The organism is Amycolatopsis sp. NPDC024027, assembly GCF_040638975.1.
In the GTDB taxonomy this organism is placed as follows: domain Bacteria; phylum Actinomycetota; class Actinomycetes; order Mycobacteriales; family Pseudonocardiaceae; genus Amycolatopsis.
In genome coordinates this window covers 85,865-140,160 of record NZ_JBEZYY010000016.1, presented here as the reverse complement: position 1 = coordinate 140,160, position 54,296 = coordinate 85,865, and the positions used below count along the sequence as shown (strand labels likewise).

Below are 54,296 nucleotides of genomic sequence, written 5' to 3'. Positions count from 1 at the left end.
CTGGCGCAGCTGGCGTCGGTGGTTCTCCTGGGGCCGCACCACTATCGCGCGGCCCGGACCGAACTCGTCACGGTCACCGGTGCGGTCAGGCGGCCCGGCGTCGTCGAAGTGGCCGCCGGGACGTCCGTGGCGGGCGCGCTGGCCGCGGCGGGTGGCGAAGCGGAGCCGGTGCAGGCGGTGCTCGCCGGCGGTTGCGGCGGGACGTGGACGGCGGAGCTCGGCAGTGGTGTGCCGGGGATCGCGGCGGTCCACGCGTTGCCGGTGCGGGCGTGCGGGCTCGAGTACACCGCGAAGGTGCTGGCGTTCCTGGCGGCCGAGTCGGCCCGGCAGTGCGGACCGTGCACGTTCGGGTTGCCCTCGATCGCGGCGGACTTCGCGGAGCTGATCCACGGCGGCCCGTCGGCGCCCCGGCTGGCCCGGCGCCTCCCGCTGCTCACCGGCCGCGGCGCGTGCGCCCACCCGGACGGCGCGGCCCGCCTCGCGGCGAGCGCGCTGCGGGTGTTCGACGCCGACGTCCGCGCGCACCAGGCCGGCGGCCGGTGCCGGGTCCCGGCGGGTGTCGCATGAAGGTGACAGTCGACCCGATCAGGTGCCGCGCGCACGGGTTGTGCGCGGATCTGCTGCCGGAACTGGTGCGGCTCGACGAATGGGGCTATCCGGTGGTGGCTCCGGGCCCGGTGCCGGCGGGACTGGCGGCGGAGGCGCGTGCCGCGGCCGCGGCGTGCCCGGCGCTGGCGTTGCGGCTGCGGAAGGACTGAGCCGGCGCGGTAATCCGGTCGTGCCGCCGCGGCGGAGCCATTAGCCTTCGCCATCATGGACGGCAAGCTCATCGACCGGATCCGCGGCGCCCGGCGGATCGCCGCGCTGACCGGCGCGGGCATCTCCACCGCGTCCGGGATTCCCGACTACCGCGGTCCGGAAGGCGTCTGGACGCGCACGCCGAGCGCCGTGAACGCCTTCACCCTCGAGAACTTCCTGGCCGACGCCGGCGTGCGCCGGGAGTTCTGGCGGACATACGCGGGGCACGCCGCCTGGCGCGCCGAACCGAACGCGGCCCACCGCGCGCTGGCGGAACTCGACCGCACGGGCGTCGCCGTCCGCGTGCTCACCCAGAACGTCGACGGGCTGCACCAGCGGGCCGGCCTCGCCGCGCGCAAGGTCCTCGAACTGCACGGCACCATGCACACCACGCGGTGCACCGGTTGCGCGGCGGACTTCCCGACCGCGGAGATCCTCGCCGCGGGCGACGACGACCCGTCGTGCCCGCGCTGTGGCGGCATTCTCCAGCTGGACATCGTCCTTTTCGGACAGAGGCTGGACGGCGCCGTCCTCGGCCAGGCCAGGACCATCGCGGCGGCGAGCGAGCTCTTCCTGGCCATCGGCAGTTCGCTGCAGGTGGAGCCGGCGGCGTCGCTGTGCACGATCGCCGTGGGGGCCGGAGCGACGCTCGTCGTCGTCAACCGCGACCCGACGCCGTACGACGACGACGCCGATTTCGTGCTGCGGGACGACATCGAGACCGTCGTGCCGGAACTCTGCGCCGCGGTGAACCGGTGATCCGCGAAGCCCGCGGCGACGACTGGCCCGCGATCTGGCCGATCATCCACGACGTCGTCACCGAGCAGCGGACCTTCCCATACGACCCGGCGATGACCGAGCGGGACGCGCGGCGGATGTGGCTGCGCGACCCGCCGGCCCGGGTGGTCGTCGCGCTGGACGGCGACCGGGTGACGGGCACGGCGAACATGTACGAAAACCGGCCGGGGCCCGGCAGTCACGTCGCCTCGGGCAGCCTGATGGTCGCGAGGGCGGCGCGCGGCGCGGGCGTCGGGCGGGCCTTGACGACGGACCTGATCGGCTGGGCCCGGCGGAGCGGTTTCGCGGCGATCCAGTTCAACGCGGTCGTCGACGTGAACGTGGCCGCGATCCGCCTGTACGAGAGCCTCGGGTTCGTGACGCTCGGAACGGCGCCGGGCGCGTTCCGGCACCCGGCCGAGGGCGACGTCGGGTTGCGCATCATGTGGCTGGACCTGCGGTGACCCGCCCGCCGAACCGCCAGATGCGCACTTCGACGGCGGCGTACCGGGCCGGGGTGAGGACGCTGCGTGCCGCGCTCGGGGTCGCCGCCCTCGTCAGCGCGGCGGTGCCGAGCCAGGCGGTGCCGTCGTCGGACAGGAGCGGTCCGTAGGCGATGAGATCGTGCCCGTCCGGCGGTTCGACGTCGGCGGGCGGCCCTTCGCCGAGGCCGAGGACCAGGTAGCCGGCCGGCTCGCCGGGGGAGTCCCACATCGTGGTTCCGAGGGCGTTGCGCCACCGGCGCAGCAGGACGTCCCGGTACCCACCGGCCTGATAGGTGGGCTCGTCGAAGGCGAACGCGCGGGCCGCGGCCGGGTCCGGCAGGTCGAGGGCGTGCACGCTGCCGGTGGGGGTGCCGGCGTCGTCCAGCGTCGGGCCGCGGGCGATCATCCGGGTCGCGTAGCGGTCCATGTAGGCCCAATGCGCTTCCAGCGTTTCCTGCCGCAACGCCGATGACCCGGGGCGATCACGGTGGTAGCAGAAGAACTCCATGGACCGCACGTTAGCCTTCCGCCGTCGACCAGCCGGCCGGGGAATGATCGAATGGTGCGCTTTCGTTCAATGGCGCCGATCCGATCCGGTCAGTTCTTCGGCGAAGATGGTGTCGATCTTCCGGGCCGCCGTCCGCAATTTCGCGACGCTCGCGGCGAGCAGCGCGAACGCGGCCGCCGGCACCACGAGCAGCACGGGCGGCCACCCGAAGCCGGCGACGGCGACGGCGCAGACCAGCGCGGAGATCAGGAAGACTGCCCGGCCGGCGACCCGCGGCCACACGGGACGGGGCTTGGCGTGCCGGCCGCGCGGGGTGCGGAAAACCGGCCGCGCGAGGGCAGCGTTGACACTCATCCAAACCTCCGGAAACATCGTCGAGCCGGCGGGAGGGGATTCCCGGCGGCAGTGCCCGGCGCGGTGCGAAGTGCAGCCGGCACGTGGTGTGTGTCGGCCCGGACGCAGCTCCGGTTACCTGTCGTTATTGGTTCGAGTCCCCATTCAGGGAATGTAATTACCGTGGGTTCCGGAGGGTACTCCGCACTAGGGCCGTTGGACCCGGTTTCGCGCGCCGGAGGTCCCGGGCCGCCGCTCAGGAGTCGCGGCCGGGGCCCTTGCCTTTGCCCTTGCCGGGGTTCTCGGTCTTTTCGGGCTTGCCGCCCGGCTTCGGCGGCTCGGCGGCGGGCGGCGGGGTTTCGTGGGTGACGGCGGCGGGCTCGAGCGACGCCGGTCCGCTGGTGGCCGGACCGGGGCCGCCGGCGTCGGAGTGCGGCGCGGAGGTACCCGGGTCGGCGAGCGGGGTGGACGACGAAGGTGTGGACGTGGCCACCGGGGTGTGCGCGGCGGGCGGCTGGGCGGGGGAGCTGGTCCCCGTGTCCTGGTTGATCAGCACCAACGCGGACACCGCGGCAACGGCGGCGGCGGTCAGCCCCGCCGCGGCGGCCAGCCGGCGGCGGCGGGGGCTGTCGGCCGGGTATGCGGCCGTGGCCGCGGCCGCGACGGGATGGAGGTGGGTGGGCGCATCGTCGGCGGGCCAGTCGTGGCCGGCCGAGGGGGTGCCGTGGGCGGGCACCGCGCCGGTCGCGGGCCCCCCATGACCGGCAGCCGAGGGGGTCTCGTGGGCCGGCACCGCGCCGGTAGCGGGGCCGCCCAGACCGGCGGCCGGATGGGTGTCTTGTGCCGGCACCGCGCCCGTCGCGGGCCGGCTGTGGCCGGCGGCCAAGGGGGTCTCGTGAGCCGGCACCGCGCCGGTCGCGGGGCCGCCCAGACCGGCGGCCGTGCGGGTGTCTTGTCCCGGCACCGCGTCAGCCGGCCTGCCAAGGCCCGCCGGACCGGAAGCCGCGCGCGCCGGGCCGGCGGCGGAACTCGCGCCGGCCGTAGCCGCGCCGAGGCCACCGGCGTTCGCGGCGGCAGCCGCCTCCTGGCGCGCCGGGCGGCGACGCCACCGCGGGCTGCGCTCCGGCCGGCTCCACGGCAGCGTCGGCGGCGGGGCGTGCAGCATGTCCAGGACCTTCGCGGCCGTGGGCCGGTCGGCGGGCTCCCGCTGCGTCATCCGGCGCAACGTGTAGGCCAGCGTCGGCGGCGCCTCCTCCGGGATCCGCGGTGGTCTCGTCAGCCGGGCCATGGCCGCCTCGACCATCGTGCCCGGGTACTCCCGTTGTCCCGTCAGGCATTCCAGCAGGATCAAGCCCAGCGCGTAGACGTCCGCCGGTGGGCCCGCCGGCTCGCCCGACACCTGCTCCGGCGCCAGGTACGCCGCCGTCCCCGGGATCAGGCCGGTGCCCGTGATGTGCGTGGTGTCGAGGGCGTGCGCGATGCCGAAGTCGCCGATCAGGGGACCGTCCGCGGACAGGAACACGTTGGCCGGCTTCAGGTCGCGGTGCACGATCCGCCGCGCGTGGACGTGGGCCAGTGCCTCGGCGAGCCCGTCGGCCAGCGCCGTCACGTCCGCCGCCGGCATCGGGCCGCCCAGCAGGCGCTCCGCGAGGTTCTCGCCCTCGACGAGCTGCATCACCAGGTACGTCCGGCCGTTCTCGTCGCCGCTGTCCAGCAGCGCCACCACGCCCGGGTGGCTGATGCTGCCCTGGATCGTCATCTCGCGCAGCCGGCGCCGCTGGTCGAGCGCCACCGCGTCCCGGTCGTAGATCTTCACGGCGACCTCGCGGGTCAGCCGGACGTCGTAGGCGCGGTAGACGCGGGCGGTGGCGCCGCTGCCGATCAGCCGGCCGACCTCGTAGCGCCCGCCCAGCAACCCGGGCGGCCGCTCGTCGTCGAGGGCGCGGCGCGGGGTGATGGTGAATTCACCGAGTGCGTAACGGCCACAGGTGACTTCCGCCCCGTCGCTCGTCGGCGGGCGCCCCGTTCTCCCGGCTTCGTCGGCCACGGGCGCCAAATACCCCGGTCCCGCGAACGGCAAACGTCGGAAGATCACGAAGAAAGTATCGTCCGGGGTCCCGCCGACGTGACAATCAGGGCGCGATCACGGCCGCGCGAACGCGTCCACACCGGTGAGCTGGGCCGACAGCGTCCACAGGCGAGCGGCCTGCTCGCGGTCGACGGCGTACCCGCGGACCCCGGACTCGGCGAGGCCCTCGGCGCCCTCCGGCGCGAGCTCGGCGACGTCACAGTCCTCCAGGTACAGCCCGCCGAGCCCGGCCAGCTGCGGCGAGGTCGCCGCCCAGACCGTGGTCGCGGCGCCCTGCTCGGGGGTCTTGAACCGGACCAGGTAGTTGCCGGCCTCGTCGATCCAGCCGCGTTCGATCATCTCCGCCCGCGGCAGGTGCCGCTGCAGCGGCGTCATGATGCCGCCGGGGTGCAGCGCGAACGCGTGGACGTCCTTCTCGGCGCCCAGTCGGTCGAGCTGGACGGCGAAGAGCACGTTCGCCGTCTTGGCCTGCCCGTAGGCCTGCCACTTCTCGTAGCCGGTCTCGAAGTGGACGTCGTCCCACCGCATCGGCGAGTAGTGGTGGCCGCGCGAGGACAGCGAGACCACGCGGGCGCCCTCGGCGATCGCCGGCCACAGCCGGTTGACCAGCGCGAAGTGGCCGAGGTGGTTGGTGGCGAACTGGGCCTCCCAGCCCGGCCCGACGCGGGTCTCGGGGCAGGCCATGATGCCGGCGTTGGCGATGAAGAGGTCGATCCGCCGTCCGGTCGCCAGGAAGCGCCCGGCGAAGGCGCGGACGCTTTCGAGGTCGCCCAGGTCCAGCTCGTCGACGTCGACGCCTTCGATACCGGCGAGCGCTTCCTCGGCGGTCTCGCGGCGGCGGGCCGGGACGACGACGTGGGCGCCGGCGCCGGCCAGCGCGCGGGTGGTTTCGAGGCCGATCCCGGAGTACCCGCCGGTGACGACGGCGAGCTTCCCGGTGAGGTCCACGCCTGCGACGGCTTCGGCGGCCGTGGTGGTGGCGCCGAAGCCCGAACCGATCTTGTGCTGTGCGGTGGTCATGGATCCGACGTTACGAGCTGGAGTGCACTCCAGCGCAAATCGCGGCCGGGGCCGAAACGGGGGACAATCGGGGGGAGAGGCACAGCCGACCCCAGGAAGGCTCTGATGTCCGACTACTACGGGAACCAGCCCCAGGACGTCCGCCCGGGCATCGACGCGCGCCGCCTGTGGGCGGGCGGCGTGGCCACGGCGGTGGTCGCGGCCCTGCTCGCGGTCGTCGGGCTGCTGATCGCACGCGGGATCTTCGAGGTCGAAGTGCTCGCCCCAAAAGGCGAAGGCGTCTGGGGCAACGCGAGCACCACGACGTACGCACTGGTCGCCGCCGCGGTGGCCCTGCTCGCCACCGGGCTGATGCACCTGCTGAGCGTGGCGACGCCGGCGCCGTCCCAGTTCTTCGGCTGGATCATGGTGCTCGTCACGCTGATCGCCGTGGTGCTGCCGCTGACCCTGGCGGTGGCGCCGAGCGCGAAGATCGCCACGGCGGCGATCAACCTGGTGATCGGCCTGGTCATCGCGGCGGTGGTGAACAGCATGGCGGCCAGCGCCCGGACGCTGCACCGGCGCCGCACCCAGCAGAGCGCGCCGCCGCCGGCCCGGCAGCAGGGCGCGCCCCCGCCGCCGACCCGCCAGCAGTGGACCCAGCAGGACCCGCCGACCCGGTACTACGACCGGTGACCGTCATGGACGTCCGGGACACCAACCGCCGGGTGATCGAGCAGTTCCGCGCCGGCGGCGAGGTCGAGGGCATGCACCGCGAGCGCCTGGCCCTGCTGACGACGACGGGCCGGGTGTCCGGCGAGCCGCGGACGGTCCCGATGATGGTCCACCGCGACGGTTCGCGGTGGCTGGTGGTGGCGTCCAACATCGGCGCGCCCCGCCACCCGGACTGGTACCTGAACCTCGAGGCCGACTCACGGGTGCGGGTCGAGGTGGACGGCCGGTCCTTTGACGCGGAGGCGCTGCCGCTGCTGGGGGCCGATTACGTGCGGACGTGGACGGAGCTGGAGAAGGAGTACCCGTTCCTGGCGGATCACGAGGCGAAGGCCCGGCAGGCCAGGCGGGTGATCCCGATCGTGGAGCTGTCCGAAGAGGACTGAGCAAGTCCTCTTCGGACTGTTTTACTTGCTCGCCACCCGGCGGTACCGCGCTGTCGCCAGCGGGGCGAAGATCGCGATGATCGCCAAGCAGCACAAAATCGCGTACAGCGCCGCGTTCTCCGCCGGCCAGCCCGTCGGCGGGGCGCCGAAGCGGTTGCCGAACAAATCGCGGGTCGCGTTGATCACCGCCGTGAACGGGTTCCACTCCGCGATCGCCTTCAAGAACGGCGGGAGCGTGTCCGTCGGGACGAACGCCGAGGAGATGAAGCTCAGCGGGAACATCCAGATCAGCCCCGCGCTCTGCGCCACCTCCACGCTGCGCGCCGCCAGGCCGATCAGCGCGCCGACCCAGGACAGGGCCCACGCGAACATCAGCATCACCAGGTAACCGAGCAGCGCGTCCCAGAAGCTGCCGCGGATGCGCCAGCCGACCAGCAGCCCGCACAGCGACATCACGATCAGCGCCACGACACTCACGACCAGGTCCGACGTCGTGCGGCCGAGGACCACCGCGATGCGGGACATCGGCAGCGAGCGGAACCGGTCGATGATGCCCTTCTGCAGGTCGTTGGCGAAGCCGATGACCGTGAACGCCGAGTTGAACGCCACCGTCTGGGCGAAGATCCCGGCGATGAGGAACTCGCGGTACGCCGCGCCGCCCGCTTCGCCGCCGATCGCGTTGCCGAAGACGTAGGCGAACAGCAGCACGAACATGATCGGCTGCAGCGTCGCCGCCATCAGCCAGTCGGGGTTGCGGCGGACGTTCATCAGGTTGCGCCACGTGACGATGCCGCCGTCGGAAATGCCCTTCGCGAACGCGTTCACTTCGAAACCCCCTCGGCCGGCGAGGCACCGTGGCCGGTCAGGGACAGGAAGACGTCGTCCAGCGTCGGGCGGTGCAGGCCGACGTCCTGGACCGTGATGCCGTGGGAGTCGAGCCGTCGCAGGGCCTCGATCAGCGCCTTCGGTCCGGTGTCGACCAGAATCTCGGCTCGCCGCGTGTGGTCGTCGCCGGACGGCTCGCCGGTGCCGACCTCGCGCAGCACGGCCAAGGTCGCCGGCAGGTCCGCGGCCGAGGCGACGACCAGCTCCAGGCGTTCACCGCCGATTTGGGCCTTCAGCTCGTCCGCCGTGCCGCGCGCGATCACCCGGCCGTGGTCGATCACCACGATCGAGTCGGCGAGCTGGTCGGCCTCTTCGAGGTACTGGGTGGTCAGCAGCACGGTCGTGCCGTCGGCGACGAGCTCCTTGATGACCTCCCAGGTGTCGAGCCGCCCGCCCGGGTCGAGGCCGGTGGTGGGCTCGTCCAGCACCACGACGGTCGGCTCGGCGACGAGCGCGCCGGCTAGGTCGAGGCGCCGCCGCATCCCGCCGGAATAGCCCTTCGCCGGCCGGTCGGCGGCCTCGTCGAGCCGGAACCGCGTGAGCAGCTCCCGGGCGCGTGAGCGGGCCGCGGCCTTCTTCCGGCCGTAGAGCCGCCCGACCATGTAGAGGTTCTCGAACCCGGTCAGGTTCTCGTCGACGGCGGCGTACTGGCCGGACAACCCGATCCGCTGCCGCACCTCGTCCGGCTCGGCCAGCACGTCGTACCCGGCCACGTGCGCCGACCCCGAGTCCGGGCGCAGCAGCGTGGTCAGGATGCGCACGGTGGTGGTCTTCCCGGCGCCGTTCGGGCCCAGCAGGCCGAGCACCTGCCCGGCCGGGATGTCGAGGTCGACGCCGTCGAGCGCGCGCGTCGAACCGTAGGTCTTCACGAGCCCGCGTACCCGGACGGCTGGGTCCGGTCCCGGCTGTGGCATGACGGCTCCCCCTTCAGGTGACCCCGACAAGCTAGGCCACCCTGCCCGGTTTGTCCTCCGGGTTTCTCCCTGAGACGGCTCAGTTCGCCGAAAGCGTGACGGCGAACTCCGGGGGCGTCCGCAGCGACTGGAACACGACGCAGTAGCGCTCGGTCAGCTTCTTGAGCGTCGCCAGCTGGTCCTCGCTCGCGTCGGTGTCGAGGTCGAACGACAGTCGGATGGCGCGGAAGCCCACCGGGGCGTCCTTCGCGACGGCGAGGGTGCCGCGGAAGTCCAGGTCGCCCGCGGCCCGGACGCGCCCGCCCCGGACGGTCAGGCCCAGCGACGTCGCGACGGCCCGCAGCGTCACCCCCGCGCACGCGACGAGCGCTTCGAGCAGCATGTCGCCCGAACAGGCGAGGGTGCCGTCGCCCCCGGTGGCCGGGTGCAGCCCGGCTTCCACCACCGCGCGGCCGGTCTCGACCTTGCAGGAGATGCCGAGGCCGGCCAGCTCCGCGTCGGCGTGCAGGGTGACGAGCGCGCTCTCCGGGTCTTCGCGGTACTTGTCCTTCAGCGGCGCCTGGGTCGCCCGCAGTTCTTCGGTGTCCATGCGCCGATTCTGCTCCGGAAAACGCAGAAGCGGGGAGACCGGTTTCCCGGCCTCCCCGCTACTGGTATTCAGTTGTTCAGCTCAGGGTGACGGCCACGTCGTCGATGACGAACGAGGTCTGCAGCGAGCTGTCTTCGGTGCCGGTGAACTTCAGCGCGAGGGTGCCGCCGGCCGCCGACGAGACGTCGATGGTCTTGAGCGCGTACCCGGACGCCTTGTTCAGGTTGGAGTAGCTGCCCAGCGTCGTGCTGCCGTTGGCCACGGTCAGCTTGTCGTAGGCGGTGGAGGTGGTCGTCTCCGCGGTGTCGATGTGCAGGTAGAACGTCAGGCTGGCGTGGCAGCCCGCCGGGATGCTCACCGACTGCGCGATCGACTCGGTGGTGGTGGAGCCGTAGCCGTCGAGCCAGGACGAGTAGGTGCCGCCGTGCGCGGCCTGGCCCTGCGAGCCCCACTGGCCGATGGAGCCGGTGGTGCCGGTCCAGCTGCCGCTACCGGATTCGAAGCCGCCGTTGACGATCTTCTGGCCGGAGCAGCCGCCGGTGGTGCCGACGGTCCAGCTGAACGACGCCGTGCCGGAGTGGCTGGCGCTGTCGGTCGCCGTCACCGTGACGTTCGAGGTGCCCGCGGTGGTCGCGGTGCCCGAGATGACGCCGGTGGACGAGTTGATCGACAGGCCGGCCGGCAGGCCGGAGGCCGACCAGGTGTAGGGCGCGGTGCCACCGGAAGCCGACAGCGGCAGGTTCACCGAACCACCGGTCGTGGTGGACTGGTTGCCCGGGTTGGACACGGTGACCGTGCCGGTCGCCGAGCACGTCGGGTCGGCCGACTGCGCCGGCACGCTGATCGCGTCCCACGCCGCCTTGACGGTGTTGAACTCGGTGCAGCTGCCCGGGAACAGGTTCTTCGCCGCGGTCAGCGTCCAGGTGCGGTACTTCAGGTACGAGCTGCTGGAGGTCTTGAGCAGCATCGCGTTGTAGAAGATCTTCACCGCGGTCTGCACGCCGAGACCGGTGACGGTGGAGCTGTTGCACGTGGTGCTGGTCGGCTGCCCGTTGGTCGGGTTCGTGCCCTCGGCCAACAGGTAGAACCAGTGGTTGCCGGGGCCGGCGGCCGCGTGCACCTCACCGTTGGGAACGCTGCTGTCGTAGCAGTTCTTGTCGCCCAGCGCCGACGGGTTGTACATGTTGCGGATCGGGCCGGAGCCGACCAGGTTCACCTGCTCGCCGACGAGGAAGTCCGGCTTGTCGTAGGGAGCCGGCTCGTTCGCGAACCACTCGGTCGAGGCGCCGAAGACGTCCGCGACGAACTCCTGGGTGCCCGCACCCGAGATGCCGCCGGGGGTGTGGTCGTCGATGCCGTGGCCGTGCTCGTGCGCCACGACGTCGATCGAGCCGATCCAGCCGCCGGCGGTGTTCTTGCCGATCTGGACCTGGCTGCCGTCGTAGTAGGCGTTCTGGTCGTTCAGGCCGACGCGGATCGGCCAGCCGCCGCCGTTGCCGTCGAAGCCGTTGCGCCCCAGCCACTGCGAGAGCATCTTGTTCTCGGTCTGGGCGGCGAACAGCGCGTCGACGCAGCCGGTTTCGCGGTTGCTGGCGGTGCCGTTGCCCCAGAGGTCGTCCGGGCCGCTGAACGTGGTGTTGTTGGCCGCGTCCTGGCAGGACGTGTTGGTGATCGCCGGGTCCTTCAGCGAGTACGTGCTGCCCGAGTGCGTGGTGTCGAGGTGCACCGGGTTCGGGCCGTTCCACGCGCTGGTGCCGTCACCGTTGAGGACGTGCTCCTGGGTCTTGAGCACCTTCCCGGTGGCGGCGTCGACGATGACGTCGAGCCGGCTCGGCCCTTCGGCGTCGCGGCCGACGACGGTGCTCTTCCACGCCAGCGTCGGGGAGCCGAGCGCGAAGACGACCTGCTGCGCCGGGCTCACGCTGTCCACCGCGGACAGCTGCTGCCGCGCGGTCGCCTCGGCCGCGGCCGGCGAGACCTTCGCGGCGGTGGTGGCGAGGTTGATCGTCTGGTCCTGGGCGACGGAGGTGCCGAGCACCTGGCCTGTCGAGTCGGTCGCCACCACGAAGTCGCCGCCCACCACGGGCAGGCCCTTGTAGCTGCGCTCGTAGGGGATGTACTTCAGGCCGTTGGTCGCGGAAATCGCTTTCTGAGCCAGGAAAACGTCGTCCGAGCTCGCGTGCAGCGCAGCGGGCCTGCTCGCCACGAGCCCGGCCGCCGCCGACACGGCCAGGGTCTGGGCGTCCGGGACGGCGTTCGGGGTGGCGGGCTGGGCCTGGGCGGTGGTGGTCGTGCACACCGCGGCGATCAGTGCGCCGCTCGCGGCCAAGACGAATGGACGTCTCAGGTGCATCGGGGGATCTCCTCCGGGCAGGGCGAACCGGCCCGGGGTCGAGCCGGGCCGAGAACGGGGACGACGGGGAAAAATGGTGCGGCTTAGCGGAAATCAGCATCCGGTGTGAAAGCCCTGTGAACAAGCGACGAACGTAGGGGTCTTATCGGCAATGAGCAATACTTCCCAAAAAGGACATTTGACATTATTGGGATCTGCGGTGTTGTCTGTCCATTCAGGACTCCGTGGAGATCACCGCCGTTCGGACGATCTTCATTGCGTCCGAGACGACGAAGGGCCCCTTCGCCGGGATCGGCGAAGGGGCCCTTCGGTGGTGCTGGGTCAGGCGGTCTTCTCGCGCTTCGGGAGCTTCCAGCCCGAGCGCACGAAGTGGCACGTGTACCCGTTCGGGATGCGCTGCAGGTAGTCCTGGTGCTCCGGCTCGGCCTCCCAGAAGTCACCCACCGGGCTGACTTCGGTGACGACCTTGCCGGGCCACAGCCCCGACGCGTCGACGTCAGCGATCGTGTCCTCGGCGACCCGCTTCTGCTCGTCGTTCTCGAAGAAGATCGCCGAGCGGTAGCTCAGGCCGATGTCGTTGCCCTGGCGGTCCTTCGTCGTGGGGTCGTGCACCTGGAAGAAGAACTCGAGCAGGTCGCGGAACGTGGTCTGCGCGGGGTCGTAGACGACCTCGATGGCCTCGGCGTGCGTGCCGTGGTTGCGGTAAGTGGCGTTCGGGACGTCGCCGCCGCTGTAACCGACCCGGGTCGAGATCACCCCGGGCTGACGGCGGAACAGCTCCTGCATGCCCCAGAAGCAGCCGCCGGCCAGGACGGCCCTTTCGGTTGACGTGGTCACGGCGTCACTCCTTCTCCTCGTGCGGTGCTACCGCCCGTTACAACTGCCCCGGCCCCCCGATGATTCCACGCGGGTATTACGGAAGCCTGACGCGACGTGGGACGATGGGCCCCGGGACGGGATGACTCCCGGGAGGCGCGATGCGCGACGACGACATCGCCTCGGAACGCTCCGGCGGCGTGCTGGTCGTCGAGATGTGTGGCGAGCCGGGCATCACGAAGGTGCTGCGCCGGGCGTCGGTGCTCGAAACCGCCCTCTGCGAACTGCCGTGGCCCCGGCTGCTGGTGATCGACCTCGGCCGGCTGGACTTCCTCTCCGAACGCGGCGTCCACAGCCTGCTCGAGGCGATCCAGCGCTGCCGGGACCGCGGCCTGCCGGGGTGCCTGGTCGCCTCCCCGGGCACGGGCGTCGAACGGGTGGTCCGTCGCACCGGGCTCGGCGAGTTGGTGCGGGTGTTCCCGGACCGCCTGGCGACGATCGTCGCCTACCAGCCGGTCGAGGTGCGCTGGCTGCCCTGCTGAGCGTCAGCCGAGGCCGTAGGTCTGGGGGTGGTCGACGGTGCACACGAGCGCGTCACGGCGGGCGTGGCCGCCTTCGGGGGCGATCAGCGGGCTGGCGGTGTGCAGGAAGCGGGCGTCCTCGAAGACGATCAGCTGCCCCGGCTCCAGCCGCTGGGTGTGGACCGCGGTGTCCGGGGCCTCGGGGCGGAACAGCGCCGTCTCCGCCCCGGTGCCGGCGCGGTCCACGACGTAGACGAAGACGAACTCCTCGCCGTCGGCGTGCGGGCGCGTCACGACGTTGGTGAACGTCCGGAAGATGTTGACGCCGAACGTCCCCCGCCGCCGGCGGCGGCCTTCCGGGACGAGGCCGAGCGCGGCGCGGATCCAGGCCGCGAACAGCGGATCGTGCGCCACGGGCGTCCGGGCGTACTCGCGCCGCCCGGGGCGGCCGCCGCGGTCCTCGATGGCGATTTCGGCGTGCTCGGTGAGCACCGGGGTCTCGCCGTCCCACGCGTACTCGACGACGTCGCGGGCCCGCTCCCGGTCGGCGGGGATGTCGCCCGGGTAGCGGCGGAGGACGTCCGGGGTGAAGTACGTGCGCAGCAGGTGGTCGCGCAGGCGAGCGCCGGGCAGGCCCAGCTCGTCGTCGGAGACGACGAGGTAGCCGTCGGTGTCGAGCCGCTTCCGGTACAGCCGGAGGTCTTCGCCGACGAATTCGTTCGGGATCATCACGCTGCGTCCAGGGCGGGGGTCAGCCGAGCTCGTGCGCTCGGATTCGGTGGATGAGGTCGCGGCTTTCGTCCGGGCCGCACGAAGCGGTCACGAGTGCCTCGTGGTAGCCGCGGTAGCGGTCGACGACCGTGGCGGTCTCGATGTGCCGGAACCCCGCGTGCGTTTCGATGTGCACGATGTCGCGGTCCAGGGCGTCTTCGAACTCGAAGTAGGCGTACATGCAGCCCACCGAGAACACCGGGGGATGGCTGTAGGGGAACACCCGCAGGTCGATGTTCGGCTCGGTCGAGCGTTCGAGCAGGTGGTCCAGCTGGGCCCGCATGATCTCGCGGGAACCGACGAACTGCCGCAGGCCGGCCTCGTGGGTGACGGCGACCAGCCGCAGCGGGTCGATACCGTCACGCTCGACGAGGGCCTGCTTGCGGCGCTCCCTCAGCATGACGAGCCGGTCGACCTCGGCCGGCGACCACCACGGCTCCTGCGTCGAGTACTGGGCACGCGCGTAGTCGGTCGTCTGCAGCAGGACGGGCAGGAGCGGGATGGTGTAGATCCTGGCGACGGTCGCTTCCGATTCGTAGGCGAGGTGCGCGTCCAGCCCCGGGGTGGCCACGGCCTGGGAGTAGTCGGTCCACCACCCCTGCCGCCCGGACATCCCCACCCAGCGCATGAGCCGCTCGGCCAGCTGCGTGTTCTCGATGCCGTAGTAGCGGATGAGATCGCGGACGTCCCGGGCCTGCGGGCTGCCCTGAGCGTTCTCCAGCCGCGAAAGCTTCGAGGTCGAGATCAGCAGTGCTTCGGCGACTTCCTCCAGCGTGCGGCGCGATTCGTCCCGGAGGCTGCGCAGGGTGTCCGCGATCCTCCGCCGCGGCACGATCGGGCCTTGCGTCGGTGCCATGGGACCCTCGCTTTGCCAGTGCAGCATGGGCGGCGACCCGTGGGAACGAGGTCCTGGGTTCCCAGCGGGAACCGGACGTTACTCCCGGCTCCGGCGGGTTCGCGAGATCCAACCGGGTGGCGGCGATCCGCGCGGGCGGAAGCGGTATCGGCCTTGCGTGCTGGGACTTGCACGGTGGGAGCAAAAAAGTTCTGTTTCCAGGAGTGCGCTGCCATAACGGCGCGCCCGGAGAGAAAAAATCACTCGTTGTCTCGACGGGAAATCCGCCCGATCACAAGTTGGGGAAATGTCGGCCGGCGGCACTCGCCACGCCGCCCTTGCCGCGACACTGGAGGCAAAACCGCTGGAAGGGTGGTGTGTGGTGAACCTCGTCGCCTCGATCGTGTCGCTGCTGGTGTCGGTCGGTGCCCTGGTGGCCGCGATCTGGTCCACCTTCCGCAGCCGCGATTCCTCGATGAAAGCCAATTCTCTCCGAGTGACGACCGAAGTGTTCCAGAAGGTCGGCTCGGCGGAGTTTCGCGAGCACCTGGCGAGAATTATGAGAGGTCCGGAGGAAGTGCCTTCGCAGAATGGCGGTATCGAAGCGCTGGCGCCGGAGTACCGCGACAGCGTCTATTCCGTGTGCTACTTCTTCGACTACCTCGGGGTCCTGCTGGCTTTCGGGTTGATCGAGCGGGATCTCGTCATCGGGTCGCTGGGAACGCACATCGTGCGCACCTGGTCATTGCTGGAGCCCCACATCGTGGCCGAGCGGGAGCACCGCAGCCAGGCGTACCCCGCCGACGCACCGGCGGGGTTCCTGCGCTACTTCGAGTCGCTGGTCGCACTGGTCCGGCGGTCGGGTGGCCGATCCGCCGGCGAGGTGATCACCCGCCGGCTCGGCTTGCCGGAGCTCGGCGCTCCAGCCGCGCGGCGCGGCCGCCGGTTGAGCCCGCGAAGGCGTGGTTCGAGCCGGACCGTCGTCCGGGCGAAGTGACGCAGGTCACTCCCCGCGCATCGAGCGGCGGATCTCGGCCAGCCGGTCCTTGGCCGCCTGGTCGCGGTCCGCGATCTGCTTGTCGAGGGTCTCGGCGGTGTTGTCGGTGCCGAGACCGGCGACGTCGACCGAGCCGAGCGACGTGGTGTACCGGTTCTCGATCTTGTCGCGGACGAAGTCGAAGCTGGGCACCCCGCCCTCGCTGTAGTCCGGGTCCGGCAGCGGCGGCGACGGGATCGCCAGCGCCGCGGTGGGGGTGTCGTCGACGATCTCGCCCTCGACCACGTTCGGGTCGCCGTCGGGTGTGCTCATCTCCCGACCATAGCGCCGGTGTGGGCAGTCCGGCCGCGGCCAGTGGGTAATTCGGCCGTGGACCGGTCCGGCGCGGTGGGGAATTCTCGATGCGCACAGCCGGTGTCCGGAGGGAGCAGACATGAGTGCCGGGGCCTACCACGCCGAAACGGCGGAGATGGGGACGATCGCCCACGCGGTCGAAGACGTCGGGTCGTCCTTCCTGTCGGCCACCCGCGACCTGGAAGGCCTGGTGCTGGACGCGTTGTCGTTCGCCGGGATCGGCAGCGGTGTCGCGGCCGCGAACTCGGCGTTGCACTCGACGCTGGGCAGCGCCCTGCAGAAGCTCCTGCACCTCCTGACGAACGTGAACCAGAACGTCCGGACGGCCGCGGAGGGGTACCGCGCCGCCGACTCCGACGTCGCCCGGGCCTACGGCGGTGGCGGGCAGGGTGGGGGTGGTGCCGCCGCCGCGGCGCCGCAGCAGCTCGACCCCCGGGTCGTCGACTCGATCATGCGGTCCGAAGGCGCGACGGGGGAGCAGGGCGGCGTGCCCGAGGCGTACGGCTTCCGGCAGAACATGCACAACGGTTACGACCGGATCATCGCCGCGCGCGAGCAGTACGGGATCGGCAGCGCCGAGGAACGCGCGGTCGTCGCCGACCTGATGACCGCGAACGCCCGCACGGCCGGTGCGCTCAACTTCACCGATCCCGGCACCCAGGCCGCGATCATGTCCGGCGCGCACATGCGCGGCGCCGGCGGCGTCCGCGCGATCCTCAACCACATGGCGGGCGAGGACATCGTGCGCAGTTCGCGGACGCTGGGCGACGCGACCATCCAGCACGTCCAGGGGCTGACCCCCGAGCAGTTCCAGCAGGAATTCCGCGACGCCCGCGTCGAATACGACCGCCAGGTCTACGGCGGGACGAGCACCACCCAGGGCGGGCACACGCAGAACTGGTGGGACCGCTACGGCACCGGCCTGACCCGCCGCTACGACCGCGAGCAGGCCGAATTCCTCGGGCTTTCGCAACCGCAGAACTGATTTCCGCATTCTTCGGACTCGCCGATTCGAAGATCGCCCGAGTGGGCACTCTCTTTGTGTAGCCGAACGACAACGGGAGGCACACGATGAACCGGAGGATGATCGCACTACTGGGCGGGGTCGCCGCGATGGCGGGGACCGTGGCGTTCGCGGGAACGGCCGAAGCGGCGCCGACGCCGTGCAGTGCCGAAGCGAAGGCCTGCGTCCAGCGCAGTTCGAATACCGCGTGGCTGACCGACGGCGCCGGGAACGTCACCTACGGCGGCGTCCCGATCACCGTGGGGCTGCCGAAGTACCCGACCCCGCTGGGGAAGTTCCACGTGCAGTACAAGGACATCGACCACTACAGCAAGCAGTTCAACGGGCCGATGCCGTACTCGGTGTTCTTCACCACCACCGGGGTCGCGTTCCACCAGGGCAGCCTGAAGGTCAAGTCCCACGGGTGCGTGCACCTTTCGCACGACGCCGCGGTGACGTTCTACAACTCGCTGCACCCGGGTGACGTCGTCGAGGTCGTGTCCTGATCCGTCCGATCCGGACGGTCGAGGAGCGCGCCGACGACGGCGCCGAACACCAGGTGATCCAGGATCTGCGGCCCGCGTGCCAACGCCCGCACGGCGGGGTACGCGCGGGCCGCGATCCCGAGGTCCAGCGCCGCGATGGCCAGCCCCGCGAGCGCGCCGCCGCCGGCCCCGAGCCGGTGGTGCCGGGCGATCGCGGCGAGCACGCCGGTCCAGGCGGCGGAAACGATCACGTGCGCGATCAGCCCGGCGGCGACGCCGGGCCGGGTGCGTCGACCCGGCAGCAGGGTGCCCGCCGCGCGGGTGGCCGCGAGGATGTCACCGCCGGTGAGGACGGCGTGCGCGGTCGACGGTATACCGCTCACCACGGCGGCGACGGCCCCCGCTCGAGCCGGTGTCATCCGGCCAGGTACGCCGCCACCCGGATCCGCAGGCCGCGGACGCGGGGGAGCGCGATGGTGAACGCCCGCGCCGGCCGGTAGCCGGGCCAGAGGTCGCCGTGGGTGCAGGGGCCGGCGAAGTACACGAACCCGTCTTCGTCGTCGTAGTGGCCTGGAGACCAGACGGCCGCATCACCCGCGTGGCGGTCCGGGCAGGCGGCCCGGGCGATCCAGTAGACGTCCTTCTTCATGACGCGGCGCAGCTGCGTGGCGAATTCCGCCAATTCGGCTGCCGGCAGGCCGAGACCGCGTCCGCTCCACACACGCGGTGTGCGTTCCGACGTGCGCGAGGGGCAGCCGAAGGTGACCGCGGCGGCGGTGTAATACCGGTTCCAGCGCGGGTTTTCCGGGGCCGGTGCGGCGAAAGCAGGTCCGCCGGTGAGTTCCAGCGTCACGGGGGGAACGATAGTCGATCAAGCGGCCGCGGGTACCGCCGCGCGGGTGTCGATCACTGCTCACATAGTGTATACAGTATCCAGTAGTCTGACGAAGGAGGCCGCTTTGTACACAGTCACCAATCCGGCGACGGGTGAGCTGGTCGACGAAATCCCGAACGCGGCCGACGAGCAGGTCCGCGTCGCGATCGATCGGGTGCACCGCGGGTACGCGGCCTGGCGGGCCCGGCCGGTCGCCGACCGCGCCGCGATCGTGCGGCGCGCGGCGGAGCTGTTCGCCGAGCGCGCGGACGAGCTCGCCGCGATCATGACCCTGGAGATGGGGAAGCGGATCAACGAAGGCCGCGGCGAAGTGGGCGTCGTCGCCGACATCTTCCGCTACTACGGCGAGCGCGGCCCGGACCTGCTGGTGGACGAGCCCCTGGCGATCCGCGGCGGCGAGGCGGTGCTGACGAAGGAGCCGATCGGGGCGTTGCTGGGCGTGATGCCGTGGAACTTCCCGTGCTACCAGGTCGCCCGGTTCGTGGCGCCGAACCTGGTGCTGGGCAACACGATCCTGCTCAAGCACGCGTCGATCTGCCCGCGGTCGGCGGTCGCGATCGAGTCGGTGTTGCGGGACGCAGGTGTGCCGGCGGACGCGTACGTGAACGTGTTCGCGTCGAGCCGCCAGGTGCCGTGGATGCTCGCGGACCCGCGTCTCGCCGGGGTGTCGCTGACCGGCAGCGAGCAGGCGGGCATCTCGGTGGCGGCCGAAGCCGGGCGCAACCTCAAGAAGTGCGTCCTGGAACTGGGCGGCTCGGACCCGCTGATCGTGCTGGACACCGACGACCTGGCCGAGACGGTCAAGATCACGGCGACGGCCCGGATGCGCAACTGCGGCCAGTCGTGCAACGCGCCGAAGCGCATCATCGTGCTGGGCGAGCTGTACGAGGAGTTCGCCGACCGGTTCGCCAAGCGCGTGACGGAGTACTACGTCCCGGGCGACCCGGCGGACCCGTCGACAACGCTGCCCCCACTGGCCTCGACGGCGGCGGCGGACGAGGTGGCGGCCCAGATAGAGACGGCGATCCGCGAAGGAGCAACACTCCGCGCGGGCGGCCACCGCATCCCGGGCCCGGGCGCGTACGTGGAGGCGACGGTCCTGACGGAGGTGACGCCCGGGATGGCGGCGTACCACGAGGAGATCTTCGGCCCGGTGGCGCTGCTGTTCCGGGCGGAGACGGAGGAAGAGGCGGTGACCCTGGCCAACGACACCCCGTTCGGCTTGGGGGCGAGTGTGTTCGCGACCGACCGAGCCCGCGCGGCCCGCGTGGCCCGGAAGATCGAGGCGGGAATGGTGTACGTGAACAAGTCGGGAGGGTCGGAGGCGGATCTGCCGTTCGGTGGGATCAAGCGGTCGGGGATGGGGCGGGAGCTGGGGCCGCTGGGGATCGAGGAGTTCATGAACAAGAAACCGATCCGCCTCTGACCGGCGGTTTTATCGCGTCCAGCCCCGCCAGGCCGTCGTCAGGTCGCAAGCGCCCACCCTTGACAGCGCCGAGACGGTGCTGGAGACGGCAGGGACGAAGACGACGGGTTAGCCTGGCCGCCGCTCAGTGAGTCGGCCAGGAGCATTTGATGAAGGACGAGTATGCGCACCCTCGCTGGGGTACCGAGTTCGACTGGCTTGCAGTCGACCCCTCTGGCTCTCTTGCCGTGCTCACTTCCGCCGGGTACGGCCCAGTTCCCAAGGCGGTCAGGGATCACGTTGAGTCCGTCGACGCGGCCCTGGGCCTGATCAACACCTGGCCCTACGTGGGTGGCTCCATCAGTCGGCCCAGCGATACCGGTGATTACGCCGACTGGCGAGATCTCGCGGCCAGAGGCTTCTACGCCTACGACTGGAAGGACTCGTCCGGGCCGTACGCCCGGCTCGCAGTGCCAACGACACCGCTCACAGTCGACAACCTGACTGACGAATGGATCACGCAGATGGTCGTTCTGGCCAGGTTCACAGTCGACTTCGCATCGGCCACCCAGCTCAACCTCGCCGACCTCGCCGACCTAGCCGACCGAACCGCATAACCACACCGACCGCGGCCAACTTCTCGAACACGCCATCAGAGGGTGGGGAGGGCGCAGGAGGCGAGGCCGTCACCACGCGTTCGGCCCCGCCAAGCCGTCCTCAGGTCGGCTGCCGCGGCCGGCGGGGCTTGAACACGCGGTTGGCGCCCTACTTCTTGACCGACTGCATGCAGTAGGTGGTCACCGCGAGGGAACCCTGCATGCTCCAGGAAGCCGCCTGGTCCGAGCCGGGGAAGTCCTTGCAGATCTCCTCGACCGTCTTCGACAGGCCGTCCATCTTGGTCAGGCCGTCCACCTGGCCGAGGACCTTCGCCGCGCCCTTCTGGCAAGGGGCGAGGTGGAGCTCGTCGTTGGCGCCGGTCGCCATGCACTCGCCGATGGCGGGCTTCCGGTTGTCCGGGTTCTTCAGATCCTCCAGGCACAGGACCTTCGACGACAGGCTGCCCTGCCGCTTCCACTCCATCGAGGCGGCCGCGGACGGGACCTTGACGCAGGCCGCGGTCGTGAGGCCGCCCAGCGCGCCGCCGTCCTCTACACCGGCGACCTTGTAGGCCGCCTCCGGTCCACAAGGGACCTTTTCGGCGTGGGCGGCGTCGGAGAGGTCTCCCTTGACGCAGTCGCCCACCAGCGGCATGCCCTTGCCCGGGTTCTTCACGTCCTCCAGGCAGAGCAGCGTGCCCTTCGAGGCCTCGACGCCCTCCCAGTACGCGACGGTCGCGGTCGGGAACCGGTCACAGCCGCCGCCGATGGTCAGTGCCAGCCGGGACTGGTCCGGGACCTTGCCGACGATCTTGTAGTTCGCCTCCGGGCCGCAGGCCACCGAGGTCACGCTGTCGGCGTTGTCCGCGTTGCCCTTGAGGCAGTCGCCGACGTTGCTGCTCTTGGGCGTGGACGAAGTCAGCCCGATCACGACCACGATCGCGAGGAACACGAGGGGAATGCCGAGCCGCAGCGCGAGTTTGAGGCCACCGCCCTTCCTGGGCGGCAAGCCGAGCGGCGGAGGCGTCGGGTACGGCGCTGGCGGGTACTGCGGCAGGGCCGCCCCCGGGGTCGGGGGCCGGAAGGGATTCGCTTCCGGCGCGGGCGGCTGCGGTCTGTCTTCGGGCATCGTCATGAAAGGTCCCCCCCAGGTCTGAACATGATTGCCGGCCGAATCCTAACCGGAGGTCAGGCCGTCGCCGGAACGCCCGGCGCAGGACGGCTCAACTCCCTCGCCGAGCAGGACGCGCACCTCCTCGGCCTCCGGCGCCCTCAACTCCGTGTACGCGGCCAACGCCGCTTCCAGCTGGGACGTCGCCTCGGCGTGGTTCCCGGCAGCCCGGTGGGCCACCCCCAACCCGTGCTGGGCCAAGGCACGCTCACGGAGGTGGCCACTCCGGCGAGCCAGCGCCAACGCCTTCTCGTACAACGAAATCGCCTCCGCACCCGACTTCGTCGCCGCCAGGTCGTTCAGGGCCGTGACCTCCAGGTTCGTGTTCCCGCCGACCCGCGCGAACTCCAATGCGCGGCGGAAGTGGTCGTCGGCTTCGCCGGGGCGGCCCAAGCCCGCGTACGCGCTGCCCAATGCCGCCAGGACCGGGCCGCCCAACCCCGCTGAACCGAGGTTCTCGGCGATGCGGCCGCTTTGCCGCAGGTACTCGACCGCCTTCGCATGGTTGCCGCACCAGCGGTGGTGTTCTCCGATGTTGCACAGCGCGATTCCCTCCAGCAGCGCGTGGCCCGTCCGGCGCGCCGCCTCGTGGGCCAGGTCGAGCTGTTCGCGGGCCTCCGGGCGGTGGCCGCGGATGTCTTCGATCGTGGCGATGCTGTTGCGGGTCATGCTTTCCAGCAAATCGTTCCGCTGCCGCAACGCCAGGGAAAGGGCTCGCTCGAGGTGCTCGGCGGCCGTGTCGAAGCGGCCGAGGAAGATCAAGGTCATGCCGACCGCGTGGTCGGCGAATCCCCGTTCGCGCGTGCCGGGGCGCGTCAGCGCCAGCGCGGTCGTGTGCAGGGTGAGTGCTTCGTAGTGGTGCGCCCCGATGTGCAGGTATCGCCAGAGCGTCGCCGACAGGCGGACCACGTGCCCCGCCAGCGCCTCCGGGGCGCTCGTGGCCAACGCCACCATCGTCGCCCGCTCGGCGTCCAGCCACGCGCGCGCGGCCTCGTCGGACGCGAAGGAAGGGCGCGGCCCGGCCACCGGTGGCCGTACGTACGGCTCGTGGGGCGAGAACAGGTCCGCGGCCGCCGATGCCGAACTCAAGTAGTGGTCGAACAGCCGGGTCGACGCCGTCAGCCGAGTGGCGTCGTCGTCCGTTGTCGCCACGAGCTCGGCGGCGTAGAGCTTGACGAGGTCGTGCATCCGGAAGCGGCCCGGTTGGTGCTCATCGAGGAGGTGGGCCGCGCACAGCACGCGCACGGCCCGGGCGTTCCCGAGCAGGGCGGTCGCGGCCGCGCGGCCGATGTCCTCGGTGGGCACCAGGCCGAGGAGGCGGAACGCGGAGGCGGCGGCCGGGGAGAGGGAGCGGTACGAGGCGTCGAACACCGCCCGCAGGCTCGCGGCCAGCTCCCCGGTGTCCAGGGCGTCCAGCCGGCTTTCGCGCAGTTCGGCGGCCAGCTCGGCGAGCCGCCGCCGCGGCTGGGCCGCGACGCGGGCGGCGACGATCGCCAGCGCCAGGGCCAGTCCGCCGCACTGGCCCAGGATCTCCTGCGCCGCTTCGGGTTCGCCGGCGAGCCGGGCCGCGCCCAGCTTGTGCGCGAGCAGCTCCCGCGCCTGGTCTTCGTCGAGGGTGCGCAGCGGCAGCGCGCTCGCCGCGTGCGTGGTGAGCAGGCCGCCGAGCTCGTGACGGCTGGTGACGAGCACCGAACAGGACGGTCCGCCGGGCAGCAACGGGGTCACGTGCCGGGTGTCGCGGGCGTTGTCGAGCACCACGAGCAGCCGGCGGCGGGCCGTGAGGCTGCGGTAGAGCGCCGCCTGTCCGTCCGGCTCCGGCGGGATCGACGCCGGTGCGACGCCCAGCGCGCCGAGGAAGCCGCGGACGGCGCGCTCCGCGGGCACCGGTTCGTGCGCCGGGTCGAAGCCGCGGAGGTCGACGTACAACTGGCCGTCGGGGAACCGGCTCGCGTGGTCGGTCGCCCACCGCACGGCCAGCCACGTCTTCCCGAGACCGCCCGCGCCGGAGATCACCGCGACAGCGCCGTCGCGGGTCAGCATCCGGTCGAGGGCCGCCAGCTCGGCGGTGCGGCCCGAGAACGAGGGCGCCGCGGCCGGGAGCTGCCGCGGTTCCGGACCGGTGCCGGTGCCGCTGCCGGTCAGGATGCGTTCGTGCAGGCCGCGCAGCCGCGGGCCCGGGTCGGCGCCGAGCTCGTCCGCCAGGCGGGCCCGGACCCGTTCGTATTCCCGCAGCGCGTCGGCCGGACGGCCGTCGAGGAACAGCGCCTCGACCCGCTGGGCGGCCGCCCGTTCGCCGCCGGCGTCGGCATCGACGGGCCGGGCGAGCACGGCGGCGTGGGCGCCGGTGCGCAGCCGCAGGTCGTCGCGGTCGAGCACGGCTGCCTCGTGCTTGCGCTCCAGCTCGCTGCGGACACCGTCCACCCACGGTGAGTCCAGGTCGCTGAGCGGCGTCCCGCGCCACAGCGCCAAGGCTTCGTCGTACAGCGCGAGGGCGGCGTGGTCGTCCGCCGTCGCCCTCGCCCGCCGGAGCAGGCTTTCGAACCGGTGGACGTCCACCGCCAGCGGATCGGCGACGAGGAGGTAGCCGTCACGCTCGCGCTCGATCGTCACGCCGTCCAGCGCGCTCAGCAGCGCACGCAGCCGCGAAACGTACGCGTACAGCGAGTTCTTCGGCTGCCGCGGTGGCCGCTCGCCCCACACGCGGTCGATGAGCCGGTCGACCGGGACGGCCCGGCCGACGTCGAGGAGCAGCGCCGCCAGCACGTCACGCTGCCGCGCGTGCCCGATGTCGAGCCGGGTGCCACCGGCCACGACCTCGACGGCACCCAGCACCCGCAGTTCCACCACGCCCGATCCCTCCCAGCTCAGGCGTAGCGGATCGGCGTCCGCCGGGCAAGGTCTGTTCAAGATTTTCCCAACGCCCCCGGCGCACCGTGACGGCACGGACGACCAGGGGAGCCGAGATGATCACCGACGCCTACCTCCGCGCACGCATCGCCGAGGTCCAGCAGGAGTTCGCCGCCGCGCGGTGGTGGCGGCGCCGGATGACGCGCCTGCTGGCCCGCACCCGGAAGGCACGGAAGCCGGCCGTGTTGTCAGAACTCTGATAATCCCGCTGGATGACCTTCGCCCGGCGGAGTGGTGTCGCTCAACGGCGCCACCCTGACCTGGAGTTTACCGTCCGTTAGCCTGTTCGGTCGATTGCGGTGGAGTCGATCACGGTGTCGAATAATCGCCTACAAGGATTAATCGCCGTGAGGAGCTGGCTGTGCACTGGGGGACCGCGCTCGAAGACGGAGGAGCGGCGGGGCTCGTCCGTCCGTATTTCCGCACCCATGGCCGGACGCGCCCGACGCGGGACCTCCCCGTCGAGACGCTCGTCTCGACCACCGCGCGCGGGCGGGCCATGACGCGCGGGAGCACGCCCGAAGAGTCGGAAATTTGCGTGCTGTGCCGCACTTCGCAGTCGGTGGCCGAGGTGGCCGCGCGGCGGCGGCTGCCGCTCGGGGTGGCGCGGGTGCTGCTCTCCGACCTCGCCGACCGCGGTCTCGTCGCCGTGCACACCGCGAAGCGCGGCAACGGCAACCGGCCGAGCATGGACCTGATGAAGCGCATCCTGCACGGCCTCAGCCGGCTGTGAACCCCCGGACCAGCCGCGCGAACTCCGCCGGCTGGTCGAGCGGCAGCAGCGTGTAGCTGTCGGCCACCTCGACGAGCTTTCCCTGGGGCAGCAGCCCGGCCAGCCGCCGGCCGTGTTCGAGGGGCATCACGCGGTCCTCGGTGGCCCAGACGACCAGCGCCGGCCGGTCGAAGCCCGGCAACCGCCCGGCCGCCTCCACCAGGATGCCCGGTGCGGCGGCGGCCGCCCGCAGGACGCGGACGGTGTCCCGGCGGACGCCGGCCTGGGTCAGCAGCGGCCGGATCCAGCGGGCCGTGACGGCGTCGCCGCGTTTCGTCAGCCGGCCGAAGGCGATCGGGAGCCGGCGCACCGCGCGCAGCCGCATCTGCTGCATGAACGCGCCGAACAGGCGTGGCGAGAGCTTCCCGGTCAGGAACAGCGTTTTGCCGGTGAGGCCGGGCGGGAAGTTGTCGAACGCGTCGCAGGACGCGAGCACGACGCGGCCGACCCGCGCGGCGTCGTCCGCCATGAGCAGCTGCACCAGCGCGCCGCCGGTGTCGACGCCGACCAGGGTGACGTCCCGCAGGTCGAGCCGCTCCAGGAACTCCGTGAGCAGTCTCGCGAGGCCGGGCATCGACAGGTCGGCGTCGTCGCGCATCGGATGCCGGTGTGCGCCCAGCGGCAGTGTCGGGACGACGCACCGGAGGCCGTCGAGGGCCGTGACCGGACCGTCCCACAGCGAGCCGTCCATCAGCAGGCCGTGGACGAAGACGACGGCCGGGCCCGCCCCGCCCGTGTCGGTGTACTCGATGGTGCCCGCGGACAGCGCGACCTGCATGTCAGCCTCCCAGTGACGTCCCCTGGGCAGAAGTGAACCACGTGGTTCGCAAACTGTCGAGGATCAGGGCGCGGCTTCCTCCCGTTCGACCGCCCGCAGCAGCGCCGCGACGCCGGCCGCCGCGCCTTCGCCGTCCGGGCTGGTCAGCAGATCGACGAGGAAACCCCGCAGCGTCGCGAGGATCATCTCGGCGACCTCGAGCTTGCGCCGCTCCGGCCAGTGCGGCGGGCAGAACGACACCAGCGTCGGCAGGTACTGCTGGGACGCGCCCCGGCCGAGCGCGGCGTACCGGCCCGGGTCGTACATCGCCAGGCCCATCGCCTGGTCGAGGACGCGCCGCAGCTGCGTTTCCTCGTCGCGGAGGCTGACCCAGGCGGCCCGGACGCGCCCGGCGAGCGTCGGCGACTCCGCGGTGACGGCCGTCAGGGCGTTGCCGATCCGTCGTTCACGCAACGCGAAGACCACCTGCCGCAGCAGGTCTTCGGTGCCTTCGAAGTGGTAGAGCAGCACCTTGTGCGTCGTCCCCGCCGCTCGGGCGGCCCGCCGCAGCGAGAAGTCGACGAGCCCGTTCTCGGCGACGTCGTCGGTGATCTTGGCCAGCAGGTCCCGGCGCCGGGCCTCTCCGCGGGGCGACCCGGCCGAGCGGCGGTAGCCGGGCCGGGCCGGGTCGTCGGTAGCGTTGTCCACGAAGGACAGCTTGACACGGGGAGGGGCCGCGGTGCGGGTATTGGTGACCGGGGGCAACGCCGGGATCGGCTACTTCGCCGCCGAGCAGCTGGCTTCGGCCGGCGCGGAGGTGGTGATCGGCAGCCGCGACCCGGTCAAGGCGCAGGCCGCGACCGAGTCGATCCGGGCGCGGGTCGCCGGGGCGAAGGTGGCGTACGTCCGGCTCGACCTGGCCGACCTGGGCTCGCTCGAACCGGACGTGGGGGTGCTGGACGCCGTCCTGTGCAACGCCGGAGTGGCCCTCGACGCCCCGCCGCGACGGGAAACCGCGGCCGGGCACGAGCTGATGTTCGGCACCAACCACCTCGGTCACTTCGCCCTGGTCGCCCGGCTGCTGCCGGTGCTGGCGCCGGCCGCCCGGATCGTCACCACGGGCAGCTTCGCGGCGAAGTCGGCTCACCTCGACTTCGCCGACCTCCAGAGTGAGCGTGACTACCAGCCGAAGCGCGCGTACGAGCGGTCCAAGCTGGCCCAGATGCTGTTCGCGCTCGAGCTCGACCGGCGGCTGCGGGCAGCGGGCGATTCGCGGCTCAGCGTGCTCGCCCACCCCGGCGGCGCGCTCGACTCGCTGACGCCGTCACGGCCGCCGGTGCACACGCGCACGAGCGGCGCGTGGCTGCGCGGGCTGCCCGCCCGGCTGGTGTTGCACGGCAAGGACGCCGGGGCGCGGCCCGCGGTCCGCGCGGTGCTCGGCCCGGACGTCGAGGGCGGGCAGCTGTGGGGCCCGCGCGTGTTCGGCCTGCGCGGCCGGCCGCGGCTCGAACAGCGGTGGGCCAACCTGACCGACGACGCGGCCGCCGCCCGGTTGTGGACGGAAAGCGTGGCGCTGACCGGGCTGGAGCCGCTGGGCTAGGAGTCGTCGTCCCCGCCGGTGACGTTGCCGATGCTGGCGGGCACTCCCTTGATCATGTCGACGACGGTCTTGCCGGCCAGGCCCGACTTCCCGAACCACGGGTCGGTCATGACCTTGACGGCCGACTCGAACTTTTCGGCGCCCTCCTTGCCGAAGAGCTTGCCGAGCTCGTGCACGGAGAAGTTGCTGATCTTGTCGAACTTCTGCATGATCTCGGGCGTCACACCGTCCATTTGGGACAGCTTGGTCTTGATGACGTCGGTCATCTGATCGGTGAACGGCTTGTGCGGCTTGGGTTCCGGGGTGGCCGAGGAGGGCGCGGGTTCGGGCTTGGGCTCGGGGGTGGTGTCGGGCTTGGGTTCGGGCTTGGGTTCCGGGGTCGTCGACGACGAGGGCGCGGGTTCCGGTTTGGGCTCGGGCTTGGGTTCCGGTGTGGTGTCCGGTTTGGGCTCCGGCTTCGGTTCCGGGGTCGTCGAGGAGGACGAGGGCGCGGGTTCCGGTTTGGGCTCGGGCTTGGGCTCGGGTGTGGTGTCCGGCTTGGGCTCGGGCTTCGGCTCGGGGGTGGCCGACGAGGGAGTGGTGTCCGGCTTCGGTTCCGGGGTGGCCGACGAAGGGGTGGTGTCGGGCTTGGGCTCCGGTGTGGTGTCCGGTTTGGGTTCGGGCTTCGGCTCGGGGGTGGCCGAGGAGGGAGTGGTGTCGGGCTTGGGTTCCGGTGTGGTGTCCGGTTTGGGTTCGGGCTTCGGCTCCGGAGTCGCCGACGAAGGCTTGGGTTCCGGTTTGGGGTCCGGCTTCGGTGCGGGTGCCGGGTCCGGCTTCGGGGTGGGTTTCGGGGTGGGTGTGGGGGTGAGGCTGCTCGTCGGGGGCTTGGCCGCCGCCAGGTCGTCGCCCGCCTTGCCCAGCTTCGTCAGCGCCTTCAGCAGTTCGCCCAGCTGCTTGGCCAGCTGGGCCAGCTTCGCGCCGATCTTGCCCAGCGCCGTCGCCACCGTGCCGATCGTCGTGCCGATGAAGATCGCGATCGACGCCCCGAACGTCACCGGGGCCAGGGCCGCCGCGATCAGGGCGCCCTTGATGATCGTCGCCAGGAGCATCGCGATCAGGTCGCGGAGGATGCCGCGGAACGCGCCGACGATGCCGCCGGCGATCTTCATGTTCTTGCCGGCCTCGTCGAGGTAGCCGCCGAGGGAGCCCAGCTGCTGGGTGACCGCGTCCATGTCCTTCTTGAACTGGTCCGCGGCCTGCCCGCTCCAGTCCTTCATCAGCGTGTCGAGCGCCTGCTGGTGGTCGGCCGACCACTGCTCCAGCTTCTTCTTCTCCGCCGTGAGCGCCTCGCTGGCCGCCGCGATGCCGATCGGGTCGCCCATCAGGATGTCCAGCGGCCACCGCAGGATCGTGATGTGCTCGATGAGCCAGCCGATCCCGGCCGTCAGCAGGCTGCCGATCGGGTCCAGCACGAGACCGATGGTCTCCAGCGCCATGCCCGCCGAGCCGATGCCGATCGCGACCTTGTCGTGCTCCTTGACGGCCTTGTCCAGGCCGGTCGCCGCCTCGAAGAAGCCCGCGCCCGCCGCGCGGTTGTCCGAGTTGAACAGGTCCGAACCGTGGAGGCTGACGTCCTTGCTCTGGTAGTCGTCGCCCACTATCCGAACCTCACGATCGAGTTCACGGCGTCTTCTTCGCCCGACTGGTAGCGCTTCGCCGCCTCGGTGACCTTGTCGGCGAACTCGCCGACGGTCTTGGCGTACTCGCCGAACTGGTGGTGCGCCTTGTCGGTCCAGGTGCTCGCGCCGGCGGCCATCAGCTGGCACGCCGGGTTGATGCCGAACATGCCGGGGTCGCAGGTCATGCCGCCGACGAGGTCCGCGGTGCCCTGCAGGTTCTTCTGCAGCTCGTCGAGGTGCTTGCCGAAGTTCGCGAGTGGCTCCGAGGAGACGCGGAAGCCGCCGCCGGTCACCAGGGGTTCGATTCGTCGTCGGGACGGTCGTCGGCCGCGGGACGCCGCCGCGGCGCGGACGGCGGTGACGGCGGGGCAGGCGGAGCCGGTGCGGGCGGCGGGGCGGTCTCGGCGCTCTCCGGCGCCGCGAAACCGCCGTCCGGCGGCGGGTCCGGCGGCAGGAAGGACCGGACCATTTCGGTCGACTCGCCGTCGCCGTTGATGGTGGCGAAGGAATCCGCGACGGCGCGGGCGGTCTGGCGCTGCGCGTCCCGCACCGCGCCCATGATCGCCGCGGTCAGCCGCGCCGGGCCCAGCTCGCACGCCCGGTGCCCGAGCTCGAGGTTCGTGAGCGCGCCGTTCGGGGCGAGGGTCACGGTGACCGAGCCGTCACGGGTGCGGACCGTCGCCCCGGCCGAGGAAAGCGCTTCGTTCAGCGCGGCGGCTTTCGACTGCATCTCCCGGACCTGCCGCTCGAGCAGGAGCTGGAAGTCTTCGCCTGGCCCCAGGTTCGGTTGCACGAAATCGACTCCTCGACGCGCCGGCCCACTCGGCCGGATCCCATGAGCGGCAGGTTAGCGCACACCGGATGGTCATCCGGTGTTAGCCGTGAGTCTGCCTGGATGTCTCCTGGATGGTGCCCGCGGACACCCGATCGGGGTTTGACCCGGACCGCGCTCCGGGTTGCACGATCGGGGTATGACCGAACTGGACGACTACCGGCCGCTGGGCCGCTCCGGGCTGCGCGTGTCCCCGCTGGCGCTGGGCGCGATGACCTTCGGCACCGGCTCCTTCTGCGCCGATGACGACACCGCCCGCAAGATCTTCCGCGCCTACGTCGAGCGTGGCGGCAACTTCGTCGACACCGCGGACAACTACAGCGGCGGCCGCAGCGAGGAACTGGTCGGGGACTTCCTCCGCGACGTCGGCCGCGACGACGTCGTGCTCGCCACGAAGTACTCCGGGCCCGGCTTCAGCGGCGGGGCCCCGCACTCGGACCCGCGCCGCCGCAGCAACGGGCGCAAGAACATGATCGCCTCGCTGGAGGCGTCACTGCGGCGGCTGCGCGTCGACCACGTCGACCTGTACTGGCTGCACATCTGGGACGGCTTCACCCCGGCCGAAGAGGTGCTGGCGGCGTTCGGCGACCTCGTGCGCGCCGGGAAGATCCGGGCGGTCGGGCTCAGCGACGTCCCCGCGTGGTACGCGACGAAGGCCGCCATGCTCGGCGGGCCGCCGGTGACGGCGCTGCAGCTGGAGTACTCCCTGGTCGAGCGGGCGATCGAGGCCGAGTACGTGCCGTTGGCGGGCGAGTTCGGCATCGCGATCCAGCCGTGGGGCGCGATCGGCGGCGGCTTCCTCACCGGCAAGTACACCCGTGACGGCGCCGGCACCGGCCGGCTCGCGGGTCCGGACGCCGCCGCCTTCCGCTCCCTGCCCGAAACCCGCTGGGCGGTGCTGGACGCCGTTCGCGAGGTCGCGGCCGAAACCGGCGCCACCCCGGCTCAGGTGGCCCTGCGCTGGGTGACGAGCCGTCCGTCGATGCCCGCGCCGCTGATCGGCGCGCGGACACCGGAGCAGCTCGCCGAAACGCTCGGCGCGCTCGCCCTCGACGTCACCGAGGCCCAGCTGGACCGGCTGACCGAGGTGAGCGCGCCGCCGCTGCCGTTCCCGCACGGCATCCTGGCGCGCCTCAACGCGGGACTACCGCGCTGACCCGGCGCGCCAAAGGTCGCGAATGACTCATTCGAGACCTCCGAGGTCTCGAATGAGTCATTCGCGACCTCAGGGGGCCACGCGACACCGGGCCGGAAGTCCACAGTGGACGTCAGCGCGCGGCCTCGGCGGCCCGCTCGACCTCCGCGCGCCGGGTGGCCCAGAACTCCGCGTCGCGGTGGCCGTCGGTGGCGAGCGAGCCGTCGAGCTGCTCACGCAGGATGTCGGCGTGCCCGGCGTGGCGGTTGGTCTCGGTGAGCACGTGGACCAGGACGTTGAACAGCAGCACGTCCGGGCGCGGCCACCAGGGCACGTGCCCCGGCGCGTCGATGGCGAGCTCGGTGATCGTCGCGTCGGAGTGGGCCCACACCCGCCGGTAGCGGTCGACGATCTCCGCGCGCGTTTCGTGCTCGGTCGCCCACATGTCCGTGCCGCGCGCCTCGCGGTCGTCCCACCGGGGCATCGGCTCGGGGAACGGCCGCCCGAAGATGTCGCCGAAGTACCTCGCTTCGGTCAGCGTCAGGTGCTTGACGAAACCGAGCAGGTTGGTGCCGGTGGCGGTCAGGGGACGGCGGATGTCGTACTCGCCGAGCCCATCGAGTTTGCCGACCATCTCTTCGCGGATCTCGCGCAGGTCACCGTGCAGGTACTGCTTCGCGAATTCGTCGATCATGCGTCCAGGGTGCCAGAACTCAGCCCACGGGCACCGCACGCACGGCGACCGGCCCGCGGGCCGGATCCAGCTCGAGCTTCTGGTCCACTCCGGACGGGGTCAGCACGTCGACCGCCTTGGGCGCGGTCGCCGGGTCCGCGGTGCAGACCGGGGCCGTCCCGCCGGCCGCGCAGAGGCCGAACGTGTACTGGCCCGCCGTCGGCGTGAACGGCCGGGCCTGGTCGGGGGAGTTGCCGTCCTGCCCGGTGAGCACCACGGCGAACGTCCAGCCCGGTCCCGGCGTCCCGAAGGCCGCCTTCGCCACGCTGACCGTGATGTACCGCGTCGCCTGCGAAGCCTGCACGGACGGCGTTGCCAGCGAAGCACCCGAAGCGTCGACGAGCGCCGGCTCGGCGAAGCCCTGGACCTCGATGCGCCGGCTCCACGCGTCCTGCGGCGAGATCGTGTACGCCCGGCTCGGGAACGGCGCCGCGGTCGAGGTCGCCGTCGCGGCCGGGTCGTGCCCGTAGATCGTCAGCAGCTGGGCGCCCAGCGGCGAGCCGAACGTCGGCGACAGGTCACGCACCTGCGCCCGGAAGACCAGGGTGGTGCCGGAATCGATGACCTGGAACCGCTGCAGGTCGAACGCGCCCGCGTGGAAGTCGCCCGCCGTCGGGTACGTGTAGGTGCCCGGGCCGGTGTCGTCGCCGTCCGGGTCCGTGGTGTCCAGCAGGACGGTGCCGGTGACGAAGTCCGAGCTGATCGTCTTCTGCGCGTACCCGGTTCCCGCGCCGGCCGCGGCCGCCGTGACGACGTTCGCGCCGAGCGGCGTCGGCACCGTGGCGCGGAACGTCCCCGCCGCCGAAGCCCGGGTCGACAGCACCGAAGTCGTCCCCGCGTCGGTGGCCGAAACGGCGAGGTCGACGCGGCTGCCGGCCGGCGCGGTGCCGGTGACCTGGGCGGTCGCGGTGGACACCGACGCGGGCGCGTCGAGGGTGACAGCCAAAGCAGGTGGCGCGTGGACGTACCGCGAACGGACGTCGGCGGGCTGCTCGGGCAGGCGTCCGTCGTCGAGGGCCCTGGCCAGCCGCACGGACTGCGACTGCGCCCAGCTCAGCGGCGCCACCGAGCCCACGGACTGCCCCGGCGTGAAGCCGATCGACGCCGTCTTCGGGTCCGCGCCGTACGGCGACGCGGGCAGCGCCGGGTTTTCCCAGATCTGCTCGGGGATCAGGCCGGTGCCGCCGGTCTGGGCCCGCATCGCGCGCAGCAGCGCTGCCGCGCCCGCGCGGTCGCCGGTCTGCACGGCCTGCTCGCCGCGTTCGCCGGCGAGCACCGGCCACAGGTGCCCGGACCCGGTGTTCGTCGACGGCCAAGGAGCGCCGGTGGGGGCGCAGTTCGTCGGATCCGGTTCGTAGCAGTCGCCGTAGCCGTCCTCGCTGCCCGGCGTCGACGTGCCGTAGCGGTACCAGCCCGGCCCGGCCGGGGTGTCCCGTTTGATCACGCGGTCGACGACGCCGAGCGACGCGGCGACGTCCGGGTCGTTCGCGGGCAGCACGCCCAGGCGCGTCAGCTCGAGGAACCCGGCGTCGACGACCGCGCGCTGGTCGGCGTCGACCGAGCCGTTGCCGAGGTTGTAGTTCCACTCCGAGTCCGGGTCGCCGTTCTTCGTCAGCCGCAGGAAGTACCGGCCGCCGTAGGGCCCGTTCCGCGTCACCGTCCAGCCCTTGATGCTGCGCTGGAAGTGGTCGGCGGTGGCGCGGTAGACGTTCGCGCGCGCACTGTCGCCGTTGCGGTCGGCGAGCACGCCCGCGGCGACCAGACCGGCGATCTCGGCGGCGATCGTCGAGGGGGAGTAGCCGCCCTGCTCTTCCCAGCGTTCCGAGCCGAACGCGGGCCCGTGCGCGACGACGAAGTCGGCGGCGGCACGGATGTGGTCGGTGTAGAGCGTGCGGTCGCGGTCGAGCCCGGCCTGCAAGGCCATCAGGATCGGGTACGCGCTCTCGTCGAGCTGGTCACCGCCGGAGTCGGGGGCCTTCTTGCCGTTGAGCAGCGAGTTGCGGGGAAACCGGCCGTCCGGTTGCTGTTGCCGCGCGAACAGCCAGCGGACGCTCGCCCGCGCCGTCTCGCGGTCGCCGGCGGAGAGCAGGCCGGAGAAGCTTTCGTAGAGGTCGCGCGCGAAGATCTCCCGGTAGGAACCGAAGTAGACCGGCTTCCCACCGGGCGCCTCACCCGCGGACACCGCTTGACCCCACGGGCTGCCCAGCGAAGCGACGACCGCGCCCGGAAAGGTCTTGTCCTCACTGGCCTTCAGCACGTTGACCGACTGGTAGTAAGCGTCGGAGTCCTTGCCCCGCACCGGGATCAGCCCGTTGTCGTAGTCACGCCATTCGCGCGCGTACTGGCGGTAGCTCTGCTCGAACGGCGTGCGCAGGCTCGCCCCGGCCGTGGCGACGGCGGCGCGCGCATCGGCGCCGAAGCCGAGCGCCAGCACCGCCGGGCGGCGCGGCTGGAGGTCCAGCTGCGCGGTCTGCACGACGTTGCCGTTCACCGCCGACGGGGTCGTGCCGGTGAGCCGGTGGTCGCGGTCCAGCTGGGCCAGGCCGTCGCCCGCGGTGCCGGCGAAGCCGCTGCCGGTGGCCAGGAACCGGCGGTCGGCGCGCAGCGCGGCGGCCAGCGGGGTGCCGTAGTCGCGGGCCGGCGCGCTGGACACGGTGTTCGCGTCGGCGCTGACCAGCGCGGACGTCGCCGGGTCGACCGTGGCGGTGTCGCCGCCGCCGTTGGCCGGGCCGCCGCCGCCATTGCCGTTGACGCTCGCGTCGAACCGCACGTAGACCTTCAGGTCCCGCCCGGAGTCCCGCAGCGGCTCCAGCCGGGTGCGGATGAGCACGCCGGTCCGGGCCGGGTCCGCCAGGTACTCGGTGACCAGCCGGTACCGCCCGCTGCGCGGGGTCGACGTCACCTCGCACGCCATCCCGCCCGCGCTCGTGCGGACCGTGTAGGTCATGTCGCGGGCCTGCAGGTCGGTGAAGCTGCGCCCGTCGGTGACGGCGAACTGCAGCGTTTCGACGTTCGTGTTGTCGATCACCGGCGCGTAGACGTCGGAGAGGACGCCGCCCGCCACGGTGAACCACGCCTTGCTCGCCGTGTTCCGCGCGGTGCCCAGGCAGTCCTTGCGGGCCAGGCCGAAGTGCGAGACGGCACCCGGTCCGGGCGCCGCGGTGGCCGCGGCCGTGGTGGGTACAGCGGGCAGGAGGGTCGCGGCCAGCACCGCGCACAGCACCACGGACGACGTCGACCGAATCATCCGCCCATCCGACCACGGCCGCCCGGGCGCGCACCAGGTCCGAACGGCGCCAGGGCGGCTTTACCGGTGATTGAGAATCCGAACCGGTGGGTAGCAAACCTGAAATCCCCCGAGGAGGTGAACGTGGAAGAGCTGGAATCGGACGGATGGCGGTACCGCGGCACGATTTCGCCACGGACGTTGCCGAGCCTGCGCCGGCACCTGGTCTCGTGGTTGCGGCGGCGCGCCGGCGACGAGGTCGGGCGGCAGGCCGACGACGTCGTGCTGGCCTGCTGGGAAGCGATGGCCAACGTGCTCGGCCACGCTTACCACGGCCGGCCGGGGCTGATCGACGTCCGGGCCCGGATCGACCAGGACGTGCTGATCGTCACCGTCGCCGACCAGGGCCGCTGGGAGTCGGTGGCGGAGCGGGCGGACGGTGGCCGCGGGCTGCGCCTGATCCAGGCCCTGGTCGACGGGCTCGACCTCCGCTCGACCGACGGCGGCACCGTCATCACGCTCACCTGGCCGTTCCCGGCCCGCCGCAGCGCCTGAGGTTCAGGGCGATTTGGTCGAGGACAGGCCTTCGACGAACCGGGTCGCGATGTCCCGGAGCTTCACGTTGGTCCGCTGCGACTCCGTGACCAGCCGCTTCATGGCATCGTCGGCACTGATCCGGTGCACGGCCATCAGGATGCCTTTGGCCTGCTCGATCACCGCCCGCGACCGCATGGCCGCCTCGAGGTCGGCGGTGCGCTGCCGGGCGTGGTGGTAGCGCCGCGTGGTGCGCAGCCCGAACGAGACGACCGTGGTGTAGAGCTGCAGCAGCCGCGAATCGGTCTCCGCGAAGCCGTGGGCACCGTAGCCGAAGAGGTTGAGCGCCCCGGAGAGGCGTTCGTCGACGCGCAGCGGCGCGGCGAGGTAGCTGCCGACCCCGAGTTCCTGGGCACGTCCGGTGAATTCCGGCCACGCCGTCCCGGCCGTGGCGAGCGGCACCCGGACGATCTCGCCGGTCTCCGCGGCCTGCAGGCAGGGACCCGCGCCCGCCGCGTACTGGGCCCGGTCGATCTCGACGGCACGCTCGTCCGTGCTGGCCGCCGTCGTCGGCTCGCCGTCCCGGATCGCGGTGATGCTGGCCATGTCGGCGCCCGGGATGGCCCGGAGGGCTTCGGCGCAGACGGCGTCGAGGATTTCCGCTTCGGCCGGTTCGGTCTCCAGGGCGCCCGTCAGGTCCGCCATCGCGGCGGTCAGCTCGTCGAGGTGCTCGGGCAGGATCGGTTCACCGGTCATTGGCGTCATCTCCGTCCCGGACGGCGGCGGCTCGTGCCGAACCGCTGCTGCTTCAACGGAACGGCAAAACCTTACTCGCGCCCGCCGCGCCTTCCGCAACAACGCCCGCGCAACAACACTGTCGCGACCACACCGTCGCGACACCCGGGTCCGGGAGGGGGCGGTGGCTCCGGGCCGGCGCTCGCTGCTGAACGTCGTGGGTGGGGCGCCGGAGCCACCTGGCGACGGACGGCAGCACAATCCACCCCACCCGCCGTCGCTGCGGCTTGCTTACCCCATGCGCCGGAAGTCAACCGTTCAGCGGATCATGACCTTCACTACCTGGGCGAGCCCGGACACGCGCAGTACGCGGTCGAGCAGCCGCGGCGCGACCAGCCGCAGGTCGTGTTCGGCGGCCCGGTCGAACAGCACCGCGACGCCGGCGCTGTCGAGGTAGGACACTCCGGTGAGGTCCACGGTGACGGCGGCACCCGCCGCCAGTTCGCCGTCCAGCGCCGCGCCGAACTCCGCGGCGTTGCTCATGTCGATCTCCCCCGTGACGGACAGGACCGAGTCCCCGTCGTCGCCCGGGCCGCTGACCAGCGTGAGTGCCGTCGTCACGAACCGATCCTCCATTCCAGCGTGACGGTGGTCCCGGTGGCGTCGTACCGGAAGGTGACCGCGTCGGCCAGCGCTTCCATCATCGGCACGCCGCGCCCGCGCAGCACGTGGTTGTCCGGCGGCGGCTGCTTCCAGTGGCCCCGGTCGGTCACCGTGACGACCAGGTGGGCGCCGGTGAGCCGGGCCGAGAGGTGCGCGGTCGCGCCGGTGCCGTCGAGGTAGGCGTGCTCGACGGAGTTGGCGCAGGCTTCGCCGGCCGCGACGAGCACGTCCTGGGCGAGGTCCGGCTCGAGGGCCGCGTTCTCCAGCCAGGCGCGCAGCCACTGGCGGGTCGAGGCGAGGTGGTCCGGGTGCGCGGCGAACGCGAAGTCCAGCGGGGGAATGGACCGGCGGTAGAGCAGCAGCGCGACGTCGTCCTCGTAGCCTTCGGCCGGGCGGAGCCGGACCATCAGGGCGGTCGCCAGCTCGCCGAGCTCGGCGTCCCTCGTGTCGTGGGCGACCATGGTGGCCCGGCCCATGCCCTCGTCGAGCGACTCGCGGCGGCGCTCGACCAGCCCGTCGGTGTAGAGCATCAGCAGCGACCCGATCGGCACGACCGCGGTGGCTTCCGGGCGCGACCCGGTGACCCCGACGGCCAGCGGCAGGCTGCCGCCCTCGTCGAGGAACTCCGCCGTGCCGTCGCGGTGCACGAGGGTGGCGGGCGGGTGCCCGGCGCTGCTGTAGGTGAGCGTGCCGGTGGCCGGGTCGAGCACCCCGCAGAAGACGGTGGTGCACAGGGCACCCGGCAGCCGCCCGGCGAAGCGGTCGAGGGCGCTGAGCGTGTGCGCCGGGCTGCTGGCTTCCAGCAGGAGCGCGCGGCAGGCGCTGCGGAGCTGGCCCATCACCGCGGCCGCGGCGAGTCCCCGGCCGACGCAGTCGCCGACGACGATGCCGATCCGGTCGCCGGCCAGCGGGACGACGTCGTACCAGTCGCCGCCGACCTCCAGGGGCGGGTTCGCCGGCTCGTAGCGCACCGCGAAGCCGTCGGGGAGCCGGGCGGGCCCGAGGATCGAGCGCTGCAGCGCGAGGGCGACCTCCCGCTGCCGGTCGTCGCGGTGGGCGCGGCGCAGGGCGTGCGCGAGCGTCCCGGCCAGCAGCGCCAGCAGCGTCCGGTCTTCGGTGCCGAGCGGGCGCCCCGGCGCGGGCTCGACCCACAGCGTCAGCCGGCCGCCGGGGTGGTCGACGGTGGTGCCCGCGCCGCTGTCGGCCGGGGTCGCGTGCAACGCCGGGAGCGAGCGGAGGTGGTCCAGGGTCGAGCGCAGCGGCGCGGCGAGGCCCGCCCAGGTCCGGTCGGCGGGATCGGTGGACGCGAGCTCCGGCTCGTCGTCCCGCGGCCAGGTCACCGCGAGGACGCGCCGGGCGTCCCACAGCTCGCGCAGCAGCTCCAGCGCGGCGCGGAGCACCTCCGGCGCCCCGCTGATCCCGGCGAGGCGCTGGTTCATCGAGGCGAGCGTGCTTTCGCGCTGGACCGCGTAGCGCTCGGCCGTGACGTCGCGGATCGTGCCGACCAGCCGGCGGCGGCCCTCGTCGTCCTGCAGCTGGTTGTAGGCGACCGCGACCCACAACCGGTGCCCGTCCCGGTGCCGCATCGGCAGCACGAAGCTGCCGCCCGGCTCGTCCCACGCGCCGCCGAAGGCGGCCGCGACCTCGTGGTGGGCGGCGGGTTCGGCCTCCCGGTCGGGCCACCACGCGAACGGCGGGGTGTAGGGCAGCCCGCCGGGGCCGAAGCCGAGCAGTTCGGTGAACGCCGCGTTGATCTCCACGACCCGGCCGTCGGCGTCGCAGACGAAGAAGCCCTCCTGCAGCGAGTCGATCATCGCCGCGCGCCACCGGGCGTGCTGCGTGCGCAGCCTCGCCAGCTGCACGGTCGTGCGGACGCGGGCGAGCAGCTCCCGCGCCGAAAACGGCTTCACGAGGTAGTCGTCGGCCCCGGCGGCCAGGCCGTCGACGGCGGCTTCCTGACCGGCCCTGGCCGAGAGCAGCAGGACGGGCACGGCGGCGGTGCGCGGGTCGTCCCGCAGCTCGGCGAGCAGGCCGAGGCCGTCCAGCCGCGGCATCATGACGTCGCTGATGATCAGCTCGGGCGGCTCGGCGCAGGCGGCGGCGAACGCCTCGACGCCGTCGCGCACCGCGGTCACCGCGTAGTCGTCGCGCAGCAGCCGGACGAGGTAGTCGCGCATGTCGGCGTTGTCGTCGGCGACCAGCACGCGGGCGCCCAGGTGCTGGTCGCCGACGGCCGCCGGGTCGATGGCCCGGTCACCGTCGGGCAGCCAGCGCAGGGCTTCCTGCACGTACGGTTCCGCCGAGTCCGCGGTGAGCTGACCGGTCGTGGCCTCCTCGACGACGTGCTCGGCGGGCAGGTGCCGGGTGCCCAGCGGCACCCGGACCCGGAACGTCGTCCCGGCGCCCGGCGTGCTCTCCACGGTGACACTGCCGCCGTGCATGCCGGCGAGCTCGCGCACCAGCGCCAGGCCGATGCCGCTGCCCTCGTTCGACCGCGCCCGCGCCGACGGGATCCGGTGGAACCGCTCGAACAGGCGCGGCAGCTCGGCGGCGTCGATCCCGATCCCGGTGTCGGACACCGCGATCACGGCGTGCCCGGCTTCGACGGCGCTCGTCACCCGGATCGCGCCGTCGAAGGTGAACTTGACCGCGTTGGACAGCAGGTTGAAGACGACCTTCTCCCACATCCCGCGATCGACGTACACCGGCTCGTCCGACGGGCGGCAGTCGACGTCGAACGCCAGCCCGGCCCGCTCGACGGCGGCGCGGAAGACGCTCGCCAGCTCCGCGGTGAACGTCCCGAGGTCCACCGGTTCGAAGCTCGCCTGCATCCGGCCGGCTTCGATCCGGGAGAAGTCGAGCAGGTTGTTCACCAGCCGCCCCAGCCGCAACGCGTTGCGCTGGATGACCTCGACCTCCTCGCGCACCCGCTCGCCCGCGCCGGCCAGCGCCTCCCGCAGCTCGGCGGCGGGGCCCAGGATCAGCGTCAGCGGGGTCCGGAACTCGTGGCTGATGTTGGCGAAGAACGTGGTCTTCGCCGCGTCCAGTGCGGCCAGCTCCTCGGCGCGCCGCTGCTGGACCTGGTAGGCGATCGCGCCGTTGACCAGCGCCGTCGTCTGCTGGGCGACCAGCCCGAGGAACGTCCGGTAGGTCTCGTCGAGCGCGCGCCCGGCGCTCGCCGCCAGCACGATCACCCCGGTGGCGGCATCACCGGCGTCGCCGCGCAGCGGCAGCACCATCGCCTCGGTGGGCGGCGTCGACCAGCCGCCCGCGGGCAGCTCGCCGAACACCCCGTCCGACACCGTCCGCGCGACCCCGTCGGCGAGCACGTCCTTCAGCGGCCACGCGGTCTCGTCACCCGCGCCGGCCCCGCCGGGGGTGACGGCCGCGAGCGCCAGCTCGCCCTCGGTCCCGCGGATGTGGATCGCGGCGTAGGGGACGTCGGCCGCCGCCCGCCCCAGCACGCCGGCGACCAGCTCGCAGGCCTCGTCCACGGTGCGGGCGACCCCGGCCTGGGCGCCGAGTTCGCGCAGCGTCGCCAGCCGGCGGGCGCCGATCACGCGCTCGGTCGTGTCCGAGACCGCGGTGAACACCGCCCGGACGGCGCCGCGGTCGTCGTGCACCGGGCTGTAGGAGTACGTCCAGTAGGTCTCTTCCCAGTAGCCGTGCCGGTTCATCGGCAGCAGCAGGTCCTCCGACCAGGTCGCCTCGCCGGTGGTCATCACGCTGTCCAGCATCGGCCCGATGATGTGCCAGATCTCGGCCCAGACCTCGGAGCCCGGCTTGTCCAGTGCGGGGTGCTTCGTGCCCAGCAGCGGCAGGTACGCGTCGTTGTAGAGGAACCGCAGCTCCGGGCCCCACCAGACGATCATGGGGAAGCGGGAGGTGAGGCAGATGCGGACCGCCGTCGTAAGGCTGGCCGGCCAGTCCCGCGGCGGCCCGAGCGGGGACGACGTCCAGTCGAACTCCCGCATCCGGGCGGCCATCCGGCTGCCCCCCGGAAACACGGCGCGGTGGCCGGCCTCTTCCCCGACGCTCATCACACTCCAGGTTCACGCGGCCCCGGACGAGCCTACTCGACCGGTTTCCCCGCCGCCGGGTGTGTCAATCGGTCAGCCAGGTCATGGTGACCGTGGTGCCGTCGTCGCGGTGCACCTGCGCGCTGTGGTCGGCGAGGGTGTCGATGAGCGGCAGGCCGCGGCCCCGCAGCCCGTTCGAGGCCGCCGGCGGCCGCCAGGTGCCGTAGTCGGTGACCGTCACGGTCAGCCGCCCGGGCTGTGCTTCGGCCCGGACGTCGACCGGTCCGGCCTGCCCGCGCGGGTAGGCGTGTTCGGCCGAGTTGGCCATCGCTTCGTACCCGGCGAGCACGATGTCCTCCCGGCGTTCGAGGCTCAAGCGCACGTCGAACCGGCCCAGCGTGGCCAGCCACCGGGCCAGGGCCGCGCGCAGGTCCGGCAGCCGTTCGGCGATCGCGGCCGTGCGCCGGTGGAACGAGACCGGGGGAGCGGGTGCGTCCGGTGGGAGGGGGTCCGTCATGGCGTGTCCTCTCCGCGGTGGCGCACGTGGATCACGGCGATGTCGTCGTCGTGCCGTCCACGCGTCAGTTCGTCGACCAGCTTGTCCCACGCCGTTTCCAGGTCGGCCGCGGTCAGCAGTCCCGGGATACCCGCCAGCAGCCATTCGATGCCCAGGGTGAGGTCTCGGGTGCGGCTCTCGACCAGCCCGTCGGTGTAGAGCACCAGCTCCGCGCCCACCGGGAAGCCCGCGGTGCGCTGCGGGAAGACCGAGCCGACGCCCAGCGGCTGCGCCAGCGCCTCGCCGATCTGCTCGAGCGGTTCGCCCGGGCGGATCAGGATCGCGGGCAGGTGACCGGCGTTCGCGTAGGCGAGCGTCCCGGCGGAGGGCTCGTGGACCGCGTAGAAGCAGGTCACGAAGCTTTCGCCGAACAGGCCGGCGGTCAGCTCGGAGACGTTGCGCAGCACCTCCGACGGCGGCAGTTCCAGCAGGGCGTAGCTGCGGATGGCCGTGCGGACCTGGCCCATCACCGTCGCGGCGGTGACGCCGTGGCCGACGACGTCGCCGATCACGAACGCGGTGGCGCCCGAGGGCAGCCGGATCACGTCGAACCAGTCGCCGCCGACCTTGCTCCCGGTCGCCGCGGGCAGGTACCGGGTGAGCACGTCGAGGCCCGGGGTGGGCGGGGCCACCGGCAGCATGCTGCGGGACAGTTCCGTGGCCAGGGTGCGCTCGCGTTCGTAGAGCCGGGCGTTGTCCAGCGCGATGGCCGCGTAGGCGGCGATGCCTTCGGCCAGGTACTCGTGCCGGGCGGTGAACCGGTCGCGTCCGGGGTGGCCGAAGAAGAACCCGCCCAGCACCTCGCCGGAGGTCGGGCTGATCGCCGAGACGGCCAGGTAGCTGCACACCGGCAGGTGCCCTTCGGGCATCCCGTGGTGCGGCGCGTTCTTCCCGAACCGGGGGTCCTGCGTGATGTCGGGGCTGCGCACGGTGCCGGTGCCGTCGAAGGTCGGCGCGAACACGGCGGTGTTGCGCGGCATCGGGAACCGGGAGAAGGCCTCGCGGGGCACGCCCGAGATCGTGTACAGCGTGTACGACTCGCCGAGTTCGTCGATCAGGTTGTAGAAGAACGCGCCGAAGCCGGCTCCGGTCGCTTTCGTGGCCGCGTCGGTCGCGTCCTGGACGATCCGGTCGATGTCGAGGTGCGCGGTCAGTTCGCGGCCCGTGGAGTGCAGCGCGTCGAGGACCGCGGCTTCGCTCCGCAGCCGCCGGACGGTGGCGGCCAGGCCCGCGGTGGCGGCCTCGATGGCGGTGGCGACGGCCCGGAGGCCTTCGCCGATCTCCTCAGTGGTGTAGACCAACGCGCCGTGCTCGCCGTCGCCGGCCGCGACGGCGATCGCGTGGGTGATCTCGGTGCCCGGCACCAGGTCCGCGAGGACCGGGCGATCGGTCACCGCCAGCGCGACGTGGTCGCCGAGCACCGCGCGCACCTCGGCCGGGCCGAGCGCGCGGACCGCGGTGGCCGCCGGAGCGCCGTCGCGGCCGACGAAGGCCCCGCGCACGGCGTCCAGGATCGTGTCGAATTCCGGGGCGGACGTCATCAGGGCGCCAGTGCTTCCGGCAGCGACGGGTAGATGGCGAGTTCGTCGACCAGCCGGGTCAGTTCCAGCGGGCGCAGCGTGATCCGGCCGGTCGCCACCACCCGCAGCGGTGCTGACGAGGTGGGCCCGCGGTGCGCCCGGACGAGTTCGGCCATGCCCGCCGAGGCCAGGAACGTGACGCCGGTCAGGTCGATGACGAGCAGCGGCGGCCCCAGCCGTGCCGCCCGTTCGGCCAACCGGCGCAGTTTCGGTGCGAGTGCGAGGTCGAGAGCGCCGTCGACGCGCAGGACCACTGCGCCGTCGAGGTTCTCCAGTGCGACCGATCCCGCTGAACTGGCGGCGTCGTCGAGTGAGTCCCCGGTCACGTCCCGTTCGCCCATGGCGACATCCTGCCTGTTCGGGGCCCCGACCGGAAGCGGAGGGGTGCTGACACGGCGGTGTGCCGCCCGGGCAGGCATGATTGACCGTGGTTGAGCAGACAGCCTTCGTGAACACGCACGCCCACCGGTTGCCGGGGGCGTTGCCGAAGGCGAGGAGACAAACGCCATGACCGAGCACACCCACTTCGAAAGCTCGGCCACCGCTGTGCCGTTCGGGGAATTCCGGATCGCCCGGACGGAGCAGGGAGAAGCGGTCGTCGTCGAGGTTGCCGGGGACGTGGACACCACCACCGCACCGGCCCTGGTGCAGGCCGCGGACGAAGCGCTGGCAGAGCAACCGCCGGTGCTGGTCGTCGACCTGAGCCGGGTCGAGTTCCTCGCATCACCCGGCCTGACCGCCTTGCTGACCATCCACCGCAACGCCGGGACCGGCACCGCGGTGCGGATCGTCGCGTCCGGCCGGGCCACCCTGCGCCCGATCCAGCTGACCGGGCTCGAGGAGAGCCTGTCGCTCTTCCCGACCCGGGAAGCGGCGCTGAGCGGGTCCTGACCCGGAGCGTCCCGGCCCCGCCTCAGGCGCCGGCCGGGACGTCAAGGCGCCGGATGGCCAGCACGGCGACGTCGTCCTGGGCCGGCCGGCTGCCGATCATCGCGGCCATGACCTGCGCGCAGACCCATTCGGGGTCCCCGGCGCGCACGGTCTGCGCCAGCTGCGCCATCCCGACGTCCACCGGGCGGTCCCGGCGCTCGACCAGCCCGTCGGTGTAGAACACCAGCACGCCGTCGGACGGCAGTTCGACGACGGTGGTGCGCCGCTCGGGCACGCCGATGGTCAGCCCGATCGGGGGATCCGGGGGCGAGTCCACCAGCCGGGCCGCCTCGCCCGGCAGGGCGAGCACCGGGGGCAGGTGCCCGGCGAGGGACAGCGTCAGCGCCTCGCGGTCCGGGCCGATGATCCCGTAGGCCACCGTGGCCATCGCCCCGTGCTCGAAGTGGTTGGCCTTGCGGTCGAGCTTGGCGAGCACCTCGGCGGGGCTTTCGCAGTCGAGGGCGTAGGCCCGCAGGGCGCTGCGCAGCCGCCCCATGATCACGGCCGCTTCGAGGCCGTGCCCGGAGACGTCGCCCATCACGACGCCGAGCCGGTCGCCCGGCAGGGAGAACAGGTCGTACCAGTCACCGCCGAGCCCGGTCTCCGCACCGGGCACGTACCGGGCGCCGAAGGCCAGGCCCGCCACCTCGGGCAGGCTGCTGGGCAGCAGGCTGCGCTGCAGCGCCATGGTGGCGGTGCGGTTCTCCTCCAGCGCCTCCACCTGCACGGCCATCGCCAGGCGGTCGGCGAGCAGCTGCATGGTGGTCACTTCGGACTCACCGAACTGCCGGAGCGTCACGGAACCGATGTGCAGCACGCCGACGAGCTCGCCGCCGGCGATCATCGGCACGCCGAGCATGGAGTGCAGCCCGCGCTCCCACAGCAGGGAGTTCACGACGGTCGTTTCGTCGACGTGGTCGAGGATGACCGGCGCCCGTTCGAGCGCGACCCGGCCGGCGAACCCGCGGCCCACCGGCACCCGCACGCCCTGGTGGACCTCCTCCTCGATCCCGGCCGCCGCGAAGGCCACCAGCTGCCGGCCGCTGGGCTGGTACCGCAGCACGGTCGCGGTGTCGACCGCCATGACCTCGCGCAGCCGCTGCAGGGTTTCGGCGAGCATCTCGGCCAGCCCCAGGTGGGTGGCCGAGGCACCGATGATCGCCTCCAGCTGCTGCAGCCGGTTCTGGGCGTCGAGGCTTCGCGACATGGCACGACCCTAGCCGCAACTCCTTTGCGGGCCTAACCATCCCGGGTTTCGACGGCGGGTCTCCCGGGGTACCAGGCCGTCGTGAACGTCGACTTGGACTGGGTGGGTGTGCTGCGGCACGGCCAGAGCACCGGGAACGTGGCCAGGGAAGAGGCGGAGTCGGCCGGCGCGGACGTGATCGACATCGCCGAACGCGACGCCGACGTGCCGCTGACGGATCTGGGGCGGGAGCAGGCTTCGGCGGCGGGGAAGTTCCTCGCGGAGCAACCGCCGGACGTCGTCATCACCTCGACTTACCGCCGTGCCTGGGACACCGCCCGGCTGGCCGCCCCCGAAGGGGTGACGATCATCCCGGACGAACGGCTGCGCGACCGCGAGCTCGGCGTGCTGGACCTGCTGACTTCGCACGGCGTCAGTGAGCGGTGGCCCGACGAGCTGCGGCGCAAGCGGCGGCTCGGCAAGTTCTACTACCGGCCGCCGGGTGGCGAGTCCTGGGCGGACGTCGTGCTGCGGCTGCGGTCCCTGCTCACCGAGCTGAGCGTGGACCACGCCGGAAAGCGCGTTCTGCTGGCCGCCCACGAGATGACCGTCTTCGCCCTGCGCTACCTGCTCGAAGGGCTGCCGGAGCCCGACCTGCTGCGCGCCGCCGACGCGACCGAGGTCCCGAACGGCTCGGTGACGGCCTGGGAGCGCGACTCCGACGGCGGGTTCACGATGGTCCTGGCCCAGGAAGTCGGGCACCTGCACGAGACCGACACCCCGCCGACGGCGGACGACGATGCCGCGCAGCAGCTCTCCTGACCCGGCGCCGATCAGCCCGGCCCTGCTGCGGGACTGGCGGATCGGCCCGGACGACCGCGGGACCGTGCTCGTCGTGGGCGGCGCCCGGACCGTGCCCGGCGCGCCGGCGCTGTCCGGCACCGCCGCCCTGCGCGCCGGGGCGGGCACGCTGCAGCTGGCGGTCGCCGAACGGCACGCGACGGCGATCGGTGTCTCGGTGCCCGAGTCGTCGGTGTTCGGGCTGCCGGAGACCGGCACCGGGGCGATCGCCGCCGAGGCCGTCGACCGGCTGGCCGAGGTGCTCCCCGACGCCGGCACCGTCGTGGTCGGCCCCGGCCTCACCGGCGTCTCGGAGACCGAAGAGCTGCTGCGCGGCTTGGTCCCGGCCATCGCCCCGGACGCGAAGGTGGTGCTCGACGCGTTCGCGCTGGGGGCGCTGAGCCGGGACCCTTCGCTCGCCGAACCATTGGCGGGCCGGCTCCTCCTCACCCCGAACCGGGTCGAAGCCGCTTTCCTCGACGGCTGCGAGGAAAAGGACGTCGACGACCTCGAAACGGCAGTGCGGATCGCCGGTCGCTACGGCGGCGTGGTGCTGCTCATGGGCGTGGTCGCCTCGCCGGACGGCCGGGTTTGGCGCGACGGCAGCGGCCACGTCGGGCTGGCGACGTCCGGCAGCGGCGACGTGCTGGCCGGGCTGACCGGCGGCTTCCTCGCCCGCGGCGGCGCCGTGGACCAGGCCGCCTGCTGGGCGACGCACGTCCACGCCGTGGCCGGCCAGCGCCTGATCCCGGACACCGGGACCACCGGCCTGCTGGCGCGCGAACTCGTGGCGGAGATCCCGCGGGTCATCGCCGAGCTGGAGCGCTGAGCCGTGTCGACCCGCCAATCACGCGTGTCGACCTCCTGATCACGCGTGTCGGCCCCGCAACCACGCCGAGCCCCTCCGGACGCCGTGCCGGAAGGGCCGACACGCGTGATTGAAGGGACGACACGCGTGATTCGGCGGACGACACGGCGTCACCGCTGGGCGGTGGGCCGCACGATGATCTCGTTGACGTCCACGCCCTCCGGCTGCCCGATCGCGTACGAGACCGCCCCGGCGATGGCGTCCGCCGGGAGCGTCACCGCGCGGTAGGTCCGCATCGCCTCCCGCGCGCCGGGCTCGGTGATGGTGTCGGCCAGTTCGGATTCGGTGACGCCGGGGGAGACCGTCGTCACGCGGAGGCCGGGGCCGGCCTCCAGGCGCAGGCCCTCGGTGATCGCCCGGGCCGCGTACTTGGTGCCGCAGTAGACCGCGGCCGTCGGCACGACCTCGTGCGCGCCGGTGGAGGCGATCGTCACGAAGTGCCCGCCGCCCTGCCGCCGGAAGTGCGGCAGCGCGGCCGCGATCCCGTGCAGCAGGCCGCGGATGTTGACATCGATCATCCGGTCCCACTCGCCGACGTGCAGCGAGTCCAAACGCGACAACGGCATCACGCCCGCGTTGGCGACGAAGACGTCGAGCCGCCCGTGCGCCTCGACGGCGGCGTCGGCGAACGCGGCGACGTCCGCGCGGTCGGTGACGTCGAGGCGGTGCACGTCGGCGGTGCCGCCCGTGTCGTGGATTTCCTTCGCCAGCTCGGTCAGCCGGTCTTCGCGCCGGGCGCCGAGCACGACGTGGTGACCTTCGCGGGCCAGGCGCAGGGCGGTGGCGCGGCCGATGCCGCTGCTGGCTCCGGTGATCAGGACGGTTTTCACGGGGTTCCTTCCGGGAAGTCGGCGGCGAGGGTGGTTTCGCGCCAGGTGTCGAAGGTGGTGCGGAGGGTGTCGAGCCGGGTCGTGGCGATGTCGTAGGCGGCCCGGCCGAGCAGCAGGCGCAGCGGCGGTTCGTCGCTGCCGACGGCGGTGAGGATCGCTTCGGCCGCGCGGGCCGGGTCGCCCGGCTGCCGCCCGTACGTCGCGAGCGTCGCCTCCCGGCGGGCGCCCGCGGTCTCGGCGTAGTCGTCGATGCGGATCGCCGACTCCCGCATCGAAGGACCGGACCAATTGGTGCGGAACGCGGCAGGCTCCACGATGGTCACCTTGATGCCCAGCGGCGCCACCTCCGCGGCCAGCGACTCCGACAAGCCTTCCACGGCGAACTTCGTCGCGTGGTAGTAGCCGGTGGCGCCGAACGCGGCCAGGCCGCCGAGGGACGACACGGTGACGATGTGGCCGCTGCGGCGCGCCCGCATGCCCGGCAGGACCGCGCGGGTGACGTCGGCGAGGCCGAAGACGTTGGTGTCGAACAGGTTCCGGATCTCGGCGTCCTCGCCTTCCTCGACCGCGGCGAGGTAGCCGTAGCCGGCGTTGCCGACCAGGACGTCGATCCGGCCGAACGCCGCTTCCGCTCGCTCGACGGCGGCGACGACCTGGGCGTGGTCGGTGACGTCGAGTGGCAGGGGCAGTGCGCGGTCGCCGTGTGCCTCGGCGAGATCGGCGACGCGCGCCGGATCGCGGGCCGTGACGACCGCGCGCATCCCGCGCTCGAGCACGGCTTCGGCCAGTGCGCGGCCGAGGCCGGTGGAACAGCCGGTGATGAACCAGACGGGGTTTTCGGGCGAGTTTTCGGGCATGACGAACTACTCCGTCCACAATGGAGGATTGGGGTAAGGTGATTTCAGGAGGCGGCGAGACTGCCCAGCAGGGCCAGTGCCGCTTCCGACGGGCTGCCCGGCTCGGCTTGGTAGACGATCAGCTGCTGGCCCGGGGCGCTGTTGACGGTCAGCGCCTCGTAGCTCAGTTCCAGCTCGCCGACCAGCCGGTGCCGGAACCGCTTGGTCTCGTGGGTCTTCTGCCGGATGTCGTGGCGCGCCCACAGCCGGCGGAAGTCCGCGCTCTTGACCGACAGCTCGCCGACGGTGTCGATGAGCTGCGGGTCGTCGGGGTCGATCCCGGCGGCCGCCCGCAGGCCGCCGACCGTGTTGACGGCCACGCGCTCCCAGTCCGGGTAGAACTCGCGGGCGTCCGGGTCGAGGAACACGAGCCGGATCAGGTCGCCGCTGTGGGCGTGCCCGGCGAACAACGCCTGGCCCAGCGCGTTGTGCGCCAGCACGTCGAGACAGCGGCCGAGCACGAGCGCGGGCGTGTCCGGCCAGCCGTCCATCAGGCGCAGCAGGTTCGGGCTGACCCGTTCCGGCCGCCGGGCCCGCCGCCGGCGTCCGGGCGCCGGCTGGGCGAGCCGGTGCAGGTGGGCCGAGGCGTCCTCGTCCAGGGCCAGCCCGCGGGCCAGCGCGTCGACGACCTGCGCCGACGGGTTCCGCTCCCGGCCCTGTTCCAGCCGGACGTAGTAGTCGGTGCTGACCCCGGCCAGCAGCGCCACCTCCTCGCGGCGCAGGCCCGCCACCCGGCGTGACCCGCCCGGAGGCAGGCCGAGCTCTTCCGGCCCCACCTGTTCACGGCGGGCCCGGAGGAACTCCCCGAGGGTGTTGTCCTTGACCATGCTTCGAGGCTAACCCGGAATCACTGCACCAGGGTGGTCGTGCCACACCCACCCTCAGACCAGCCGGACCGGCTCCTCGTCGGCGTCCGGCCGCAGCAGCGTCGCCGTGGCCGTGCGCCCGTCGACGTCCAAGGTCATCACCGCGTTGCCGAAGTGCGGCCCGGACACGCAGTGCCACGACAGTGGCGCGGGCCGGACCCCGGTGCGGCGCGCCAGCCCCTCGCTCACCCTGGTCAGCGCCCGCGACCAGCCGGCCCGGAACAGCCGGTTCATGTACCACGGCACGGTGTTGTGCACCGGCGAGCAGGTCAGCTGGTGGACCGGTGCCGCGGTGCCGCCGGGGAACTCGGCGCGGGCCACGTAGGCGTGGTGCACGTCGCCGGAAAGCACGCTGACCGACGCCGGTCCGTCGTCGGCGACCCGGGCGATGAGCTTCGCCAGCTGCTCGAACGACGTGCGGAAGGCCGGCCAGTGCTCGAGGTCCACCAGCTGCCGGATGAACTCGCTGACCCGACCGACCAGCCCGGGCCGGGCGCAGAGCCGCTCGTTGACCGACTGGGCGGCCGACAGCGCGGTGGGCAGCAGCCACGGCAGCGACGTGCCGATCAGCAGGTGGTCGAATTCGCCGGTCGCCTGCTCCTCGATCCAGCCGAACTCTTCGTCGCCGATCATCGAACGGCGGCCGCCCTCGAGGATCCGCCCGGCCCGCGAGTCGATCACCAGCAGCCGGACCGGGCCGAAGTCGCGCCGGTAGGACCACCGGGTGCCCTTGGCGCCGTCGGCCTCCCGGTCGGCCCGGTCGGCGAACTCGCGCAGCAGCTCGGCGTTGTCCTCGCCCGACTTGCGCACCCGCTGGTAGAGCTCGTCTTCGGCCAGCTCGTGCGGGCCCAGGTTGCCGAGGTGCTGGTAGACCCAGTACGAGACCAGCGCGCCGCGGATCCGCTCCGGCCACCAGGACGTCCGGGCCATCTTCGCGCGCCAGGCCTGCGAGGTGTTCCAGTCGTCGCGCACGTCGTGGTCGTCGAAGATCATCGACGTCGGCACGGTCGAGAGCAGCCAGCGGACCGCCGGATCGCACCAGGCCTCGGAGTACAGGTGGCAGTACTCCTCGAAGTCGGCGACCTCGTCGCCGGGCGGCTTCTTGGTATCACGCCGGGTGGCGAGCCACTCCTGCGTCGCTTCGGTGGTCTCGTCGGCGTAGACCTGATCGCCCAGCAACAGCAGCGATTCCGGCCACTCGTCCTCGTCGAGGGCGGCCATCCGGTGGGCGTAGGCGGCGAGCGCGTCCGGGCCCAGCGCGTCCTGCTCCCGCGGCTTGCGGCAGGACCCGAACACCAGCCGGAACCGCGGGTCGCCGGGCCGCAGCGTCCGGATGCGGCTCGGCGGCAGGTCACCGTCCGGTTCCGGCCAGACGACGTCGCCGTCGAGCCGCACTTCGTACGGCGTGCTGCGCCCGGGTTCGAGCCCGGTGAGCACGACCAGCGCGTAGTGGTGGCCGGCGACCTCGAACGTGCGGGCGGCGGCGTCGCCGACACCGACTTCGCAGGAGGCGCCGGTCTCGACCCAGATCGTCGCCGAAGTGGCGTCGACGTGCCGCAGCAGCGGGCCCAGCAGCAGCTCGGTCATCCCGGAAGCCTGCCAGAACTCCGCCGGGGCGGCCGATCGGTGACTCACTCGAAAGTTCCCGAAAGGTTTCGATAATCGTTGACCGGCCGGGCGGCGGGACGAACCATCGTCCCAGCTGCGTTCCCGCCCCCGGAAAGGATTTCCTCGAGTGCGAAGACTCCTCACCGCCCTTTCCGCCGCCGTGCTGGCGATCGCCGCGGCGATCGTGCTGGTCGTGGCGGCGCAGCCGGCGTCCGCGGCCACGTTGACCAGGGTCACCGACTTCGGCAGCAATCCCAGCAACCTCAACATGTACACCTACGTCCCGGACCACGTGGCGGCCCGCCCGGCGCTGCTGGTGGCCGTCCACTACTGCACCGGCTCGGCGTCGGCGATCTACAACGGCTACGCCCGCGACTACGTCACCGCGGCCGACCAGTACGGGTACGTCATCGTGTTCCCGGAAGCCACCCGCAGCGGGCAGTGCTTCGACGTCTCCTCGCCGCAGGCCCTCACCCGTGGCGGCGGCAGCGACCCCGTCGGCATCCTGTCGATGGTCAACTGGGCGAAGCAGCGCTACAACGTCGACTCCTCCCGCGTGTACGTCACCGGCTTCTCCTCGGGCGCGATGATGACGAACGTGCTCGCCGCGGAGTACCCGGACGTGTTCGCCGCCGGCTCGGCGTTCATGGGCGTGCCCGCCGGCTGTTTCGCGACCACCGACGGGTCGAGCTGGAACAGCCAGTGCGCCAACGGGCAGCTCACGAAGTCCCCGCAGCAGTGGGGTGATCAGGCCCGGCAGATGAGCGGCGGGCGCACCGGCCCGTACCCGCGGATGCAGTTGTGGCACGGCACGGCGGACGACACCCTGCGCTACCCGAACTTCGGGGAGGAGATCAAGCAGTGGACGAACCTGCAGGGGATCGGCCAGACGCCGTCGTCGAGTGATTCCCCCCAGTCGGGCTGGACGCGCACCCGGTACGGCGCCACCGGCACGCAGGCACCGGTCGAGGGCATCAGCGTCCAGGGTGCCGGGCACTCGCTGCCGCAGAACGGGATGGTTCAGTACGCGATCGCGTTCCTGGGCTTGAACAGCGGTTCGACCACGACCACCACGCCGACCACGCCGACCACGCCGACCACCACGACGTCTTCGACGCCGCCCGCGGGCAGCACGCTCGGCGGCGCGGCGGCCCGGACCGGGCGCTACTTCGGCACGGCGGTCTCGGCGAGCAAGCTGTCGGACAGCGTGTACACCGGCATCCTGAGCCGCGAGTTCTCCATGATCACGCCGGAGAACGAGCTGAAGATCGACGCGACCGAGCCTTCGCAGGGGCAGTTCTCGTACGCCAACGCGGATCGGATCGTCAGCCAGGCGACCGGCCAGGGCGCCCGGCTGCGCGGGCACACGCTGGCCTGGTACTCGCAGCAGCCCGGCTGGATGCAGGGCATGGAGGGCTCGGCGTTGCGCCAGGCGATCCTGAACCACATCACCCAGGTCGCGTCCCACTACCGCGGCAAGATCTACGCGTGGGACGTGGTGAACGAGGCGTTCGCCGACGGCGGTTCGGGCGCCCGGCGTGATTCGAACCTGCAGCGCACGGGCGACGACTGGATCGAGGCGGCGTTCCGCGCGGCGCGGGCGGCCGACCCGGACGCGAAGCTGTGTTACAACGACTACAACACCGACGACTGGAACCAGGCGAAGACCCAGGCCGTGTACCGCATGGTCCAGGACTTCAAGTCCCGCGGCGTGCCGATCGACTGTGTGGGCTTCCAGTCACACTTCAACCCGAACAGCCCGGTGCCGTCGAACTACCGGACGACGCTGCAGAACTTCGCCGACCTCGGGGTGGACGTCCAGATCACCGAGCTGGACGTCGAAGGCTCGGGGACGGCGCAGGCGAACAACTTCGGCACCGTCACTTCGGCGTGCATGGCGGTCGCGCGCTGCACCGGGATGACGGTGTGGGGCATCCGCGACACGGATTCGTGGCGGGCGTCGGCAACACCGTTGCTGTTCGACGGCAACGGCCAGAAGAAGGCGGCCTACACGGCGGTGCTCGAGGCGTTGAACGCCGGCGCACCCCCGGACGGCGGCACGACCACCACGACTCCCACCACCCCGACCACCCCGACCACCTCGACTACTCCGGCACCTGGTGGCTGTTCGGCCGCTTACGTCAAGACGGCGGAGTGGAACGTCGGCTTCAACGGCCAGGTGACGGTGTCGGGGTCGAACAACTGGGTGCTCACGGTGACGTTCCACGCACCCCAGAAGGTGATCGGCAGCTGGAACTACACGGGAACGTGGGACAGCACGGGCTACGTGCTGACGGCGAGGCCCAACGGAAGCGGCAACGTCATCGGCTTCACCGTCCAGCACGGCGGCAACCTGACCGACCCGACCGTGACCTGCGCGAGTCCATAGTGGTCGTCATCACAGGGCCGAGGTGCTGCGAAAACTGTCGGTGGTGACGGATAGCCTCAGCACATGAAAACGGACGACGCGACAGTCCCGGCGCACCAGCTCACCAAGGGCCAGTGGTTCTGGCACGAGCCGGCGCCGGGGCTGCCCGCGTGGCAGCTGCAGGTGAACTCGGCGGAGTTGCGGGAGGACTCCGTCGAGATCTTCACCACCGATGATGAGCGAGAGCTGGTTTCGTACCCGAGGAACAGGCTGATCCGCCTGGCCGAGGCGGCTTGAGAGGGGCTCGAGGGAGGTCGCTGGGGACACAAACCCGCCGGCACGCCTGGTAGGCGAGCCGGCGGGTGTTCGGTCGGCTGGCGCTGGCCGGGTCAGTCGGCCTGGGGGTGTTCGGTCGGCTGGCGCTGGCCGGGTCAGTCGGCCTGGGGGTGTTCGGTCGGCTGGCGCTGGCCGGGTCAGTCGGCCTGGGGGTGTTCGGTCGT

56 protein-coding genes (1 of these 56 cut by a window edge) are annotated in these 54,296 nt (G+C 72.1%); 22 read left to right on the top strand and 34 right to left on the bottom strand.

What is annotated here, in order from left to right; genetic code table 11:
* The 4 genes in view from AB0F52_RS33330 to AB0F52_RS33315 are tightly spaced (at most 55 nt apart) and all read left to right on the top strand, a layout consistent with a single transcriptional unit that may run on beyond the window.
* On the top strand, positions 1 to 567 hold the 3' portion of the coding sequence (locus tag AB0F52_RS33330; RefSeq protein ID WP_360179682.1) for an NADH-ubiquinone oxidoreductase-F iron-sulfur binding region domain-containing protein. The gene continues 564 nt to the left of window position 1, outside the view; only the last 567 of its 1,131 coding nucleotides appear in the window; its start codon lies off the left edge, out of view; it ends in the stop codon at positions 565 to 567.
* Positions 564 to 758 (top strand): ferredoxin, encoded by a 195-nt coding sequence (locus AB0F52_RS33325; protein WP_360179680.1) that lies wholly within the window; start codon positions 564 to 566, stop codon positions 756 to 758. Before AB0F52_RS33330 ends, AB0F52_RS33325 begins: the two co-directional genes overlap by 4 nt.
* 55 nt (positions 759 to 813) lie before the next feature.
* A complete protein-coding gene (locus AB0F52_RS33320; protein ID WP_360179678.1) occupies positions 814 to 1,557 on the top strand; it encodes a Sir2 family NAD-dependent protein deacetylase in 744 nt (247 codons plus the stop codon).
* Positions 1,554 to 2,039 carry a GNAT family N-acetyltransferase gene (locus AB0F52_RS33315; protein ID WP_360179676.1) on the top strand — a complete coding sequence of 162 codons (486 nt, stop codon included), beginning with the start codon at positions 1,554 to 1,556 and terminating at the stop codon, positions 2,037 to 2,039. The genes AB0F52_RS33320 and AB0F52_RS33315 overlap by 4 nt, the downstream gene beginning before the upstream one ends.
* On the opposite strand, the gene AB0F52_RS33310 is transcribed toward AB0F52_RS33315, so the two are convergent.
* From AB0F52_RS33310 to AB0F52_RS33295, 4 genes are all read right to left on the bottom strand, one after another.
* A complete protein-coding gene (locus AB0F52_RS33310) occupies positions 2,017 to 2,568 on the bottom strand; it encodes a YciI family protein (protein WP_360179674.1) in 552 nt (183 codons plus the stop codon). The two genes, AB0F52_RS33315 and AB0F52_RS33310, sit on opposite strands and share 23 nt — an antisense overlap.
* Before the next feature lie 66 nt (positions 2,569 to 2,634).
* The gene (locus tag AB0F52_RS33305; protein ID WP_360179672.1) at positions 2,635 to 2,922 is read right to left on the bottom strand and encodes a hypothetical protein; all 288 of its coding nucleotides are present in this window, start codon (positions 2,920 to 2,922) and stop codon (positions 2,635 to 2,637) included.
* Between the two features lie 235 nt (positions 2,923 to 3,157).
* Entirely contained in the window at positions 3,158 to 4,996 is a 1,839-nt protein-coding gene (locus AB0F52_RS33300) for a protein kinase (RefSeq protein ID WP_360179670.1), read from the bottom strand.
* A gap of 48 nt (positions 4,997 to 5,044) precedes the next feature.
* A complete protein-coding gene (locus tag AB0F52_RS33295) occupies positions 5,045 to 6,010 on the bottom strand; it encodes an SDR family NAD(P)-dependent oxidoreductase (protein WP_360179668.1) in 966 nt (321 codons plus the stop codon).
* 105 nt (positions 6,011 to 6,115) lie between these two features.
* Between AB0F52_RS33295 and AB0F52_RS33290 the strand changes: the two genes are divergently transcribed.
* The gene (locus tag AB0F52_RS33290) at positions 6,116 to 6,685 is read left to right on the top strand and encodes a DUF6069 family protein (protein ID WP_360179666.1); all 570 of its coding nucleotides are present in this window, start codon (positions 6,116 to 6,118) and stop codon (positions 6,683 to 6,685) included.
* A 5-nt stretch (positions 6,686 to 6,690) separates the two neighbouring features.
* On the top strand, positions 6,691 to 7,107 hold the full coding sequence (locus AB0F52_RS33285) for a nitroreductase/quinone reductase family protein (RefSeq protein ID WP_360179865.1): 417 nt from the start codon (positions 6,691 to 6,693) through the stop codon (positions 7,105 to 7,107).
* Positions 7,108 to 7,128: 21 nt separating this feature from the next.
* On the opposite strand, the gene AB0F52_RS33280 is transcribed toward AB0F52_RS33285, so the two are convergent.
* The 5 genes from AB0F52_RS33280 to msrA all read right to left on the bottom strand — a co-directional run bounded on the left by AB0F52_RS33280 (position 7,129) and on the right by msrA (position 12,685).
* Positions 7,129 to 7,932 carry an ABC transporter permease gene (locus AB0F52_RS33280; RefSeq protein WP_360179664.1) on the bottom strand — a complete coding sequence of 268 codons (804 nt, stop codon included), beginning with the start codon at positions 7,930 to 7,932 and terminating at the stop codon, positions 7,129 to 7,131.
* The gene (locus AB0F52_RS33275) at positions 7,929 to 8,906 is read right to left on the bottom strand and encodes an ATP-binding cassette domain-containing protein (RefSeq protein ID WP_360179662.1); all 978 of its coding nucleotides are present in this window, start codon (positions 8,904 to 8,906) and stop codon (positions 7,929 to 7,931) included. The genes AB0F52_RS33280 and AB0F52_RS33275 overlap by 4 nt, the downstream gene beginning before the upstream one ends.
* A gap of 79 nt (positions 8,907 to 8,985) precedes the next feature.
* Positions 8,986 to 9,495 carry an OsmC family protein gene (locus AB0F52_RS33270; protein WP_360179660.1) on the bottom strand — a complete coding sequence of 170 codons (510 nt, stop codon included), beginning with the start codon at positions 9,493 to 9,495 and terminating at the stop codon, positions 8,986 to 8,988.
* Positions 9,496 to 9,571: 76 nt separating this feature from the next.
* Positions 9,572 to 11,848: a M4 family metallopeptidase gene (locus tag AB0F52_RS33265; RefSeq protein ID WP_360179658.1), complete on the bottom strand. Its 2,277-nt coding sequence runs from the start codon at positions 11,846 to 11,848 to the stop codon at positions 9,572 to 9,574.
* 321 nt (positions 11,849 to 12,169) lie between these two features.
* Complete coding sequence (msrA, locus tag AB0F52_RS33260) at positions 12,170 to 12,685, bottom strand: peptide-methionine (S)-S-oxide reductase MsrA (protein ID WP_360179656.1); 516 nt, start codon at positions 12,683 to 12,685, stop codon at positions 12,170 to 12,172.
* A gap of 140 nt (positions 12,686 to 12,825) precedes the next feature.
* Here msrA and AB0F52_RS33255 point away from each other — a divergent pair, with 140 nt between their 5' ends.
* Positions 12,826 to 13,206 (top strand): STAS domain-containing protein, encoded by a 381-nt coding sequence (locus AB0F52_RS33255; protein WP_360179654.1) that lies wholly within the window; start codon positions 12,826 to 12,828, stop codon positions 13,204 to 13,206.
* Positions 13,207 to 13,209: 3 nt separating this feature from the next.
* Here the strand turns inward: AB0F52_RS33255 and AB0F52_RS33250 are convergent, their stop codons facing one another.
* Both AB0F52_RS33250 and AB0F52_RS33245 read right to left on the bottom strand, forming a co-directional pair.
* Positions 13,210 to 13,914 (bottom strand): 2OG-Fe dioxygenase family protein, encoded by a 705-nt coding sequence (locus AB0F52_RS33250; RefSeq protein WP_360179652.1) that lies wholly within the window; start codon positions 13,912 to 13,914, stop codon positions 13,210 to 13,212.
* 22 nt (positions 13,915 to 13,936) lie between these two features.
* Positions 13,937 to 14,812, bottom strand: coding sequence for a helix-turn-helix transcriptional regulator (locus AB0F52_RS33245; protein ID WP_360179650.1), 876 nt, complete (start codon positions 14,810 to 14,812; stop codon positions 13,937 to 13,939).
* A 361-nt stretch (positions 14,813 to 15,173) separates the two neighbouring features.
* On the opposite strand from AB0F52_RS33245, the gene AB0F52_RS33240 reads away from it, so the two are divergent.
* Complete coding sequence (locus AB0F52_RS33240; protein WP_360179648.1) at positions 15,174 to 15,788, top strand: hypothetical protein; 615 nt, start codon at positions 15,174 to 15,176, stop codon at positions 15,786 to 15,788.
* A 6-nt stretch (positions 15,789 to 15,794) separates the two neighbouring features.
* Here AB0F52_RS33240 and AB0F52_RS33235 read toward each other — a convergent pair whose 3' ends face one another.
* Positions 15,795 to 16,100, bottom strand: coding sequence for a hypothetical protein (locus tag AB0F52_RS33235; RefSeq protein WP_360179646.1), 306 nt, complete (start codon positions 16,098 to 16,100; stop codon positions 15,795 to 15,797).
* A 121-nt stretch (positions 16,101 to 16,221) separates the two neighbouring features.
* Between AB0F52_RS33235 and AB0F52_RS33230 the strand changes: the two genes are divergently transcribed.
* Positions 16,222 to 17,127, top strand: coding sequence for a hypothetical protein (locus AB0F52_RS33230; protein ID WP_360179644.1), 906 nt, complete (start codon positions 16,222 to 16,224; stop codon positions 17,125 to 17,127).
* A gap of 86 nt (positions 17,128 to 17,213) precedes the next feature.
* On the top strand, positions 17,214 to 17,651 hold the full coding sequence (locus AB0F52_RS33225; RefSeq protein WP_360179642.1) for a L,D-transpeptidase: 438 nt from the start codon (positions 17,214 to 17,216) through the stop codon (positions 17,649 to 17,651).
* Here AB0F52_RS33225 and AB0F52_RS33220 read toward each other — a convergent pair.
* Positions 17,606 to 18,049, bottom strand: coding sequence for a hypothetical protein (locus AB0F52_RS33220; protein WP_360179640.1), 444 nt, complete (start codon positions 18,047 to 18,049; stop codon positions 17,606 to 17,608). The genes AB0F52_RS33225 and AB0F52_RS33220 overlap by 46 nt on opposite strands.
* On the bottom strand, positions 18,046 to 18,483 hold the full coding sequence (locus AB0F52_RS33215) for a hypothetical protein (RefSeq protein ID WP_360179638.1): 438 nt from the start codon (positions 18,481 to 18,483) through the stop codon (positions 18,046 to 18,048). The genes AB0F52_RS33220 and AB0F52_RS33215 overlap by 4 nt, the downstream gene beginning before the upstream one ends.
* A 106-nt stretch (positions 18,484 to 18,589) precedes the next feature.
* Here AB0F52_RS33215 and AB0F52_RS33210 point away from each other — a divergent pair, with 106 nt between their 5' ends.
* Positions 18,590 to 19,951 (top strand): NAD-dependent succinate-semialdehyde dehydrogenase, encoded by a 1,362-nt coding sequence (locus AB0F52_RS33210; RefSeq protein WP_360179636.1) that lies wholly within the window; start codon positions 18,590 to 18,592, stop codon positions 19,949 to 19,951.
* Between the two features lie 149 nt (positions 19,952 to 20,100).
* Positions 20,101 to 20,547 carry a hypothetical protein gene (locus tag AB0F52_RS33205; protein WP_360179634.1) on the top strand — a complete coding sequence of 149 codons (447 nt, stop codon included), beginning with the start codon at positions 20,101 to 20,103 and terminating at the stop codon, positions 20,545 to 20,547.
* 148 nt (positions 20,548 to 20,695) lie between these two features.
* Here the strand turns inward: AB0F52_RS33205 and AB0F52_RS33200 are convergent, their stop codons facing one another.
* Positions 20,696 to 21,661 (bottom strand): hypothetical protein, encoded by a 966-nt coding sequence (locus AB0F52_RS33200; protein ID WP_360179632.1) that lies wholly within the window; start codon positions 21,659 to 21,661, stop codon positions 20,696 to 20,698.
* A gap of 42 nt (positions 21,662 to 21,703) precedes the next feature.
* Positions 21,704 to 24,544 (bottom strand): BTAD domain-containing putative transcriptional regulator, encoded by a 2,841-nt coding sequence (locus AB0F52_RS33195; RefSeq protein ID WP_360179630.1) that lies wholly within the window; start codon positions 24,542 to 24,544, stop codon positions 21,704 to 21,706.
* Positions 24,545 to 24,660: 116 nt separating this feature from the next.
* Here AB0F52_RS33195 and AB0F52_RS33190 point away from each other — a divergent pair, with 116 nt between their 5' ends.
* Positions 24,661 to 24,804: a hypothetical protein gene (locus tag AB0F52_RS33190; RefSeq protein ID WP_360179628.1), complete on the top strand. Its 144-nt coding sequence runs from the start codon at positions 24,661 to 24,663 to the stop codon at positions 24,802 to 24,804.
* Between the two features lie 161 nt (positions 24,805 to 24,965).
* A complete protein-coding gene (locus tag AB0F52_RS33185) occupies positions 24,966 to 25,337 on the top strand; it encodes a DUF742 domain-containing protein (protein WP_285993139.1) in 372 nt (123 codons plus the stop codon).
* Here the strand turns inward: AB0F52_RS33185 and AB0F52_RS33180 are convergent.
* Positions 25,324 to 26,154 carry an alpha/beta hydrolase gene (locus tag AB0F52_RS33180; RefSeq protein ID WP_360179626.1) on the bottom strand — a complete coding sequence of 277 codons (831 nt, stop codon included), beginning with the start codon at positions 26,152 to 26,154 and terminating at the stop codon, positions 25,324 to 25,326. The two genes, AB0F52_RS33185 and AB0F52_RS33180, sit on opposite strands and share 14 nt — an antisense overlap.
* 63 nt (positions 26,155 to 26,217) lie before the next feature.
* Positions 26,218 to 26,841, bottom strand: coding sequence for a TetR/AcrR family transcriptional regulator (locus AB0F52_RS33175; RefSeq protein WP_360179624.1), 624 nt, complete (start codon positions 26,839 to 26,841; stop codon positions 26,218 to 26,220).
* Positions 26,842 to 26,872: 31 nt separating this feature from the next.
* On the opposite strand from AB0F52_RS33175, the gene AB0F52_RS33170 reads away from it, so the two are divergent.
* On the top strand, positions 26,873 to 27,733 hold the full coding sequence (locus AB0F52_RS33170; RefSeq protein WP_360179622.1) for an SDR family NAD(P)-dependent oxidoreductase: 861 nt from the start codon (positions 26,873 to 26,875) through the stop codon (positions 27,731 to 27,733).
* Here the strand turns inward: AB0F52_RS33170 and AB0F52_RS33165 are convergent.
* Genes AB0F52_RS33165 through AB0F52_RS33155 form a run of 3 tightly spaced genes read right to left on the bottom strand, consistent with a single transcriptional unit; the run spans position 27,730 to position 30,184 of the window.
* Complete coding sequence (locus AB0F52_RS33165; protein ID WP_360179620.1) at positions 27,730 to 29,370, bottom strand: hypothetical protein; 1,641 nt, start codon at positions 29,368 to 29,370, stop codon at positions 27,730 to 27,732. The genes AB0F52_RS33170 and AB0F52_RS33165 overlap by 4 nt on opposite strands.
* Positions 29,370 to 29,684: a hypothetical protein gene (locus AB0F52_RS33160; RefSeq protein WP_360179618.1), complete on the bottom strand. Its 315-nt coding sequence runs from the start codon at positions 29,682 to 29,684 to the stop codon at positions 29,370 to 29,372. The genes AB0F52_RS33165 and AB0F52_RS33160 overlap by 1 nt, the downstream gene beginning before the upstream one ends.
* Positions 29,681 to 30,184 carry a YbaB/EbfC family nucleoid-associated protein gene (locus AB0F52_RS33155; protein WP_360179616.1) on the bottom strand — a complete coding sequence of 168 codons (504 nt, stop codon included), beginning with the start codon at positions 30,182 to 30,184 and terminating at the stop codon, positions 29,681 to 29,683. Before AB0F52_RS33155 ends, AB0F52_RS33160 begins: the two co-directional genes overlap by 4 nt.
* Positions 30,185 to 30,362: 178 nt before the next feature.
* Here AB0F52_RS33155 and AB0F52_RS33150 point away from each other — a divergent pair, with 178 nt between their 5' ends.
* Entirely contained in the window at positions 30,363 to 31,379 is a 1,017-nt protein-coding gene (locus tag AB0F52_RS33150; protein WP_360179614.1) for an aldo/keto reductase, read from the top strand.
* 112 nt (positions 31,380 to 31,491) lie between these two features.
* Here the strand turns inward: AB0F52_RS33150 and AB0F52_RS33145 are convergent, their stop codons facing one another.
* Positions 31,492 to 32,052 (bottom strand): DinB family protein, encoded by a 561-nt coding sequence (locus AB0F52_RS33145; protein ID WP_360179612.1) that lies wholly within the window; start codon positions 32,050 to 32,052, stop codon positions 31,492 to 31,494.
* A gap of 19 nt (positions 32,053 to 32,071) precedes the next feature.
* Positions 32,072 to 35,338, bottom strand: a complete 3,267-nt coding sequence (locus AB0F52_RS33140; protein WP_360179610.1) for a glucodextranase DOMON-like domain-containing protein — start codon at positions 35,336 to 35,338, stop codon at positions 32,072 to 32,074.
* Between the two features lie 123 nt (positions 35,339 to 35,461).
* Between AB0F52_RS33140 and AB0F52_RS33135 the strand changes: the two genes are divergently transcribed.
* Positions 35,462 to 35,872: an ATP-binding protein gene (locus tag AB0F52_RS33135; RefSeq protein WP_360179609.1), complete on the top strand. Its 411-nt coding sequence runs from the start codon at positions 35,462 to 35,464 to the stop codon at positions 35,870 to 35,872.
* Between the two features lie 3 nt (positions 35,873 to 35,875).
* Here the strand turns inward: AB0F52_RS33135 and AB0F52_RS33130 are convergent, their stop codons facing one another.
* The 6 genes from AB0F52_RS33130 to AB0F52_RS33105 all read right to left on the bottom strand — a co-directional run bounded on the left by AB0F52_RS33130 (position 35,876) and on the right by AB0F52_RS33105 (position 43,745).
* On the bottom strand, positions 35,876 to 36,607 hold the full coding sequence (locus AB0F52_RS33130) for a GAF and ANTAR domain-containing protein (protein WP_360179607.1): 732 nt from the start codon (positions 36,605 to 36,607) through the stop codon (positions 35,876 to 35,878).
* A 297-nt stretch (positions 36,608 to 36,904) separates the two neighbouring features.
* Positions 36,905 to 37,207: an STAS domain-containing protein gene (locus AB0F52_RS33125; RefSeq protein ID WP_360179605.1), complete on the bottom strand. Its 303-nt coding sequence runs from the start codon at positions 37,205 to 37,207 to the stop codon at positions 36,905 to 36,907.
* The gene (locus tag AB0F52_RS33120; RefSeq protein WP_360179603.1) at positions 37,204 to 41,289 is read right to left on the bottom strand and encodes a SpoIIE family protein phosphatase; all 4,086 of its coding nucleotides are present in this window, start codon (positions 41,287 to 41,289) and stop codon (positions 37,204 to 37,206) included. Before AB0F52_RS33120 ends, AB0F52_RS33125 begins: the two co-directional genes overlap by 4 nt.
* A 64-nt stretch (positions 41,290 to 41,353) precedes the next feature.
* Positions 41,354 to 41,785, bottom strand: coding sequence for an ATP-binding protein (locus AB0F52_RS33115; protein WP_360179601.1), 432 nt, complete (start codon positions 41,783 to 41,785; stop codon positions 41,354 to 41,356).
* Entirely contained in the window at positions 41,782 to 43,365 is a 1,584-nt protein-coding gene (locus AB0F52_RS33110; protein WP_360179599.1) for a GAF domain-containing SpoIIE family protein phosphatase, read from the bottom strand. The genes AB0F52_RS33115 and AB0F52_RS33110 overlap by 4 nt, the downstream gene beginning before the upstream one ends.
* Positions 43,365 to 43,745 carry an STAS domain-containing protein gene (locus AB0F52_RS33105; protein ID WP_360179597.1) on the bottom strand — a complete coding sequence of 127 codons (381 nt, stop codon included), beginning with the start codon at positions 43,743 to 43,745 and terminating at the stop codon, positions 43,365 to 43,367. The genes AB0F52_RS33110 and AB0F52_RS33105 overlap by 1 nt, the downstream gene beginning before the upstream one ends.
* Positions 43,746 to 43,911: 166 nt before the next feature.
* On the opposite strand from AB0F52_RS33105, the gene AB0F52_RS33100 reads away from it, so the two are divergent.
* Complete coding sequence (locus AB0F52_RS33100; protein WP_360179595.1) at positions 43,912 to 44,295, top strand: STAS domain-containing protein; 384 nt, start codon at positions 43,912 to 43,914, stop codon at positions 44,293 to 44,295.
* 22 nt (positions 44,296 to 44,317) lie between these two features.
* Here the strand turns inward: AB0F52_RS33100 and AB0F52_RS33095 are convergent, their stop codons facing one another.
* Positions 44,318 to 45,541 (bottom strand): GAF domain-containing SpoIIE family protein phosphatase, encoded by a 1,224-nt coding sequence (locus AB0F52_RS33095; RefSeq protein WP_360179593.1) that lies wholly within the window; start codon positions 45,539 to 45,541, stop codon positions 44,318 to 44,320.
* An 81-nt stretch (positions 45,542 to 45,622) separates the two neighbouring features.
* Here AB0F52_RS33095 and AB0F52_RS33090 point away from each other — a divergent pair, with 81 nt between their 5' ends.
* Together AB0F52_RS33090 and AB0F52_RS33085 are read left to right on the top strand one after the other, a co-directional pair.
* Entirely contained in the window at positions 45,623 to 46,342 is a 720-nt protein-coding gene (locus AB0F52_RS33090; protein ID WP_360179591.1) for a histidine phosphatase family protein, read from the top strand.
* Positions 46,320 to 47,189 carry an NAD(P)H-hydrate dehydratase gene (locus AB0F52_RS33085; RefSeq protein ID WP_360179589.1) on the top strand — a complete coding sequence of 290 codons (870 nt, stop codon included), beginning with the start codon at positions 46,320 to 46,322 and terminating at the stop codon, positions 47,187 to 47,189. The genes AB0F52_RS33090 and AB0F52_RS33085 overlap by 23 nt, the downstream gene beginning before the upstream one ends.
* A gap of 149 nt (positions 47,190 to 47,338) precedes the next feature.
* Here the strand turns inward: AB0F52_RS33085 and AB0F52_RS33080 are convergent, their stop codons facing one another.
* The 4 genes from AB0F52_RS33080 to AB0F52_RS33065 are packed head-to-tail and all read right to left on the bottom strand — an operon-like array spanning position 47,339 to position 51,407.
* A complete protein-coding gene (locus AB0F52_RS33080; protein WP_360179587.1) occupies positions 47,339 to 48,058 on the bottom strand; it encodes an SDR family oxidoreductase in 720 nt (239 codons plus the stop codon).
* Positions 48,055 to 48,915 (bottom strand): oxidoreductase, encoded by an 861-nt coding sequence (locus tag AB0F52_RS33075; RefSeq protein ID WP_360179585.1) that lies wholly within the window; start codon positions 48,913 to 48,915, stop codon positions 48,055 to 48,057. Before AB0F52_RS33075 ends, AB0F52_RS33080 begins: the two co-directional genes overlap by 4 nt.
* A 44-nt stretch (positions 48,916 to 48,959) precedes the next feature.
* Positions 48,960 to 49,781: a helix-turn-helix transcriptional regulator gene (locus tag AB0F52_RS33070; protein ID WP_360179583.1), complete on the bottom strand. Its 822-nt coding sequence runs from the start codon at positions 49,779 to 49,781 to the stop codon at positions 48,960 to 48,962.
* Positions 49,782 to 49,835: 54 nt separating this feature from the next.
* Positions 49,836 to 51,407, bottom strand: coding sequence for an alkaline phosphatase D family protein (locus AB0F52_RS33065; RefSeq protein ID WP_360179581.1), 1,572 nt, complete (start codon positions 51,405 to 51,407; stop codon positions 49,836 to 49,838).
* A gap of 148 nt (positions 51,408 to 51,555) precedes the next feature.
* Between AB0F52_RS33065 and AB0F52_RS33060 the strand changes: the two genes are divergently transcribed.
* A complete protein-coding gene (locus AB0F52_RS33060; RefSeq protein WP_360179579.1) occupies positions 51,556 to 53,817 on the top strand; it encodes a PHB depolymerase family esterase in 2,262 nt (753 codons plus the stop codon).
* A 63-nt stretch (positions 53,818 to 53,880) separates the two neighbouring features.
* A complete protein-coding gene (locus tag AB0F52_RS33055; protein ID WP_285993115.1) occupies positions 53,881 to 54,093 on the top strand; it encodes a hypothetical protein in 213 nt (70 codons plus the stop codon).
* Positions 54,094 to 54,296: the final 203 nt, after the last annotated feature.

Bases quoted from the DNA above. Each gene is read 5' to 3' on its own strand.
- AB0F52_RS33325 (WP_360179680.1), top strand. From the start codon at position 564: ATGAAGGTGACAGTCGACCCGATCAGGTGCCGCGCGCACGGGTTGTGC.
- AB0F52_RS33320 (WP_360179678.1), top strand. From the start codon at position 814: ATGGACGGCAAGCTCATCGACCGGATCCGCGGCGCCCGGCGGATCGCC.
- AB0F52_RS33310 (WP_360179674.1), bottom strand. From the start codon at position 2,568: ATGGAGTTCTTCTGCTACCACCGTGATCGCCCCGGGTCATCGGCGTTG.
- AB0F52_RS33305 (WP_360179672.1), bottom strand. From the start codon at position 2,922: ATGAGTGTCAACGCTGCCCTCGCGCGGCCGGTTTTCCGCACCCCGCGC.
- AB0F52_RS33295 (WP_360179668.1), bottom strand. From the start codon at position 6,010: ATGACCACCGCACAGCACAAGATCGGTTCGGGCTTCGGCGCCACCACC.
- AB0F52_RS33290 (WP_360179666.1), top strand. From the start codon at position 6,116: ATGTCCGACTACTACGGGAACCAGCCCCAGGACGTCCGCCCGGGCATC.
- AB0F52_RS33285 (WP_360179865.1), top strand. From the start codon at position 6,691: ATGGACGTCCGGGACACCAACCGCCGGGTGATCGAGCAGTTCCGCGCC.
- AB0F52_RS33275 (WP_360179662.1), bottom strand. From the start codon at position 8,906: ATGCCACAGCCGGGACCGGACCCAGCCGTCCGGGTACGCGGGCTCGTG.
- AB0F52_RS33270 (WP_360179660.1), bottom strand. From the start codon at position 9,495: ATGGACACCGAAGAACTGCGGGCGACCCAGGCGCCGCTGAAGGACAAG.
- AB0F52_RS33265 (WP_360179658.1), bottom strand. From the start codon at position 11,848: ATGCACCTGAGACGTCCATTCGTCTTGGCCGCGAGCGGCGCACTGATC.
- AB0F52_RS33255 (WP_360179654.1), top strand. From the start codon at position 12,826: ATGCGCGACGACGACATCGCCTCGGAACGCTCCGGCGGCGTGCTGGTC.
- AB0F52_RS33250 (WP_360179652.1), bottom strand. From the start codon at position 13,914: ATGATCCCGAACGAATTCGTCGGCGAAGACCTCCGGCTGTACCGGAAG.
- AB0F52_RS33245 (WP_360179650.1), bottom strand. From the start codon at position 14,812: ATGGCACCGACGCAAGGCCCGATCGTGCCGCGGCGGAGGATCGCGGAC.
- AB0F52_RS33235 (WP_360179646.1), bottom strand. From the start codon at position 16,100: ATGAGCACACCCGACGGCGACCCGAACGTGGTCGAGGGCGAGATCGTC.
- AB0F52_RS33230 (WP_360179644.1), top strand. From the start codon at position 16,222: ATGAGTGCCGGGGCCTACCACGCCGAAACGGCGGAGATGGGGACGATC.
- AB0F52_RS33225 (WP_360179642.1), top strand. From the start codon at position 17,214: ATGAACCGGAGGATGATCGCACTACTGGGCGGGGTCGCCGCGATGGCG.
- AB0F52_RS33220 (WP_360179640.1), bottom strand. From the start codon at position 18,049: ATGACACCGGCTCGAGCGGGGGCCGTCGCCGCCGTGGTGAGCGGTATA.
- AB0F52_RS33205 (WP_360179634.1), top strand. From the start codon at position 20,101: ATGAAGGACGAGTATGCGCACCCTCGCTGGGGTACCGAGTTCGACTGG.
- AB0F52_RS33200 (WP_360179632.1), bottom strand. From the start codon at position 21,661: ATGACGATGCCCGAAGACAGACCGCAGCCGCCCGCGCCGGAAGCGAAT.
- AB0F52_RS33190 (WP_360179628.1), top strand. From the start codon at position 24,661: ATGATCACCGACGCCTACCTCCGCGCACGCATCGCCGAGGTCCAGCAG.
- AB0F52_RS33180 (WP_360179626.1), bottom strand. From the start codon at position 26,154: ATGCAGGTCGCGCTGTCCGCGGGCACCATCGAGTACACCGACACGGGC.
- AB0F52_RS33150 (WP_360179614.1), top strand. From the start codon at position 30,363: ATGACCGAACTGGACGACTACCGGCCGCTGGGCCGCTCCGGGCTGCGC.
- AB0F52_RS33145 (WP_360179612.1), bottom strand. From the start codon at position 32,052: ATGATCGACGAATTCGCGAAGCAGTACCTGCACGGTGACCTGCGCGAG.
- AB0F52_RS33140 (WP_360179610.1), bottom strand. From the start codon at position 35,338: ATGATTCGGTCGACGTCGTCCGTGGTGCTGTGCGCGGTGCTGGCCGCG.
- AB0F52_RS33130 (WP_360179607.1), bottom strand. From the start codon at position 36,607: ATGACCGGTGAACCGATCCTGCCCGAGCACCTCGACGAGCTGACCGCC.
- AB0F52_RS33120 (WP_360179603.1), bottom strand. From the start codon at position 41,289: ATGAGCGTCGGGGAAGAGGCCGGCCACCGCGCCGTGTTTCCGGGGGGC.
- AB0F52_RS33115 (WP_360179601.1), bottom strand. From the start codon at position 41,785: ATGACGGACCCCCTCCCACCGGACGCACCCGCTCCCCCGGTCTCGTTC.
- AB0F52_RS33110 (WP_360179599.1), bottom strand. From the start codon at position 43,365: ATGACGTCCGCCCCGGAATTCGACACGATCCTGGACGCCGTGCGCGGG.
- AB0F52_RS33105 (WP_360179597.1), bottom strand. From the start codon at position 43,745: ATGGGCGAACGGGACGTGACCGGGGACTCACTCGACGACGCCGCCAGT.
- AB0F52_RS33100 (WP_360179595.1), top strand. From the start codon at position 43,912: ATGACCGAGCACACCCACTTCGAAAGCTCGGCCACCGCTGTGCCGTTC.
- AB0F52_RS33095 (WP_360179593.1), bottom strand. From the start codon at position 45,541: ATGTCGCGAAGCCTCGACGCCCAGAACCGGCTGCAGCAGCTGGAGGCG.
- AB0F52_RS33085 (WP_360179589.1), top strand. From the start codon at position 46,320: ATGCCGCGCAGCAGCTCTCCTGACCCGGCGCCGATCAGCCCGGCCCTG.
- AB0F52_RS33075 (WP_360179585.1), bottom strand. From the start codon at position 48,915: ATGCCCGAAAACTCGCCCGAAAACCCCGTCTGGTTCATCACCGGCTGT.
- AB0F52_RS33070 (WP_360179583.1), bottom strand. From the start codon at position 49,781: ATGGTCAAGGACAACACCCTCGGGGAGTTCCTCCGGGCCCGCCGTGAA.
- AB0F52_RS33065 (WP_360179581.1), bottom strand. From the start codon at position 51,407: ATGACCGAGCTGCTGCTGGGCCCGCTGCTGCGGCACGTCGACGCCACT.
- AB0F52_RS33055 (WP_285993115.1), top strand. From the start codon at position 53,881: ATGAAAACGGACGACGCGACAGTCCCGGCGCACCAGCTCACCAAGGGC.